This is a genomic window from Candidatus Binatia bacterium (genome assembly GCA_029243485.1).
Classification (GTDB): domain Bacteria; phylum Desulfobacterota; class Binatia; order UBA12015; family UBA12015; genus VGTG01.
This window is the reverse complement of sequence record JAQWRY010000052.1, coordinates 115,344-172,684: the sequence shown is the minus strand read 5'-3', so window position 1 is coordinate 172,684 and position 57,341 is coordinate 115,344. Positions and strand designations below refer to the sequence as shown.

General features: G+C 65.5%; 50 protein-coding genes and 1 pseudogene (2 of these 51 cut by a window edge). 27 read left to right on the top strand and 24 right to left on the bottom strand.

What is annotated here, in order from left to right; translation table 11 throughout:
* Window positions 1-920: the 3' portion of a calcium/sodium antiporter gene (locus P8R42_14825; protein ID MDG2305887.1), read on the top strand. 175 nt of this gene lie to the left of the window's left edge; the window shows 920 of its 1,095 coding nt (coding positions 176-1,095); the start codon falls outside the window, past its left edge; its stop codon occupies window positions 918-920.
* On the opposite strand, the gene P8R42_14820 is transcribed toward P8R42_14825, so the two are convergent.
* From P8R42_14820 to P8R42_14800, 5 genes are all read right to left on the bottom strand, one after another.
* A complete protein-coding gene (locus P8R42_14820) occupies window positions 917-2,239 on the bottom strand; it encodes a hypothetical protein (protein ID MDG2305886.1) in 1,323 nt (440 codons plus the stop codon). The two genes, P8R42_14825 and P8R42_14820, sit on opposite strands and share 4 nt — an antisense overlap.
* Window positions 2,236-3,402: a pyridoxal phosphate-dependent aminotransferase gene (locus P8R42_14815; GenBank protein ID MDG2305885.1), complete on the bottom strand. Its 1,167-nt coding sequence runs from the start codon at window positions 3,400-3,402 to the stop codon at window positions 2,236-2,238. Before P8R42_14815 ends, P8R42_14820 begins: the two co-directional genes overlap by 4 nt.
* 39 nt (window positions 3,403-3,441) lie before the next feature.
* Complete coding sequence (locus P8R42_14810; protein ID MDG2305884.1) at window positions 3,442-5,004, bottom strand: glycosyltransferase family 39 protein; 1,563 nt, start codon at window positions 5,002-5,004, stop codon at window positions 3,442-3,444.
* 31 nt (window positions 5,005-5,035) lie between these two features.
* Complete coding sequence (locus tag P8R42_14805) at window positions 5,036-5,884, bottom strand: lysophospholipid acyltransferase family protein (GenBank protein ID MDG2305883.1); 849 nt, start codon at window positions 5,882-5,884, stop codon at window positions 5,036-5,038.
* A 188-nt stretch (window positions 5,885-6,072) separates the two neighbouring features.
* Window positions 6,073-6,987, bottom strand: coding sequence for an NAD-dependent epimerase/dehydratase family protein (locus P8R42_14800; GenBank protein ID MDG2305882.1), 915 nt, complete (start codon window positions 6,985-6,987; stop codon window positions 6,073-6,075).
* 158 nt (window positions 6,988-7,145) lie between these two features.
* On the opposite strand from P8R42_14800, the gene P8R42_14795 reads away from it, so the two are divergent.
* The 3 genes from P8R42_14795 (at window position 7,146) to P8R42_14785 (ending at window position 10,298) form a co-directional block, all read left to right on the top strand.
* Window positions 7,146-7,862, top strand: a complete 717-nt coding sequence (locus tag P8R42_14795) for a TVP38/TMEM64 family protein (protein ID MDG2305881.1) — start codon at window positions 7,146-7,148, stop codon at window positions 7,860-7,862.
* Window positions 7,863-7,908: 46 nt separating this feature from the next.
* A complete protein-coding gene (locus tag P8R42_14790; protein ID MDG2305880.1) occupies window positions 7,909-9,066 on the top strand; it encodes a zinc-binding alcohol dehydrogenase family protein in 1,158 nt (385 codons plus the stop codon).
* A gap of 452 nt (window positions 9,067-9,518) precedes the next feature.
* Window positions 9,519-10,298: a hypothetical protein gene (locus tag P8R42_14785; GenBank protein MDG2305879.1), complete on the top strand. Its 780-nt coding sequence runs from the start codon at window positions 9,519-9,521 to the stop codon at window positions 10,296-10,298.
* Between the two features lie 99 nt (window positions 10,299-10,397).
* On the opposite strand, the gene P8R42_14780 is transcribed toward P8R42_14785, so the two are convergent.
* Window positions 10,398-11,963: a class I adenylate-forming enzyme family protein gene (locus P8R42_14780; protein ID MDG2305878.1), complete on the bottom strand. Its 1,566-nt coding sequence runs from the start codon at window positions 11,961-11,963 to the stop codon at window positions 10,398-10,400.
* Between the two features lie 152 nt (window positions 11,964-12,115).
* On the opposite strand from P8R42_14780, the gene P8R42_14775 reads away from it, so the two are divergent.
* Both P8R42_14775 and P8R42_14770 read left to right on the top strand, forming a co-directional pair.
* Complete coding sequence (locus P8R42_14775; protein MDG2305877.1) at window positions 12,116-12,670, top strand: hypothetical protein; 555 nt, start codon at window positions 12,116-12,118, stop codon at window positions 12,668-12,670.
* A gap of 21 nt (window positions 12,671-12,691) precedes the next feature.
* Window positions 12,692-13,480, top strand: coding sequence for a hypothetical protein (locus P8R42_14770; protein MDG2305876.1), 789 nt, complete (start codon window positions 12,692-12,694; stop codon window positions 13,478-13,480).
* Here P8R42_14770 and P8R42_14765 read toward each other — a convergent pair.
* On the bottom strand, window positions 13,468-14,085 hold the full coding sequence (locus P8R42_14765) for a helix-turn-helix domain containing protein (protein MDG2305875.1): 618 nt from the start codon (window positions 14,083-14,085) through the stop codon (window positions 13,468-13,470). The two genes, P8R42_14770 and P8R42_14765, sit on opposite strands and share 13 nt — an antisense overlap.
* An 8-nt stretch (window positions 14,086-14,093) precedes the next feature.
* Window positions 14,094-15,140, bottom strand: a complete 1,047-nt coding sequence (locus P8R42_14760; protein ID MDG2305874.1) for a ferritin-like domain-containing protein — start codon at window positions 15,138-15,140, stop codon at window positions 14,094-14,096.
* A gap of 369 nt (window positions 15,141-15,509) precedes the next feature.
* On the opposite strand from P8R42_14760, the gene P8R42_14755 reads away from it, so the two are divergent.
* Window positions 15,510-16,469, top strand: coding sequence for a fumarylacetoacetate hydrolase family protein (locus P8R42_14755; protein ID MDG2305873.1), 960 nt, complete (start codon window positions 15,510-15,512; stop codon window positions 16,467-16,469).
* A 206-nt stretch (window positions 16,470-16,675) separates the two neighbouring features.
* Here P8R42_14755 and P8R42_14750 read toward each other — a convergent pair whose 3' ends face one another.
* Together P8R42_14750 and P8R42_14745 are read right to left on the bottom strand one after the other, a co-directional pair.
* Window positions 16,676-18,034, bottom strand: a complete 1,359-nt coding sequence (locus tag P8R42_14750) for a glycosyltransferase family 39 protein (GenBank protein ID MDG2305872.1) — start codon at window positions 18,032-18,034, stop codon at window positions 16,676-16,678.
* A gap of 146 nt (window positions 18,035-18,180) precedes the next feature.
* Complete coding sequence (locus tag P8R42_14745) at window positions 18,181-19,491, bottom strand: VCBS repeat-containing protein (protein ID MDG2305871.1); 1,311 nt, start codon at window positions 19,489-19,491, stop codon at window positions 18,181-18,183.
* A gap of 105 nt (window positions 19,492-19,596) precedes the next feature.
* Here P8R42_14745 and P8R42_14740 point away from each other — a divergent pair, with 105 nt between their 5' ends.
* Complete coding sequence (locus P8R42_14740) at window positions 19,597-19,791, top strand: ferredoxin (GenBank protein MDG2305870.1); 195 nt, start codon at window positions 19,597-19,599, stop codon at window positions 19,789-19,791.
* 59 nt (window positions 19,792-19,850) lie between these two features.
* Window positions 19,851-21,164 (top strand): dicarboxylate/amino acid:cation symporter, encoded by a 1,314-nt coding sequence (locus P8R42_14735; GenBank protein ID MDG2305869.1) that lies wholly within the window; start codon window positions 19,851-19,853, stop codon window positions 21,162-21,164.
* Window positions 21,165-21,186: 22 nt separating this feature from the next.
* On the opposite strand, the gene P8R42_14730 is transcribed toward P8R42_14735, so the two are convergent.
* The 3 genes from P8R42_14730 to P8R42_14720 form a co-directional block, all read right to left on the bottom strand.
* Window positions 21,187-22,335 (bottom strand): M20/M25/M40 family metallo-hydrolase, encoded by a 1,149-nt coding sequence (locus tag P8R42_14730; GenBank protein ID MDG2305868.1) that lies wholly within the window; start codon window positions 22,333-22,335, stop codon window positions 21,187-21,189.
* A 250-nt stretch (window positions 22,336-22,585) separates the two neighbouring features.
* The gene (locus P8R42_14725; protein ID MDG2305867.1) at window positions 22,586-22,729 is read right to left on the bottom strand and encodes a hypothetical protein; all 144 of its coding nucleotides are present in this window, start codon (window positions 22,727-22,729) and stop codon (window positions 22,586-22,588) included.
* A gap of 49 nt (window positions 22,730-22,778) precedes the next feature.
* Window positions 22,779-23,693, bottom strand: a complete 915-nt coding sequence (locus tag P8R42_14720) for a hypothetical protein (GenBank protein ID MDG2305866.1) — start codon at window positions 23,691-23,693, stop codon at window positions 22,779-22,781.
* Window positions 23,694-24,139: 446 nt separating this feature from the next.
* Between P8R42_14720 and P8R42_14715 the strand changes: the two genes are divergently transcribed.
* Entirely contained in the window at window positions 24,140-27,268 is a 3,129-nt protein-coding gene (locus tag P8R42_14715; protein MDG2305865.1) for a DUF4215 domain-containing protein, read from the top strand.
* 39 nt (window positions 27,269-27,307) lie between these two features.
* On the opposite strand, the gene P8R42_14710 is transcribed toward P8R42_14715, so the two are convergent.
* Complete coding sequence (locus tag P8R42_14710) at window positions 27,308-29,347, bottom strand: hypothetical protein (protein MDG2305864.1); 2,040 nt, start codon at window positions 29,345-29,347, stop codon at window positions 27,308-27,310.
* Window positions 29,348-29,459: 112 nt separating this feature from the next.
* Between P8R42_14710 and P8R42_14705 the strand changes: the two are divergent.
* A pseudogene (locus P8R42_14705) lies at window positions 29,460-30,893 on the top strand (sulfatase).
* A 438-nt stretch (window positions 30,894-31,331) separates the two neighbouring features.
* Here the strand turns inward: P8R42_14705 and P8R42_14700 are convergent.
* Window positions 31,332-32,072 (bottom strand): tyrosine-protein phosphatase, encoded by a 741-nt coding sequence (locus P8R42_14700; protein MDG2305863.1) that lies wholly within the window; start codon window positions 32,070-32,072, stop codon window positions 31,332-31,334.
* Window positions 32,073-32,304: 232 nt separating this feature from the next.
* Between P8R42_14700 and P8R42_14695 the strand changes: the two genes are divergently transcribed.
* The 4 genes from P8R42_14695 (at window position 32,305) to P8R42_14680 (ending at window position 37,155) form a co-directional block, all read left to right on the top strand.
* The gene (locus P8R42_14695; GenBank protein MDG2305862.1) at window positions 32,305-35,547 is read left to right on the top strand and encodes a hypothetical protein; all 3,243 of its coding nucleotides are present in this window, start codon (window positions 32,305-32,307) and stop codon (window positions 35,545-35,547) included.
* 79 nt (window positions 35,548-35,626) lie between these two features.
* Window positions 35,627-35,788: a hypothetical protein gene (locus tag P8R42_14690; GenBank protein MDG2305861.1), complete on the top strand. Its 162-nt coding sequence runs from the start codon at window positions 35,627-35,629 to the stop codon at window positions 35,786-35,788.
* 82 nt (window positions 35,789-35,870) lie between these two features.
* Window positions 35,871-36,374, top strand: coding sequence for a hypothetical protein (locus tag P8R42_14685; GenBank protein MDG2305860.1), 504 nt, complete (start codon window positions 35,871-35,873; stop codon window positions 36,372-36,374).
* Between the two features lie 127 nt (window positions 36,375-36,501).
* Window positions 36,502-37,155, top strand: a complete 654-nt coding sequence (locus tag P8R42_14680; protein ID MDG2305859.1) for a 2-hydroxychromene-2-carboxylate isomerase — start codon at window positions 36,502-36,504, stop codon at window positions 37,153-37,155.
* Between the two features lie 10 nt (window positions 37,156-37,165).
* Here P8R42_14680 and P8R42_14675 read toward each other — a convergent pair whose 3' ends face one another.
* Together P8R42_14675 and P8R42_14670 are read right to left on the bottom strand one after the other, a co-directional pair.
* Complete coding sequence (locus P8R42_14675) at window positions 37,166-37,885, bottom strand: hypothetical protein (GenBank protein ID MDG2305858.1); 720 nt, start codon at window positions 37,883-37,885, stop codon at window positions 37,166-37,168.
* Between the two features lie 115 nt (window positions 37,886-38,000).
* A complete protein-coding gene (locus P8R42_14670; GenBank protein MDG2305857.1) occupies window positions 38,001-38,375 on the bottom strand; it encodes a VOC family protein in 375 nt (124 codons plus the stop codon).
* A 265-nt stretch (window positions 38,376-38,640) separates the two neighbouring features.
* On the opposite strand from P8R42_14670, the gene P8R42_14665 reads away from it, so the two are divergent.
* From P8R42_14665 to P8R42_14645, 5 genes are read left to right on the top strand one after another with little or no spacing between them, the layout of a single operon-like run.
* The gene (locus P8R42_14665) at window positions 38,641-41,055 is read left to right on the top strand and encodes a CoA transferase (protein ID MDG2305856.1); all 2,415 of its coding nucleotides are present in this window, start codon (window positions 38,641-38,643) and stop codon (window positions 41,053-41,055) included.
* 39 nt (window positions 41,056-41,094) lie between these two features.
* The gene (locus P8R42_14660) at window positions 41,095-42,264 is read left to right on the top strand and encodes an acyl-CoA dehydrogenase family protein (GenBank protein ID MDG2305855.1); all 1,170 of its coding nucleotides are present in this window, start codon (window positions 41,095-41,097) and stop codon (window positions 42,262-42,264) included.
* Between the two features lie 25 nt (window positions 42,265-42,289).
* Window positions 42,290-43,255 carry a bifunctional MaoC family dehydratase N-terminal/OB-fold nucleic acid binding domain-containing protein gene (locus P8R42_14655; protein ID MDG2305854.1) on the top strand — a complete coding sequence of 322 codons (966 nt, stop codon included), beginning with the start codon at window positions 42,290-42,292 and terminating at the stop codon, window positions 43,253-43,255.
* Window positions 43,256-43,269: 14 nt separating this feature from the next.
* Window positions 43,270-44,385: an acyl-CoA/acyl-ACP dehydrogenase gene (locus tag P8R42_14650; protein MDG2305853.1), complete on the top strand. Its 1,116-nt coding sequence runs from the start codon at window positions 43,270-43,272 to the stop codon at window positions 44,383-44,385.
* Window positions 44,382-44,810, top strand: coding sequence for a MaoC family dehydratase (locus P8R42_14645; GenBank protein ID MDG2305852.1), 429 nt, complete (start codon window positions 44,382-44,384; stop codon window positions 44,808-44,810). Before P8R42_14650 ends, P8R42_14645 begins: the two co-directional genes overlap by 4 nt.
* A 2-nt stretch (window positions 44,811-44,812) precedes the next feature.
* On the opposite strand, the gene P8R42_14640 is transcribed toward P8R42_14645, so the two are convergent.
* Complete coding sequence (locus P8R42_14640) at window positions 44,813-44,983, bottom strand: hypothetical protein (GenBank protein MDG2305851.1); 171 nt, start codon at window positions 44,981-44,983, stop codon at window positions 44,813-44,815.
* A gap of 136 nt (window positions 44,984-45,119) precedes the next feature.
* Here P8R42_14640 and P8R42_14635 point away from each other — a divergent pair, with 136 nt between their 5' ends.
* Genes P8R42_14635 through P8R42_14625 form a run of 3 tightly spaced genes read left to right on the top strand, consistent with a single transcriptional unit; the run spans window position 45,120 to window position 48,715 of the window.
* Window positions 45,120-45,935, top strand: coding sequence for an SDR family NAD(P)-dependent oxidoreductase (locus tag P8R42_14635; protein ID MDG2305850.1), 816 nt, complete (start codon window positions 45,120-45,122; stop codon window positions 45,933-45,935).
* 59 nt (window positions 45,936-45,994) lie between these two features.
* Window positions 45,995-47,785, top strand: coding sequence for a monovalent cation:proton antiporter-2 (CPA2) family protein (locus tag P8R42_14630; protein MDG2305849.1), 1,791 nt, complete (start codon window positions 45,995-45,997; stop codon window positions 47,783-47,785).
* Between the two features lie 39 nt (window positions 47,786-47,824).
* A complete protein-coding gene (locus P8R42_14625) occupies window positions 47,825-48,715 on the top strand; it encodes an alpha/beta hydrolase (GenBank protein MDG2305848.1) in 891 nt (296 codons plus the stop codon).
* Between the two features lie 4 nt (window positions 48,716-48,719).
* On the opposite strand, the gene P8R42_14620 is transcribed toward P8R42_14625, so the two are convergent.
* On the bottom strand, window positions 48,720-49,367 hold the full coding sequence (locus tag P8R42_14620) for an EthD domain-containing protein (GenBank protein ID MDG2305847.1): 648 nt from the start codon (window positions 49,365-49,367) through the stop codon (window positions 48,720-48,722).
* Window positions 49,368-49,412: 45 nt separating this feature from the next.
* On the opposite strand from P8R42_14620, the gene P8R42_14615 reads away from it, so the two are divergent.
* A complete protein-coding gene (locus P8R42_14615; protein MDG2305846.1) occupies window positions 49,413-50,333 on the top strand; it encodes a TIGR03619 family F420-dependent LLM class oxidoreductase in 921 nt (306 codons plus the stop codon).
* The gene (locus tag P8R42_14610; protein MDG2305845.1) at window positions 50,306-51,559 is read left to right on the top strand and encodes an MFS transporter; all 1,254 of its coding nucleotides are present in this window, start codon (window positions 50,306-50,308) and stop codon (window positions 51,557-51,559) included. Before P8R42_14615 ends, P8R42_14610 begins: the two co-directional genes overlap by 28 nt.
* On the opposite strand, the gene P8R42_14605 is transcribed toward P8R42_14610, so the two are convergent.
* From P8R42_14605 to P8R42_14585, 5 genes are all read right to left on the bottom strand, one after another.
* Window positions 51,547-53,637, bottom strand: coding sequence for a sulfatase (locus P8R42_14605; GenBank protein MDG2305844.1), 2,091 nt, complete (start codon window positions 53,635-53,637; stop codon window positions 51,547-51,549). The genes P8R42_14610 and P8R42_14605 overlap by 13 nt on opposite strands.
* A 12-nt stretch (window positions 53,638-53,649) precedes the next feature.
* Entirely contained in the window at window positions 53,650-54,624 is a 975-nt protein-coding gene (locus P8R42_14600) for an acyl-CoA/acyl-ACP dehydrogenase (protein MDG2305843.1), read from the bottom strand.
* Between the two features lie 2 nt (window positions 54,625-54,626).
* Complete coding sequence (locus P8R42_14595) at window positions 54,627-55,814, bottom strand: acyl-CoA dehydrogenase family protein (protein MDG2305842.1); 1,188 nt, start codon at window positions 55,812-55,814, stop codon at window positions 54,627-54,629.
* Window positions 55,815-55,897: 83 nt separating this feature from the next.
* Window positions 55,898-56,125: a translation initiation factor IF-1 gene (gene infA / locus P8R42_14590; protein MDG2305841.1), complete on the bottom strand. Its 228-nt coding sequence runs from the start codon at window positions 56,123-56,125 to the stop codon at window positions 55,898-55,900.
* Window positions 56,126-56,127: 2 nt separating this feature from the next.
* Window positions 56,128-56,418, bottom strand: a complete 291-nt coding sequence (locus P8R42_14585) for an RNA-binding protein (protein MDG2305840.1) — start codon at window positions 56,416-56,418, stop codon at window positions 56,128-56,130.
* A 173-nt stretch (window positions 56,419-56,591) separates the two neighbouring features.
* On the opposite strand from P8R42_14585, the gene P8R42_14580 reads away from it, so the two are divergent.
* Both P8R42_14580 and P8R42_14575 read left to right on the top strand, forming a co-directional pair.
* A complete protein-coding gene (locus P8R42_14580; protein MDG2305839.1) occupies window positions 56,592-57,053 on the top strand; it encodes a GatB/YqeY domain-containing protein in 462 nt (153 codons plus the stop codon).
* A gap of 150 nt (window positions 57,054-57,203) precedes the next feature.
* Window positions 57,204-57,341: the beginning of a CoA-transferase gene (locus P8R42_14575; GenBank protein ID MDG2305838.1), read on the top strand. 744 nt of this gene lie beyond the right edge of the window; the window shows 138 of its 882 coding nt (coding positions 1-138); it begins with the start codon at window positions 57,204-57,206; its stop codon lies beyond the right edge, outside the window.

The window sequence follows — 57,341 nt, the reverse complement described above, 5'->3', positions numbered from 1 at the left end:
TGAAGGCGGCCGTCGCCGGAAAGGCCGAGGTTTCGGTCGGGAACGTCGTCGGCAGCAACCTCCTGAACACGCTCGTCGTACTGGGGATCTCTGCGTTGATCGTGCCCCTCGTGGTCGCGCAACGCCTGGTGTGGTGGGACGTGCCCATCATGATCGCGGCGACGGCCCTCGTGTGGTGGCTCGGTTCCGATGGCTGGCTGCGCGCGAGCGACGGAGGGCTGCTACTGGGGCTGCTTGCCGCCTATCTCGTGATGGCCGTCCTGCTGAGTCGGCGGGAGAGTGCGTCGGTTCAGGCGGAGTACGGCCAGGAGTTCGCGGGCGACGCCGGCATGTCGGTGCCCAAGAGTTGCGCGATCCTGGTCGCGGGCCTTGTGTTGCTGATCTTCGGTGCGGATTGGTTCGTCGAAGCGGCATCGGTCATGGCCCTGGCGCTGGGCGTGAGCGAACTCGTGGTGTCGTTGACCATCGTCGCATTCGGAACCTCGCTGCCGGAGCTCGTGACGGCCGTCATTGCCGCACTCCGAGGCGAGAACGACATCGCCGTCGGGAACGTGGTCGGCAGCAACATCATGAACCTGCTCCTGATCCTGGGCCTCTCGTCCTTTTTCGCGACGGGCGGACTCGCGGTCGCGCAGCAGGTGACTGACTTCGACCTGCCGTTCACCCTGGTAGCCGCCGTGGCCTGTCTCCCGATCTTCTGGACGGGACACCGGATGGAGCGCACCGAGGGCGCACTCTTCCTGCTCGCGTACGCGGTCTACCTCTGTGAGTTGGTGATGACCGCGACCGGTCATTCGGCCGCGGAGGTCGCCCGCAATACTCTGTACTTCGTGGTTGCTCCGCTGATGGCGCTTTCGATTCTCGCGTCGCTCGCGCGCACGATGCGCGCCGGATCGCAGCCGCCGCCGACCGGCTCCTAGTCGACGCTTACGGGCGCGCCGGCGGGCCCGACGATCATCTGCGGGATGTAGAATCCCGGGACCGCCTGTGCGGCCAACTCGGCGCCGCGGAAGCTGCCCGACGCGAGGTTCACGTTGTAGGTGAGGACGCGTCCGCCCTCGGGCGCGAGTTCCGGGTGGGCCTTCACGGCGTAGGCGATGTACTCCGCGCATGTGAAGCTGCCCTCTGCGCATTCCTTCTGCTTGGCCGTGCTCCACGGAGACGGCAGGCGATAGACGATGCCGGAATCGCGCCACGGGCCTTCGAGGTCGGGTGCGGTGTAGCGATGGATCTCGTACCCGAGCGGCGCCAGTTGGTAGCTGTACCAGCCGAGCTCCCGGTCGTGATTTACGGTCGTCTCGGAGGTGCCGGGCAGCCCGCGCACGGTGTGCAGCAGGTTTACGTCGAAGCGGGGGCTCCAGTGCAGACGCCCTCGCGCATTGCGCTGGAGGTACTCCGGCGCCGGCTTCCAGTTCGCTGCCGTGACTTCCGCGGCGTCGACCCGCGAGAGTACCGTGCGCGCATCGAACGACGACCCGAGTTCTCCGAAGATGTAGACGTGGTGTCCGACTTGAACGATGGCCATCGTCCAAACGAGAGATGGCGCCGGTCCGTCGAAGGCTCGAAAGTTCGGCAGCTCGTGGCGGGTGATACGCCAGTCTGTCGGCTCGTCCTCGGGATTCGCGATGCGCACCAGTGCGTTGCCGACCGGGGCGAGTCCGCTCTGTGGTGTGTGGCGGTTCGCAGTGATGAGGACGGGGTCGCCGGCGCGTACCCCGGCGAGCGGCCAAAGGAACTGGCCATCCACGCCCGACGGAAACATGTCCTGCGGTTCCCCGTCCACCGTGGGCCAGTGCTTCACGATGCGTCGGAACGAACCGCCGGCTGCGCGCTCGGACGTGCCCACACTGTTGCGGATCATCCCGACCTCTTCGCCGCCGTGATCCACCACACGGTTGCAGTAGGCCTCGTCGTCCGGACACCGCTCTTGGACCGAACCCATCAACGAATCGCCGAAGATCCAGATGTAACGATCGTCGTCGACTTGGATGGAGGTCCCGACATCAGCGCCGAGCCAACTCGGCCCTATGCCCTCCGGGTACGGGTCGATCAGGAACTGGAGGCCGTCGGACGGTGCGAAGTAGGCCCCGGCATCGCTCGACGCGATGGCGACGGGCGCTCCGGTCCAGACCGGAGCCTCGCTGCGGGTCGCGGCGCAGCCGGCCGCGAGGGGGAGTACGGCGAGAACGAGCTGTGCGAGCCGGAGCCTTCGGAGGAGATGAATGACGGAGTTCCTCACAATCCTTTGGAGAACCGTCTTGTGACCTCGGCCAGGACGGGTTCCTCCACGGCGAAATGGAAGCGAAGCACGCAGGGGCTGCTCCCGGAATAGAAGATCTCTCCGGGGATTGCCGCAATGTGAAGTTCGTCCAGAAGACGGAAACACGCATCACGTGTCGGGATCTCGCCGTACCGTTCGCGATAGTCGGCGAGCATGTAGTAGGCGCCCGCCGGGACACGAGGCTGCAGGCCGCCGGCGCTCAGCGCGCCGACGAGTCGGTCGCGGCGATGTTGGTACGCGTCGCGCAGCTCTGCGTAGTATTTCTCGGGAATGGTCTCGAGAGCCCGCGCGGCGCCTTCCTGCAGAGGGCGCGGCGCGCACACGCAGAGGGTGTCGAAGACGGGCCCTATCGCCGCGGCGATCTCCCGGGGGGCGGCGAGCCAGCCGAGCCGCCAACCGGTGATCGAGTAGGCCTTGCCGAGGCCGGAGACGGTGATCGTGCGGGGATAAAGCTCGGGCACGGAGGCCGGCGGAACATGCGTGCGGCCGTCGTAGATGAGGTCTTCGTAGATCTCGTCGGTGACGAGCTGGACGTCCGTTCCGTCCAGAAGGCGAGAGAGGCGGTTCAGCTGTTCCCGCGTCCATACGTGGCCGCCCGGGTTGGCCGGAGTATTCAGAACGAGGATTCGGGCTCGGTCACCGAGTGCCTGCTCGAGCCGGGCCCAGTCGGGTTCCCCGCCTTCGGAGGCCTCTGGAATCGCGGTGACACGGGCGCCGGCCAGAAGCGCGGCGCTGTGGTGGTAGGGGTAGAACGGTTCGAAGAGCACGACTTCGTCGCCCGGATCGAGGAGCGTGAGGAACGTCGAGCTCAGCGCAGCCGATGCGCCGATCGTCACGACGATCTCGTCGAGCGCGTACGAGATCCCGTACCGGCGCGCCATCCGCTCTGCGATCTGGCGGCGCAAGGGCTCGACGCCTGCAAAAGGAGTGTACGTCGCCCGGCTCTCGCGGATGGACGCGATCGTGGCTTCGGTCAACTCCGCAGGCATGTCGAGGTCGCAGACCCCTTGGCCGAGATTGATCCCGTCGCGGAACGCGGAGACCTGTTCGGTCAGCGTGCGAAGCACGCTGGCCTGGCGCAGATGCTCGGTGCGCGCGGAGAGCTTCACGGAGTCGGCCACGTCCGGCGGATCATGGAGGCGCACCGCGGCGACCGCAAGCTAAGGGAGTGCGTCTGGAAGGCGGTATAGACGGATCACGGGGCCACGTCCCCCGGGCCCCGGGCGGAACTCCTTCAGGAGTTCGGTCTTGCGGAAGAGGGCTCGGTAGAACCCGATCTCCGCCGGGTAACGCTTCGGGGTCGCGAAGAACCGCCGGTAGACGGCGCTCGACACCATCGCGATGTCGTACCCTCGCGCTCGCAGCTCCGCGGGATGTCCGGCGACCTCGCCGAGCGAGAAGACGAAGTCGGTGTCCTCGAACGGGCTCTCCGAAAGGGGAGCGGTGTAGAGATCGGCCGCGATGCGTTCGGTCGGCGACAGGTTCGCGAGGATCCAGTCCCGTGCGATCTCCCGTGTGCTCGACGTCGCCTGGAGGCCCGCAAACGCGACGTAGTTCCACGCGGGCACGGCGCTCACCGCGACGACGCTCACGAGGAGCGCGATCTGGCCGGCCCTTGCGCCGGCGCCCGCACGCCGCACCGCCCACTGGACGGCGAACACCAGGGCGGAGGCGGCGAGGAGGGCGAAGGTCGGGAGGATCTGGATCAGCCAACGCCCCCAGTGGAGCGTGGCCAGGCTGATGCCGCCGAGAAAGATCACGACGAACCCGAGGAGGAGGAGCGGTTCGACTTCGCGTCGCACGAGGGCGAGTACGCCCCCCGCCGCGGATAGGACCAGCAGAGGCCACGGAACCGACCGAGGCAGAGCCGTGGTGAAGTACCACGAGAGGTTGCCGGCGAAGTCGAGTCCATCCGCGCCAGGGTGCGCTCCGCGAGCTTCGTGCGCGAGGTTCTTCATGACCTCGCCGAACTCGAGGAAGAGAAAGGGCGAGCTCAGGATCAGGCCGCCGGCGATGCAAGCGAGGGCGATCCCGCCGCCCCGCAGGACGTCGGTACGCTCGGCTTGTGTATGCGCGCGCGTCAGCAAGACGGCCTCAACGACGACGAGAAGCGGTCCGAGGCCCGCGAGGAAGAAGCGGGTCCCGATGGCGAAGCCCAGCGCGAGCCCGGCGACCACGTGCGCACGGCGACTCGGTTCCGAAAGGAGACGAAGGAGCGCCCAGGTCGCGAGAAAGCCGAAGAACAGACCTGCGCTGTCGGTCCGCGCCATGTCCACGTGTTCGAAGGTCAGCGGTGAGAGCACGGCGAACCAACCGCCGATCAACCCGACGGGAGGGCCGAAGGCGCGGTCGCCGACTAGGCAGATCAGCCACAGGGCGAGGACGGCGTAGCCTACGGAGACGAGGCGCCCGATGAGGATCGACGTTCCTCGGTTCTCCAGAATGTAGTTGGCGAGTTCCGGGTGCGCGCGGAACCACGGAGCGCCGGTGGACACCGCGCTCGCGCCGTGGAGCCCGATCGCGAACGGGTAGATGAATGTGGATCCCGGATGTCCGAACCAGTGCGGGTTCGGGTCACCGGACGCCCCCATCTGTGCGACGATCAGCAGGAAATCGATCTCGTCGCTATCGGGCGCGTGAGGAAGGTCGCGCTGCACGCCCCATAGGTACGTAAGTGAAGCGAAGAGCAGGAGAGCCACCAGTAGGACACGTCGGGGATTCAAGGGAGCATCCCCTCAACCGGAACCTTGGTGATCACCAGAAGATTCCCGAGCGTCGGCGGAGGCCGTCGGCGATCATGCTGCGGATCCGCTGTTTCACTTCCTCCACGTGTGCGCCGATGATGCGGTCCTCGTCGTGGGGATTGCCTTCGAAGTGGAGCGGGGCCCCGAACTCGATGTGGTAGCGCACGGGCAGCGGAACCGGCGTCAGGACGAGCGGAAAGGCCGGCATGCCGAGGAGTTTCGCGAGGGGCTTGAAATTCCCGAGGGACGGTGCCTGCTCTTCGGAACCGACGACGGCGATCGGGATGATCGGCGTGTTGGTCTCGAGCGCGAGTCGCAGGAAGCCCATCCCGAACTCTTGCAGCGCGTAGCGCTCTGTGAAGCCCTTGTTCATTCCGCGAATGCCCTCGGGGAAGGCGATGACAGCCTCCTCGTGCGCGAGGAGGTCGACACAGTTCTTCGGCGTTCCGACGACGCTTCCGGCGCGGACCATCGCAACGTTCAAGAACGGAAGACGGGGGAGCCAGTACTCGCCCATGCCGCGAACGATTCGCGGCGGGTCCCCCTCGAGGAGCGTGGCCGTTCCGATCATCACCGCGTCGAGCGCGATCTGGCCCGCGTGGTTCGAGATCAGCAGGACGCGGCCGGTCGGGATGTTCTCGATCCCGCGCGTCTGGACACGAAAGTAGTAGCGGTACACCAGGCTCGAGAGCACGAGCCCGCGCAGCGCGCTGTCGGTCTGAAAGCCCCAGGGGTCGTACCCGAACGAGTTGAGTTCCATCGGGGCGAGAGCGATGCGCTCGCGAACATCGCGCTCCGCTTGCTTCAGAGCCTCCGGCGCGAGCCACTCGAACGCGGCGGAACCCGCTGTGGCCGACACGTCGCGCAATTGATTGAGGAGCGATTCGTCTGTGGACCCCCCTGGGGGCGGTGACGTGTCCAGGCGCCGACGGGGCCCTGGGCGGTGACCCATTCGGCGCCTGCGTCGGTGGGACCTCCCGGCGCCCGTGCTCTCCGACTCTTCGTGCGTTCTTGGCAAGTTCGTGGGGGTCCCTGACCGATGCTCCCTCACGTTCGCACGCTCCGCAAGGTGTCCTCGAGGCCGAGCAGCGGCTCGAATCCGCTCGCGTCTTGGAATCGTCGGCCGTCGATCGTGCAGGGGTATTTCACGAAGTCGACGGCGTCGGCCGGGACCGGGAAAAGGCCATAGCGGAACAATCGGTCGAGCAGAAAGACGGCGAGTGGTTCGGGAAGCGGAACTGCGGTGCTGCCCGTCTCGCGAACGGCGACCGAGAGCGGGACGGCGCCGGGGCCGACGATGTTGAAGACGCCGCGCACGCGGCTCTCGAGGGCGGATACGATGGATTCAGTGAGATCCTGCTCGTGGATGAACTGCAGGAGGGGATCGAAGCCGAGGATCGTCGGGACGTAGTCCGGTTTCAGGTACGCCCCGATCGAACTGTGGACGGATCGCCCCAGCGTGTTCACCGGCCGCAGGATCGCTGTCGCGATCTCGGGATACCTCCACAGGAATCCGGTCGCGAGCGCGTCGACTTCCGCCAGGTCGCGGATCTCCGGGTAGTGCCGGCTCACGTTCAGGGCGGTGTCCTCGTCCATGTAGAACGGGTTCTCCGGGAGCGCTCCGTAGACGTACGAACTGGTCATGACGACGACCCGGTCGACCCCGTATTCGGCGCAGCATTCGAGCAGGTGCTTCGTGCCGACCACGTTCACGTCGTGCCGCAGGTGGGCATCGAACTGGTGTCGCACCAGCCCAAGGTGGGCGACGGCGTCGGGCCGAAGCCGTCGGAAGAGTTCGTCGACGTGGCGGCTTCGCAGATCGACTTCGTGGATCTCGACTCCCTGAGGTCTTTCATCCCACGTCCGACGATCTACGCCGACGATCTCGCACGTGCCCGCGAGTCGTCGGGTCAGGAGGCGCCCCTGCCCCCCGGAGATTCCCGTGATCAGAAGTCGCTGCATCGGCCGTGGGCGTTCGTGGCGGTGCCGTCGCCACTTTCTAGACCGAGGGGTAACCGCGGCTGCAACAAAGCGGTCGCTGCAACGAACCTTCCCTCTGTAGACATGGGTCTTTGTACCCTGGATGGTCGTCTGAGGGTAAACGGAGCGAGGGTGCAACCATGGCGGAGTCCGAAGAGACTACGGGAGAGAGCACGCGGTCGCGGTGGCGGCCGATCCTGATTGGGCTGGCCGTCGTGGCCGGACTGGTGGTCGTATTCCAGACGTTGCCGGTCGCGGACTGGCTGAAGAGCTTTCAGGACTACGTCCGAGACCTCGGTCCGGCCGGCTACGTCTTGTACGCCGCCTGCTACGCGATATGCGTCGTTCTCTTCGTGCCCGCTTCCGTGCTGACGCTCGGCGCGGGTGCGATCTACGGTGTCGGTGTCGGCGTGGGGGTCGTGGTCGTCGGTGCCTCGGTCGGCGCGACGCTCTCCTTCCTGCTCGCTCGCACGCTCCTGCGTTCTCGCGTGGAGAAGATGACTGCAGGCAACGCGAAGTTCGCGGCGCTCGATCGAGCGATCTCGAAGGAGGGTGCGAAGATCGTCTTCCTCGTCCGTCTCGCTCCGGTGTTCCCGTTCACCTACATCAACTATGCGTTCGGCCTCACGGGCATCGGCACGCCGGGCTACGTGCTCGCCTCCGTCATCGGAATGATTCCGGGGACCTTTGCCTACGTTTATCTCGGCACGGCTGCGGCGGGTGCCGCGACGGCCGGAGACGCGGATCAGGCCCGGACCCTAGTGCAGATCTTGGGGGCGGTGGCTGCCCTGGTCGTCACGATCTTCGTGGCCCGGTTGGCGACCAAGGCCATCAAAGAGGCTGGGGTCGAAGGATGATCTTGCAGTATTGAAGGCGCTTCGGCCGCAATGGTAGGCACTCTGGATGGTCAAAGCCTACGCGATCACAGCTGATGCCGTCGCCGCCGAGCGAGCCCGTGTAAACGACGATCTGGACAAGGTCGACATTTCCCGGGTAGTCGCCCTCGACACCCTCGAACTTCCGGAGGTCGGGCCTACCGACGTGCACCTGCGGATTCTGGCCGTTTCGGCCGAGCACAACGTCGACCACGCGGCTCTCGCGGATACGGTCAACATTGCGAAGGCTCGGGGCGGCAAGATGTATCCCGGGAACTCCGCGGTCGGCGAGGTCGTCGCAGTCGGTCGCGAGGTCACGAAGTTCAAGCCTGGCGACATCGCCCTCACGCACTGCAACGGAGACCCCGACAAATTCGGATATCCCCTGCGGATCTGGGCGTACGATCAGCCGGAATCCACGGGTTGGTACGGTGAGGAGGCGGTGGTCGGCGAATGGCAGCTCATTGCCGCGCCTCTCGATTGCGGTCTCAACTTCTGGGAGATCGCGGCCCTGCCGCTCCGCGCCCCGACGGCCTACCACCTGTGGCGCCGGGCCCTGGGCATCTTCCGCGTGAAGGTCGCGCGGGAGCATCTGGCTCAGATCAACGTCCTGGGCTTCGGCGGAGGCGTCTCCGAGCTCTTCCTGATGCTGGCCAAGCATGAAGGCCACAATGCCTACTTCTGCTCGGGTAGCCCCGAGCGGCGGGCCGCTCTCGAAGAACTCGGCATCACCGGCATCGATCAGAAGGCCTACAACCGCTTCTCCAGCCGCGATGACGTCAAGGCGTTCAACGGCGAGGTGAAGAGCCTGACCGGTGGGATAGGGATGCACGTCGTCTGCGACATGTTGCGCGGCCCCGTGTTCGCCGCCGGCGTGGCGTGCTCGGCGCGCCAGGGTGTGAACGTGAGCGCCGGTTGGCAGCTCGCCAAGGGCATTCAGTACGACTCCGCGGGGGCTTCGGTGAAGCAGCTGACCCTCGATCACACCCACTACGAGACGATCACAGGGTGTGGGGCCGCGACGGAGCTCTACGGCAGCGTCTTCAAACCCACGATCCACAAGGAAATCTACAGTTTCGAGGATCTCCCGAGGGCGATGCACGAGATGCATCTGAACACGCAGACCGGCATTCCAATCATTCGCGTTGCGAAGGACCTGCCGGCGTCGGTCGCCGCCATCACCTGACCGGCCCTAGAGGTGTCATCCCGCGAGATGACCCCGGACGAGCGTTCGGAGTGCTGTGACGGCAGTTGACACTATGTCAAGCTGGGTGGCGGATGCTGGGGAAACCCCGTTATTCTATGCGGGGTATTCCGGGCCCTTATGGAGCCCTCGATTCCCCTGTTGACACAAGTCCCTGTTGCGATGCTACCTTTGCTCCTGAGAAGACCCCTGGATGTCCAACTCGGACAATTGTTTAGGAGGACAACATGTCGAACACTCGGCCGTGCGGAGGCGCTGATCGTCCCGAGGCCATTTGTTCGTCGTGTCCCTGCCTGATCGCCAGCGGTACGACTCGACAAACTACAACATCAAGCAGGACTACGACTTCGGGCGGAGGCGTGGCCAAGGGCGGGGAATCGGGAATTCACCCGATCTCCCAACACATCTAGAACCCACCAATGAGGAGAGAAGTCGTGCTCAAGCGAACCCTGTTGACCGTCGTAGCGGTGGTTGTGGCCGCGGCAATGCTTGCGGTGCCCAGTGCAGCGCCCGCCTGTGAGTTGATCCACCTGAAGCGCTTCAAGGGCGGTCCCCTTGGAACGGTTCCCGACCCGACGCCGAACGCTTCTCTTTGTTGGACGGGCTGCCCGTTCAAGATCGCCGGCGAGCAGGATGCGGGCAAGGGACGCATCATCGTCAAGAAGGGCGACGGAGCTGCGTCGGTGCAGGCAATCATAACGCTCGAGAAGAACCTCAACACCGGCATCGAGTACGAGCACGTAACCGCGCGCGCCACGGACTATACTTGCGGCGACCTGGCGGCCATCGACCCCGTGCTCGCTGCTCGCGTTGCGGCAGCGACTGCCTTCCCGGTCTGCCAGTCACCCGACTTCAAGGTCAAGTACGTGAAGCCGACCGTCTGCGTCGATCAGACCCTAAACTGTGCCTCGAAGAACCAGCGCAGCTTGAAGGTCCTGCACGACTGGGATGCGGTCGACGACCTCACCCGAGGCATCGACGTCACGCGCGACGGCATCACCTTCAAGCACTCGAAGCAGGCCACCCTGAACGTGTGGTTCGAGATGTGCTGCGGCAGCGTCGCGGACTTCGGCTCGCCGGGTGATCCGTTCGAGCTCGACACGTACGCGGTCATCCGTGATCCGTCCGGCGGTTGCCGCGTTGAGAAGCTCCGCGAAGGCGCTCGCAACTCTGGTGATCCTCTGCCGATCGCCGGCGTCGACAGCTGCAGCTGATTAAACGCGACCCGGGCTTCCCGGGATGAAAAGGGCCCCGATGGCTTCGCGCCATTGGGGCCTTTTTTCGTTCGGGTGACGGCTCAGGCTGAGGACGGCTCAGATTTCGCCGCGGTCGAGTCGCCCGCGCAGCGCTCGCTTGTCGATCTTGAACATCGGCGTCGTGGGGAGGTCGTCGACGAGGGTGAGGCCGTCGGGGCGCTTGAAGCTGGCGAGTTCTTCCCCCACCCACGACCTAAGCTCGGGCAGGGCCGGAGGGTCCGCTGGGTTGGCGGGTACGACGAACGCCCAGCCGATCTCCCCGAGAACGTCGTCGGGACGGCCCACGATGGCGGCGCGCGCGACTTTCGGATGCTTCCCGAGGCGGCTCTCGGTTTCAACCGGGTACACGTTGAAGCCACCACGGATGTACATCTCACTCTGCCTGCCGCGAAGCCGGAGATAGCCCTCCGCGTCGAGAGAGCCGATGTCGCCGGTGTGAATGAAGCCGTCGGCGTCGATCGTCTTGGTAGTCGCTTCGTCGTTGCGCCAGTAGCCGCGCATCGTCGCCGGCGAGCGGACGATGACTTCTCCGTACTGGTCCGCGGGAAGCGGTCGACCTTCGTCGTCGATGATTCGGAGGTCGACACCTTCGGTCGGCTTGCCGACGGTGGTCGCCAGGATGTCGGGCGGGTCGCCTTGGAGCGATGCCGTGCCGATTCCCATTTCGGTCGACGAGTAGCGTACGCTCACGCGAGACTGGAACGTCTCTTGGACCCTGCGTATGAGCGCGGGTGTGGACGGTGCCCCGCCCAGCAGGACAGATTCGACCGAGCTCAGGTCGCGCGTGGGCCTATCGGGGTGATCGAGAAGCATTACGACCTGGGTGGGGAAGCCACCAATGTCGGTGAGGCGTTCCCGTTCGATCGTCGCGAGGACCTCGGCCGGGTCGAAACTGTCCTGGATGATCGTGCAGGTGTGATGCGCGATCGGGATGGCGGCCCGGGCCATGAACCCGACGTGCGCAAAGGAGATCCCGGTCACGAGGTGGGTAGGTGCCGGACTGCCCGACGGGTAGCGACGGGTTTCGATCTCGGCCAGCGCGATCAGGTTCTCGTGCTTGTACCAAGCGCCCTTCGGGACGCCGGTCGTGCCGCTCGTGAAGACGATCGTAGCCGCGTCGCTCGCCTCTGCGGCGATCTCCCGAGCCGGTTCGGTGTCGGCGGCCAGCCTTTCGGTGGCGGCCGCGGTGCCGGCCCTGAGCTCGGACTCCGAAAGCCACAGGGTGTCTTTCAGCGCCGGGAGATCGCTCCGGAGCGTCTCGAGCATTGCGACGAAATCCGTGTCGTACGAGCTCTCGACGGCGACAAGGACGCGGGCTCCGGAGCGTTCGAGGATGTGGCGGATTTCGGTGCGGCGATACCGGAGGTTGATTCCCGTCGTGATCGCCCCGCGCCGCGCGACGGCCAGGTACGCGATCTTGTAGAACGGCGTTGTGGGGAGGAGGAGGGCGACGACGTCGCCGCGGCCGACCCCGCGGGCGGCGAGCGCACCGGCGAGTCGGGCCGACAGGGCTTCCCAGTCGGCGAAAGTCAGTTGTTCGTCGCGGTATCGGAACGCGGTGGCGCTGCCGTGTGCGTCGGCGGCCGCCGCGAGGAGACCCGGGAGCGTCTCGGCACGGACCATGGTATCCACAAGGGAGGTCGTAGCCTGCTCCGGATGAGCCCGGCAACCGACTGTTTCAACTGGCCATAGGTCCGACACACCGACGTATCGGAAATCAGGTTGACCCCGGAGCATCGACGGGCGATTCCATCTCCAGCGAGGAGAACCCCGACATGATGAACTCACGAGCCCTCATCACGGCATGCGCCGCTTTTCTTGCTTGCGTGGCGATTTCCTGTGGCGACTCGGCCTCGTCGGGATCCTCCCTGGCGGCACCCGCCGAGCCTCTGGACTTCGAGGCGACGGAGGATGACTTCGACTGCATTCAGGACTGGGAGCGCGTGCGGAACATCCGCGTGACGAACAAGCTGGGCTTCCTCGAGGAGGCACTCGCGCTCGCGCGTGATCCGGAGAAAGGTGAGCAGTTCCCCGTGGGGACCATCATCCAGCTGTTCCCCGGCGAGGCGATGGTGAAGCGTGGCTCCGAGTTCGATCCGAACAACAACAACTGGGAGTACTTCGAACTCGCGGTGACGCCCTCGGGCACGTCGATCAACGTCCGAGGCCGCGACGAGGTCATCAACATGTTCGGCGGTCAGTGCTTCAACTGTCACTTGGAGGCGAAGGACTTCGATTTCCTTTGCGAGAAGGGCCGGGGCTGCATCGAGTTGCCGATCGACGATGCCACGATCACGGCGCTTCAAGAAGCCGATCCGCGCTGCAACTGACCTCAGCGGATCGAGGACGCAATGAAGGAAGATCCGGTCAAAGTCGGCAGCATGCTCTTTACCGTCGTGGATCCAGCCCGCGGCAAGGAGGTGGAATACAACCGCTGGTACGAGCGTGACCACTACTACGCCGGGTGCATGATCGGTCCGTGGCTCTTTGCCGGCAGTCGCTGGGTCGCGACTAGCGGGTTGAAAAATCTTCGGTTCCCGGAGCCGAGTCCGCTCGCGCAGCCCACGGTGAAGGCCGGTTCGTTCCTCGCGATGTACTGGGTGCACGAGGGGCGCCATGACGATTGGAACTCCTGGGGCAACAAGCAGGCGCACTGGCTGTACCAGAACGATCGCGGCTTCCATGAGCGCACGCACGTCCACACGCTGCTCTACACCCACGACTGGGTGGAGTACCGCGACGCGGACCCGGTGCCCCTGGCTCTCGCGCTCGACCATCGCTTCGACGGGCTCGTCTCCGTTGCGGTAGAGCGCAACGGGGGCGTGACGCAGGAGAAGTTCGACGAGTGGTTTCGGGGATCGTACCTGCCCGGCTTTCTCGCGGGCTCACCAATCGCGAACTGCTCCGTCTGGACCGGAATCCCGCAGGGCGACGCGCCCATGATGATCCCGAAGGTGGAGAACGTCGATCGTCTGGATCTACAGCTCTACTTCGTCGACACGAAGGCGGCCGACACGTGGGAGCGGTTCCGCAAGCTCTCCGCGGACATCGAAGAGACGGGGCTCGCTCGCGTGACGTTCGCGTCGCCTTGGTTGCCGACCGTGGTCGGCACCGACACCTACTGCGATCAGCTCTGGTAGAGGCCGCCGACGAGCCGAATCAGGTCGTCCACTTCGTCGCGTGCCTCCGGGCGAGCGACGATGAGGCGGCCGAGTTCGATCCCCATCCCGGCTGCGAGGAGCGCGAGGGAGTGGGCGCTGGCACCCGGACGGCGCTCGATGTCCGGGGCATCGGCCAATGCCTGCGCGATTTCGTCGGCGAAGCGAACGTGTCCATCGCTGCCGAGGGAAGGGCCGCCCTCGAGGAGCAGGCGCGCTCGGTCGAGGTCGGATCGCCAATAGTCGGCAGCGATTCGTAGGGCCACCGCAATCCGCTCGAGACTCTCCATGTCGGGCCGGAGGGCGTCGCCGGCGAGTTCGAACATCTCGTGCGCGGCTCGCCCGGCGAGTCGCTCGTAGAGGGCCCTCTTGTCCGCGAAGTGGAGGTAGAACGTGCCGGCGGCGACGTCGGCGATGCGTGCGATCTCGCCGGTCGTCGTGGCGTCGTAGCCGCGCTCGCAGAAGACGCGAAGCCCGGCGTCGAGGAGTCGTGCCTCGGTCGCGCGCTTGCGGCGCGTCGTGCGGGACTCGATGGTTGGCCCCTCCACAGCCAGTGTCGCGGGGGCGGCTTTGGCGAGCGCAGCCATGTTCCCGATCAGGAGAGCTTGCGGACGATTTTGCGCTTCGTAGAGTTGATGTCGACGAGTTCTCGAATGCCTTCTTCGGCGAGGTCGTCACCGACCATCCGATCGCCTTCGCTCTGTAGTTCGTCCATGTCGACCCACATTGCGTAGTTGTCCCTGGTCCGGTCGGTGATGATTCCGGCCTTGTCCAGGGTCTTCGTCAGGACGCGGAAGACGTTGGTCGAGTCCTTCATCGTCTCGCGTCGCTCGGTGTCGGTGAAGGCCTCGGCGATGGCGTCGCGTGCGTACTCCCACTCGATGCCGTAGCGCGGGTAGATCAGCTTTTTCTGCTCGGCGTTGACCATGTTGAACATGAGCAAGTTGAAACACTCCTTCGCCCAGTCCTCGACGGCGTCGTGCTCTTCGGGGCTGAGGTCGGGCATCGTCGAGTGGGCCCAGATCTTCCCGAAGCGGTGGTGGAAGGCCTCGTCCGTCATGATCAACTGGCAGAGGCGGCGTAGCGTCGGGTCGAGTGCGACTTTGTGCAGAGTCGTGAACGCCCCCATCGCGATGCCTTCCACGAGCATCTGCATCCCGACGATCTTCTTGTAGACGACCGGAGACGCGACGATGTCGTTCAGGAGATTCCCGATGGTGTCACCGACCGGGAAGATGTCGCCGCCGAAGCGGGCCTGGGCGTAGAGCGAGAACCCGTGGACGTGGCGCGCTTCTTCCCGCACCTGGTTCGCAGCGTATTCCTGCGCGCCCGGGTCGAGGAAGATGTCGCAGAGACTGGCAGACAGGCTCAGGGCACCCTGCTCACCGTGCAGGAGGTTCGAGACCACCCAGCGGGCCTGGTCGTTGGTGAAGTCGAGGCGTTGGCCCTCGTCGAGTCGGTCCCAGATCGCCGTGTGCGCTTCGACGTTGAATTCGTAGGGGAGGATCGGGGTGTCGGCCGCAAGCGGCTGGGAGAAATCGATGTAGTCCGGATCTTCCGGATTCCAGAAGTGCTCCTCGGTCCTCGCGATGATCTCCTCGAAGGCGGACGACCGGCGGAAGTACCGCTGGTTCTCGAGCATGGCGGGGAAGTCGTCGGGAGCAACGGTCTGATACGCGGGGTCGGTCTTCACTGTGATTCTCCTTGGCTCGGGGAGTTCATGGCCGAGGATTCCTCAATACTGAGGATGCCTCATTATTGCAACCTACCGGCTGTCCCGACAGCGACTCCCGCGCCCTATGGTTGGTCTTCGGGGCGACCGGCATCCGCATTATTTTGTTGTTGGGTCGGTGCTCCCCAGTTCCCGGCCTGGGTCCAAACTTGTGGCCCGACGGCGGCCCGACGGCAGTAGGAACCTTCCGGAAGCTTCCGGGGCCTGGAACCGGCTCGTCGTCGTGGTAGTTCGTCGGCCGGGCCCCGGGCTGTTCCCGGGGTGAAGGAGGGGACCGGAATGCGGCTTTGCACCTACACGGCGCGCGGGGAGACCCGGCTCGGCGCGCTGCGCGGCGACGGCGAGGTCATCGACCTGAACCGGTCGTATCGCGCCCGGCTCGTGCGGCGCGGCGAGAGTCGAGCGGAGTCCGCGGCCGACGCGCTGGTGCCGGCGAGCATGCTCGACTTCCTCGGGGGTGGCGACGAATCGATGGGCGCCGCCCGGCACGCCGTGGCGCACGCCGAGGAGGTGGCCGAGGCAGAGCCTGATCGCGCCGTCGGCGACGGGCTGGTGGTGGACTGCGCCGAGCCCGGCTTCCGCTTGGAGGCGCCCGTCCCACGCCCCGGAACCGTTCTCGCCGTTGGCGTGAACTACAAGGATCACGCGGCGGAGGCCGGCTTCGAACTCCCGAAGTACCCCGCTCTGTTCAGCAAGGTGGCGAGCTGCATCGCCGGGCCTGAGGATGCGATCGTACGGCCGCGCGTGAGTGAACTCCTCGATTGGGAAGGCGAGCTTTGCTTCGTGATCGGCAAGCGCGCTCGACACGTGACGGCCAACGAAGCCCTCGACTACGTTGCCGGGTTCACGATCGGGAACGACGTCTCGGTGCGCGACTGGCAGTTCCATTCGCAGACGATGATGATGGGGAAGAGCTTCGACACTCACGGTCCGATCGGCCCGGCGATCGTCACACGCGATGAGGTGCCCGACTACCGCGATCTCGATCTCAAAACGCTCGTAAACGGAGAGGTGAAGCAGGACTCGAACACGCGTCACCTGATCTTCGGTGTCGAGGAGGTTCTCGAGTACGTGACCCAGGCCTTCACGCTTCATCCGGGAGATGTGGTGTTCACCGGCACTCCGAGCGGCATCGGCGGCTCTCGGCGGCCGCCCGAGTTCCTGAAGGCGGGGGACGTCGTGCGGGTCGAGATCAGTGGGCTCGGGGCGCTCGAGAACGCGGTCTTCGACGAGGGCTGAGCGTCTGGCTCTCGCTGCCGGCCACGAGGATCAGGCCGTCCGGCGAGGTTTCGACAGCGATTTCGCCGTTTCCGCGAATCTGAACCGCCAAGCATGTGAAGGTCACCGGTGCGTATGTCGCTAATCAGTTCGGTGACGAGCAACTCGATACGGTCAAGGAGTTCGAGCTCTGCATTCCGTCGACGACGGCGGTCTTGCCGTAGGGTCTAGTCGGGCCGTCCGGGCGGTCGTGGTTCGCGGATGTCGAGCACACGGACCGTCGGATTGCTCCATCCCAAGGTGGGCCCGTCGGGTGCGAACTCTTCGTAGGGGTACTCGAACAGCTCCTGGTACCGCTCGTGGCGCTGGTAGACGTAGTCGTTCTGGGTCGCGAGTCGGCTGCCGCGGGCGAACGTGTCGTAGACGAAGCTGCTGGTCGCGACGTGAGTGACGCCGCCGCGTCGTGCGGCATCGAGGTCCACGCTCGTCAGAGTCGCGAAGTCGGCCGGGGCGGCGGACGAGTACGGTTCTCGCAAGGTGCGGCCGGCGTTGGCCGCGATCCACGCGTCCGCGCGAGTGCGGGAATCGTCGCTGAGTCCCTCCACGATGTGCAACGAGCGCAGCGCCGGGAACGCGAGAACCGTGACCATCACGGCCGCGGGTAGCCAGCCGAAGGCACCGGGACGGACGCGGTCCTCCAGGGCTTGAAACGCGAGCGCGGTCCCCATCGCTACGGCCGGGAGAACCGGAAGGACGTAGCGAAGCGAGCCGGGGAGTGGCTTCAAGGGCGATAGCTCGGCGACCGCGTAGGCGAGCGCTCCGTAGAGAAACGAGACCCTCGCGGCGTTCGGAAGGTCCGCGCGCCGCCGCATCGCGATGACGAAGCCGGCTGCGGCGATGAGGAGCACGGGGGCCGTCAGCCCGGGGAGCAGGTTCCGGCCGAGGTGAAAGATGGCGCCGTTCGCAGTTGCGCCGACGTGGAGGTGATCGCCGCCGGCGAGGCGTCGGAGCTGGATCCATGGGCCGGTGAGAAGCTGCTGGGGATCGAGGAAGAGGGAGGCGTTCAATGCGGCGAAGACCAGAACGGCGATGCCCGCGACCGGTCCCATTTTCTTCATGTAGGCGCGGCGGTCGGGGACCGTGGCGACGAGCGGTGTGGCCGCGCAGAGCAGCACGAGAAGCACTCCTCCATAGTGGGAGGAGACGGCGAGCCCGATGATCACGCCGAGCGCGATTCGCCATGCAGTCTCCTCGCGTTCGAGAACTCGTACGAGGCAGCAGACGGCGGTCAGCCCGAAGAGCAGAACGAGCACGTCGGGCGCGAAGTAGTGCGCGGGAATCACGGCGAGCGGACTGACGGCGGCGACGGTCGCCCCGAAAAGTGCGTACTTCGACGGAACGGCTTCGCGGAGCAGTCGCCAGAGAAGCAGGACCGAGAAAGAGCCGAGCAGGGCCGAGAGAAGGCGACCGACGGATGCAATCCGGCTCGGGTCTTCGGCACGGGAGAGAGCTGCAGCGGCCCTACCGAGATGCTCGAGGAGCGCGGGGTCACTCCAGTCGCTGGCGCCGCCGGCGACGATTCGCACGAGGCGAGCCTCGTCGGGGTGGAACGTCGGGGGGAAGGCTCCCCCCGACAGATTCCATGCAAGCGACGCCACGCAGAGCGCGATGGCGGCGAGCCACTCGGTCGAAGGGATCTCGACCGCGCGAGCGCGAGGTCTTCGTTTCCTCGTCAGAGCTTCCCGTCTTGGACGTTCCAGGTGATGTCCCCGGAGCCGAGCTTGCCGACGGCGGTCTTGACGAACTTGCCGTCCTCCCAGCGGTAACGACGAAGCTGACCCTGATCCTCGGAGCCGACGTAGATCTCGAGGTTGCCGTCCTCGTCGAGGTCGGCGAGGAGCACCGGGTGCTCGAAGCCCGAGGAGTTCTCGTCGATCAGCGTCTTGGTCCAGCCATCGTCGCCCTGCTCGAAGAGCCACAGGCCCGAGCCGAGGCCGCCGGCGACCATGTCGATCTTGCCGTCGGCGTTGACGTCGCCCGAGGCGATCGCCCGCATCTGGCGGTCGGGCACCGTCGTCACGACCGTGCTCTCCCAGGCACCGTCCTTCATCCGGTATTCCTTGATCGTGACCGGACGGACCAGCTGGCCCTTCTTCATGGCGCCTTCCCAGACGATGTAGAGCTCCGACGGGCCCTCGGCGTCGGGGTTGGCGGCGAGGATCTCCTTTGCGTGCGTGTCGCCCGGGGCGTCGACGATGGACTTCGTCCACGAGCCGTCCTCCCCGCGCTTGTACATGCTGACCTCGCCCGGCTGCTCCTGGTCGAGCTTGTTCGGCTTGCTTGGCGTCGCGAATATCTCGAGTGCGCCGTCGCCATCGACGTCACCCAACTCGATCTCGTGCACGAAGGTGTTGGTCTGGGCGTCGATTTTCTCGACACGCCATTCCTCGTCGGGGTGGACGATGACGATCTCGCCCTGATCGTGCGTCGCGATGACGAGTTCGATCTGGCCGTCTCCGTCGACGTCGGCCATCTCGACATCACGCAGGCGATCGAACTTGCCGCCGAACGTGGGGTTCCAGTGGGTCTCTTCCTTCCACGCGCCGTCGGCGAACGTCCAGGTCTTGAGCATCGCCTTGTTCGCACCGATCGTCAGGATCGAGTCGCCGTACATCATCGCCTTGTGGAAGACGTTGCTGTCCGGGTCTTCGACGACCGAGGTCACCCAGCCGTCCGGTGTCTCCCGGACGATAGTGAGCTTGGCGGGGCCGGGGACCGGGCCCTTCGGGCCGTCGATGAACTGCGCTTGAGAGACCAGCAGAGCCGGGTAGGGGCCGCCGTCGAGCGCCTCGCGCCGCGGTTGCGGTGGGGGCGTCGTCGGCGGTGCTTTCGCGGCCGGCGGCTTGGGTGCCGGCTTAGCGGCAGCGGGTGCGGCCTTCTTCTCGGTCTTTGCAGGCTTCGGAGCCTCGCTCTGACAGGCCACGACCAGCGCCGTGGCGCAGCCGGCGAGGAGCACATTGCGGGCGAGATGCGCGATTTTCATCCCTCCATTCCAAGCAGAGGTCCCGAATACGGGCAAGCGCCGGGTAAGAGACGGAACGCAAGGTTGACACCGGCGCGTGTGCATTCAAATAGGAAGACCATGGGAATGAAGATCGTAGTCGATTACGACCGTTGTGAAGCCAATGCGGTCTGCATGCAGGTCTGCCCGGAAGTCTTCGAGGTGAAGGAGGACGACAACCTCTACATGTCGACCGAAACCCCCGACGAAAGCCTCCGCACCAAGGTCGAAGAGGCCGTCAGGCGCTGCCCCCGCCAAGCCATCGCCCTAGAAGAAACCTGACCAACGTCCCTCTCTCGGTGTTTGTGGAGGGGTTCGGCATGGCGTAGCTTCGGCGCGTCATGGAGAGGGAGCCGCTGGCACTGCACTGGAAGATTCTGATCGGGTTGGCGGCTGGGTTGGTCGTCGGGCTGGTCTTGAATGTCGTCGGTGGCTCGCTCGATGGCGCCGTGGGGGACGACGGGGTCGATCGCTGGCTGATCGACTTTTTCGTCGCGCTGAACGGCTTCGTTGGTGATCTGTTCCTCCGGGCGCTCCGGTTCATCGCGGTGCCCATCGTCCTGTTCTCGCTGATCGTCGGGGCCAGCAGTCTGAGCGATCTGTCGAAGATCGGGCGGATCGGGGGCAAAACCGTGGTGATCTACCTCGGCACGACCGCCCTCGCGATCAGTACAGGACTTCTCCTCGCGAACATCGTGCAGCCCGGCCACTTCGTGAGCGAAGCGGTGCGCAACCAGATGGCATCGCAGGGCACGGCCGAGGCGCTCGCCATGATGGAGAACGCCGCGGCGCCGAATCTCTGGCAGACGATGCTCGACATCGTGCCGCGGAATCCGGCGCGAGCGCTCGCCGACGGGAAGATGCTCCAGATCGTCTTCCTGGCACTCGCGATCGGTGTCGGTCTCACCCGCATCGCCCCCGAGAAGTCGAAACCGATCATCGCGTTCTTTGAAGGGATGACCGACGTGATCCTGCAGATCGTGCAGGCGATCATGCGGGTGGCGCCGTACGCAGTGTTTTCGCTACTCGTCGAGGTTCTCGCCACGATGGGTCTCGACGTCCTCGGCGCTCTCGTCGTCTACAGCTTCGTCGTGATCGGCGGTCTCGGGATCATGATGTTCATCGTCTACCCGACGATTCTGCGGCTGCTTTCCGGAATGTCTCCGGCAAAGTTCTTCCCGGCGATCGCGCCGGCGCAGCTGCTCGCGTTCTCGAGTTCGAGCTCGTCGGCGACGCTGCCTGTCACCCTCGAATGCGTCGAGGAGCGGCTAGGCGTGAAGGAGGAGATCACGAGCTTCGTGATCCCCCTGGGTGCGACGATCAACATGGACGGAACCGCGCTGTACCAGGGCGTCGCCGCCCTTTTCATTGCCCAGCTCTACGGCGTGGAGCTGAGTTTCTCGCAGCAGATCACCATCATTCTCACGGCGACGCTGGCTTCGATCGGAACGGCGGGTGTGCCCGGTGTGGGCCTCGTGATGCTGATCATCGTTCTGCAGAGTGTCGGGATGTCGCCCGAGATCATGGCGAGCGGCATCGCGATCATCTTCGGCGTCGATCGGCTCCTCGATATGTGCCGCACCGCTTGCAACGTGACGGGCGACTGCATGGTCGCAGCCGTCATCGATGCCAGCGAAGGCCGAAAGGCCTCGTAGCCGCCGAACCCGCCCGCCGAACTCAGCCGCCGAGGAGCGCGAGGTAGAACTCCGTCGCCTGCTCGACCTGTGAGATTTCCACGTACTCCCGCGCCGTGTGGGCGTTGTTGATGCTTCCGGGCCCGAACACCACGCCGGGAAGGTCGTGTTCTGCGAAGACGCCGGCATCGGTTCCGAAGGCGGCGATCGCCGGTGCGGTCGAAAGGCCGATGGCCGCGAGGGCTTCCTGACAGGCTCGAACGGGCGGGGATTCCGCGTCGGTTGCGAGGGCCGGTTTCTCGACGGAGGCTCCGGTGAGCTGGACCTTGTCGAGCCCCGCTTCGAGAAGGGCGGAACGGATCTCGGCGCTGAACGTCTCGATGGACTCGCCCGGCAGGAGGCGCCGATCGAGCTGTAGCCAGGCATCCGGTGGGACGACATTCGCGGCCTGTCCGCCCCCGATTAGGCCGACCGAGAGGGTCGCGGGTCCGAGCCGCGGGTCGACGCGCCTCTTGAGCTTCTTCGCGAGTTCGTCCAGCACCACCACCGCCTTGGCGATATCGACGATCGCGCTATGACCGAGCGTCGGGTCGGAGCTGTGACAGGCGACGCCCTCGGCTCGAAGCTCGGCGCGTCCGACCCCCTTGTGATGCGTGATGAGTTCCATGCCGGTCGGTTCGGTCGCAAGCGTCCAATCGGGTCGCCTCGTGCCCAGATGCTCGAGGACGTCGGCTACTCCCAGGCTGCCGCACTCCTCGTCGGCCTCTCCGACGAGGATCACGTTGCGGCGCAGGCGCCCCTCGGCGAGGAGCTTCTCGAGAGCGACGATCGCCGCGGCCATCCCCGCCTTGGTGTCGCACGAGCCGCGCCCGTAGAGACGGTTCCCCTCGATTCTGGGATCAAACGGATCGATCTCCATGCCTTCGACCGGCACGGTGTCCAGGTGGGAGGCGATCAACACGGTGTCGACCGCGCCTGCGACGCGCGCCTCGGCCACGACGCTCGCACGGTCTCCCTTCCCGATGACAATCGCGTCGAGGCCGATGCGCCGGAGCTGCGCTTCGATGTGCTCAGCGTAGCGGCGCTCCCCGGCGAGATCGGCCGGGACCCGGTCGCTGCGCATCGGGTTTACGGAGGGGATCGCGATGTAGTCTCTCAGGTGACGAATGCAGTCGGCTGGTCCTTTGCTCATTTCGCTTCTCCTGGGGACGACGCGGGAATCGGCGGCTTCGTCCCGGTTAGCCAGAGTATATCGTCGCGGTGCTTTCGCGCATCGAGCTTTTGCGCCACGGCCAGGCTGGCGAGATTGTCCGGGGATGTCGACCAACTCGGCGCCCGGCCAGAGGCCCGGGACGATCGGGGAGCAGAGCGGTTGGTGGGCCTCCTGCACCTATGGCTACCTCGATCATGTCGTCTCCGGGGGGCGCCGACGCCGGAGCCGCTCAGGGGTGGGCGTTCGCGAAGCGAAGCCGAACCTCATGGGCGGAGGCGCTGAGTCGACGCAGGCTGAACGCGATCTCGGCGGTGACGCAAAAAAGCAGGAGCAGCAACGCGAAGCGCCGGATGTTGATCGTGAACTCGGCCACCGGAAAGTGATGCCAGAAGAGCGGATCTCAGGGAAACGCGGGCCGGTTCTCAGTGGTCGTTGGAGGAACTCTCGTCGGAGCAAATGCCCGGCGAATCCGGCGTCACGGGGGTCCCCGGCACCGGTTGCGCCCGACGACACTCCGAGCCGGGCTGGCAGCGCCTAAACGCCCAGGGGGGCGTGAATCCGCCGCACGACCGGCCCTCGGCCGCGAAGGGGACGCAGGCGGAGCCTCCGGCCGCCGTGGGCCGGCACCAGCTCTGCGCCGGGCAGTCGGTGTCGTCGCCGCACGCGGCCTCCGCAACGCAGAGCCCCCCGGTGCATCCCTGGCCGACCCCGCAATCGAAGTCGGTCTCGCAGGCGGTACAGGTCGGCGTCCCGCTCGAGTCGAAGAACTCCGCCGTGCAGCCGCCGCAGTAGTTGGCAATGCAGGTCGCGTCGCCGCAGGACTCCAGTTGGCAGGGATCCACCACGCACGAGACCTCGTCGTTGCTCGTGCATCGACAATCGTCACCGCAGCACTCGGAGCGGGTTTCCAGGAACTCGAGTTCGTGAGGGGTGAGGGTGCTTGCCTCCCGCAGAAAGTCGCACGCGTTGACCTCGAACACATTCCGATCGCCCGCGCGTAACGCGACCACATACTCCTTCCGGGGGTGGAGAACGGCCCCGCATAAACCGCTGTCGATCGCGGTCACGATCTTCAGGATTCGGCCGCGAGGCAGGCAGCCCTTTAAGCTCTCCTTCACCTTGGCACGGTACGTCCGGGTCGTGCCGCCAGACGTGGCCACACCCCGTCGCCGGTGGATCCGGCGGACCTCGCGCCGCACGGTCACCCGAACGACGTGCTCGGCCGAGGCGTAGAGGTGTTCGATGCCCGGTCCGGGCAGGCACGTGCACGCCTCCGAGCGACGTGTCGGCGCCGCCAGCATCAGGAGGGCCAGAAGCATGGGAGCGATCCGGAGCATCTGGACTCTCTTTCTCTTCTTTCGGTCGCGGGTGGGCCGCGGCTGGTGGGATGGGGTTTTCGGGGAGGCGGTCGGTCTATCGCCCGCGTGCGGCGCGCGTCAAGATCAAGAGACCTACGCGGATCTGCCTATGGAACCTGGGGAAATCGTGGGCCGACCAGCGGCCGTCCGTGCTCGAAGCTCGACTCCGCCTTGCGCGAGGCTCCGCGAATCCCCAAGCACCGCTGGCCTTTTCGAACGAACGTTCGGCCTGAAGTGAAGGCTTGCCGGCTAGAGTCCCGGTCTCTTCCCTGATAGCCAGCCCGGGCGTGGAAGAGATCGCACAGGATTGGGTAAATCTGGGTTGCTCACTCCGATGCCATGTCCACATAATTGATGCTTACGAGTGATGCCGGTCGAACCCCATAGTGGGAGTTGGGCACGGCAGAAGACGAGAAGGACATTTAATGAATCTGTTTGGCGAGAAGCACCTTGTGCCCCGCAGTGTCGCGGCCGCAGTTCTCATGGCTGGGTTCGTCTGCATGAGCGTTCTGCCCGCTGCGGCGCAGCCGTCGGCCGATTGGCGCGATTATCACTACATCGCACTGAACGAGATGGATCTCGGGGCGAACAACAATCTGCGCGGAAACTACGCGGTCCTGAATCCGGGCGGCGACATCACCGTGCAGAATGGTGCGGTCCAGCTCTCCGGCTCGTCGACGAGGTACATCGTGGCCGACACGATCACGATGGCGGGCAACGCTTCTGTCGTCGATGTCTACTACAACACCGCGCTGAATCTTGCGCCGACTTCGGAGATCCGCGGCGCCAAGCATCCGGGACAGCCGTTCCCGCTGGTGATCGGCAACCTCCCGCCGATCCCGCCGGCCGTTTTCGACAACTGCACACTCTCGGCCTCGAAGTTAGTGGTCCCGGTCGACGGGGCCGCCACGGTCGATGCTGGCTGTCACGGTGAGCTCGAGGCCAAGAAGGGCTCGACGGTCACGCTCTCGGGCGGCGTCTACAACTTCAAGAGCTGGGACATCAAGGACCAGGTCAACATCACGGCTACGGCTCCTTCGACGATCTACATTCGACAGAACCTTCGGACGCAGCAGAATACGAATATCCAGCCGAACTCCGGAAATCCGGATGACCTCGCGTTCTTCGTCGGCGCGGACAGCAACAAGAAGTCCACGATTCAGGGCTTCAACCTGTTCATCGGTACCCTGATCGATACGAACGACAGCGAGCTGAACATCCGCAAGCAGACCGTCGTGGTCGGCACCGTTGCCGCCATCAAGGTCAAGATACGCAGCATCCACGAAGATCGGATCCCGGCCTGCGGCGACGATCTGGTGGATGCCGGTGAGACGTGTGACCCGCCGGGAGATTTCTTCCCGCCGACCGGCAACGTCTGCCGCGGGGACTGCACGTTCTGTGGCGACAACATCCAACAGGCCGGCGAGTTCTGCGACGACGGCAATGCGAACAATCTCGATTCCTGCCGCAACGATTGCACGTTCTGCGGCGACGGTCAGGTCCAGGCGCAGTTCGGCGAGTTCTGCGACGACGGGAACAACGATAACAACGATGCGTGCAGCAATACTTGTACACCGACCCCGCTCTGCGGAGACGGCGTCGTTCAATCTCCTGAGCAGTGCGACGACGGGAACCTCGTCAACACGGATTCCTGCCGCAACAACTGCACCTTCCCTGAGTGTGGCGACGGCATCGTCGATCCGCTCGAGGCGTGCGACGACGGGAATGCGAACAATAACGATTCCTGCCGCAACGATTGCACGTTCTGCGGCGACGACGTCGTGCAGGCGCAGCACGGCGAGCAGTGCGACGACGGCAACAACAGCAATGCCGACGCCTGCGACAACAACTGCCAATTCACGAGCTGCGGCGACGGTGTGGTTCAGCTGCCCGAGGCCTGTGACGATGGGAACAACAACAACAACGATTCCTGCCGGAACGACTGCACGTTCTGCGGCGACGGGGCGATCCAGCCGCCCGAGTTCTGCGACGACGGGAACAGCAACAACAACGACGCCTGCCGCAACGACTGCACCACGCAGCCGGCTTGTGGCAACGGCGTAGTCGAGGGCACCGAGTTCTGCGACGACGGCAACAGCAATGACACGGACTCCTGCCGCAACGACTGCACCGCCTGTGGTGATGAGGTTCTGCAGGCCGGTGAGACGTGTGATGACGGCAACGATGTCGACACCGACAGCTGTCGCAATAGCTGCACGTTCTGTGGCGATGCCGTTCAGCAGGCCGGGGAGTTCTGCGACGACGGCGACGGCAACAACAATGACTCCTGCCGTACCGATTGCACGGCCTGTGGCGACGGCGCCGTTCAGGTCGGCTTTGGCGAGCAGTGCGATGATGGCAACACCAACAATGCCGATGCCTGTCGGAACGACTGTACCCCAGTTTCGGAAGAGTGCGGCAACGGTATCGTCGAGACCGGCGAGTTCTGCGATGACGGTGATGCCAACAACTTCAATGCCTGTCGCAATGACTGCACGGCTTGTGGGGACGCAGTCGTCCAGTCGGGCGAAAGCTGCGACGATGGCAACAACGTCAACGATGACAGTTGTCGCAACGACTGCAGCTTCTGTGGCGACGGTCTGACCCAGTCCGGAGAGACCTGTGATCCTCCGGGTGGTCTCGTTGGGCCGATTCCGAGCGAATGTCGCGGCTCCTGCGACTTCTGCGGCGACGGCATCACCCAGATCGTTCTCGGTGAGACCTGTGACGATGGCAACAACAACGACCTCGATTCCTGCGGCAACTCCTGCCTGCCGGGCGTCGTGATCCAGTCGTGCGGCAATGGCATTCTGGACGCGGGTGAGACCTGCGACGACGGCAACAAGATCGATACGGACGGTTGTCGGAACAGCTGCAACTTCTGCGGTGACGGCGAAGACCAGCCGGGTGAGGAGTGCGACGATGGCAATACCGTCGACGACGATTCGTGTTCCAACTCCTGCGAGCTCCCGTTCTGTGGCGATGGCAACATCGACCCGGGCGAGAACTGTGACGGCAGCGATGGTTGCCGCGACGACTGCACCCAATGCGGCGATGGTGAGCTGCAGCTCGAAGAGCAGTGTGACGACGGCAACAGCAACAACGGCGACTCCTGCCGGAACGATTGCACGTCGCCGCTGTGTGGTGACGGCAACCTAGACGACGGTGAGACCTGCGACGACGGGAACGCGGTGAACACCGATGCCTGCCGGAACGACTGCAACTACTGCGGTGACGGCGAGGTGCAGTTCGGCGAGAACTGCGATGATGGGAACGACGACAACACGGATTCCTGTCGAAACGATTGTACGTTCTGCGGTGACGGTGAAGTCCAGACGCAGTTCGGCGAGACGTGTGACGATGGGAACGATGATGACTTCGACGCCTGTCTCACGAGCTGTCTGCCGCCCGCGTCGCCGCCTGCGCCGGAAGACGACCTGATCTGCCCCAAGCGCCCTTGGGGCAAGAAGAGTGGTTTCATCGGAAACATCCCGAACCGGGGCTCCGGTGTGCCGAGCATGAGATTGCCGATACCGAGACTGTCGGGCGGCTGATCGAAAGAGGGGCGACGGGAAACCGTCGCCCCTTTTTCGTTACGGCGCCGGGCGCGGCTTCGAAAGCGCTCGAAGCTCGTGGAGCTTCGCGAACAAGCGGGCGAGGCCGACGTTTTCGCGTCCGTCCGCCGCCGTCATGTCGGCGACCCGGGTATCGGCGATGGCACCGCCCAGCCCGAAGAAGGTGTCTTCGGAGCGCGCGCTCGACGTGTCGACACCAGGTCGATCCGTCGTGACGAGGGGCCCGGTGCCTGCGAACGCGGCGACGTCTTCCGGGCTCAGCACGAGGCGTGACCACAACGTCTCCGCGTCGTCGAGGCCGAGGGAGCCGAGCTCGGCGTCGATGTCGGGGTCGTCCCGGAGAGAGGCCATCGTTGCGGTGCTCGGGAGGCGTTCGACGTCGCTACCGTTGATCACCCAGTTGTAGCCTAGCGGCCCGTTCCAGATGCTCACGTTAGGGAAGACGCTCGCCACGGTCCGAACGACGGTCCGGATTTCATCGACCGACGCACGCCCGACGTTCAGGCGCAGGCTCACGACGCCGCCGCCTGTGAGGCGACTCTTAGCGAGCTTCAATCGTTCGACGGTTGGCAGTTCTTCCGCGGTCCCGCTCTCGAGTGTGGCGCTGGTAAGCAGAATGACGTCCCACGTCTCTTGGGTCCCCGCGAGAAGTTTCCACGGGTTCGTGCCGTGTAGGACGAGGCGCTGGTCTCCGAGGACGTCGAGATTCGTCAGGTCGAAGAACGGTGCAATCTCGACGGCGGTTCCCGTCGGGTCTAAGACGTCGAGCCTCTCGAGGGGGTGCGCGAGGAGTGAGGAGGCGCCGTTGCCCACTCCGAAGTCCAGTTGAAGGACGCGCCGCGCGGATGGATGCAGGAGCATCGGGATCTGCGCGTTCACGCGATCTTCGGGGTCGGTCCCGGTGCCGCCGGGAGAGCGTCCGTCGCCGCGTCGTAGGATCCGGCTCTGTTGCGGGTCGTCCGTTACGAGAACCAGCCCTCGCGCGGTCTCCTGCCAGTAGAGGAGGGGCCCATACCGCTCGTCGAACGGCGTATCCCTGATGGCGACCGAAGCGAGTGCTCCGGTGAGCGGTGAAGCCCACAGCGTCGCGGTTGCCGCGCCGAGCGCGAGCCAACCGATCTGCCTTGCCGCACGGCTGCCGAGTGCTGCCGAAAAGAGGATCAGACCGGGAAGAAGCAGTACCGCGGTTTCGGCGGTCGTGAGCCCGAGAGCGCGCGGCCAGGACGCGAGGCCACCCAGTCGGCGCACGGCGCCGGGCACGATCCATTCGAGTTGCAGGTACGCCGTGAGGGTCGCGCAGGCTGCGGCGACGGCAGCGAGAAGGAGCAGTGCTGAGCCCTCGGGGCGTCGCCGCGTGGCGATCATGCCCAGGCCGGTTCCCAGCAAGACGAGCACGCCGAGGATTGCTCGGGCCTGGATCGAGTCGGCCGTGTACGGAGCGAGCGCTCGGCCGACGATCGCCGTGTACGTCACCAGAACCGAGCCCGCTGCGAATGCCAGGACAGCGGGAGCGATGGCGGTATCGCCCCCCGTGCTGGTCGGTGGTTCGTTGCGGCTTCGATGTTGTCCGAGTGCAACGAGTCCGGCGAGGAGGACTCCGGTGGTTGCCATCCAGCGGAGAGAGGAGATCCCGAACCCGGCGAAGGTGAGTGTCGAGGAAAACAGGGCCCCGGCGCTCCCGCCCAGGACGAGTGCGCTCAGGTTGTCACCAAGTGCGCCGCTCACTGCGCCGAAGAGCAGGCCGGCGAGAATCAGGAGTGGAGGGGCCGCGGCGCCTACGTGCGGCAGCAGCAGGCCCAACCCTGCGAGGCCGAGCGCCAGTGCCAGTAGGGTGCGGCCGACGCGGTCCATCGGCTCGAGATCCGTGAGGAAACGAACTCGCGCGAGCGCGCCGAGCGCGACTCCGAAGAGAAGGTAGCCGATCCCGAGTGTGGTCGATGCACCCTGGGTGGTCGGCGAGCGCGTGATCCAGAGAAGCGTGGGTTGGACCCACGCGAGGGCGCTCGCTCCCGACGCAAATGCGAGGCACGCGAGTAGGACTCGCGAAGAGCGAGGCATCCGGCGAGTGTACGAGCCTACACCCGTTGGGTCCAGTCGCGGCGGGGAATCGGGGGGCGCCGTCCCGTCATCGGCGGTTGCGGGGGCTGGGTCCGTCGCGGATAGTCGCTTGATGCGATCGAGTCGACGACGCCGGTGGTGCTGTGCCACGAGCCTCGCATGGGTCGTCTGTGCGCTCCTGTGCGTGCTTCCCGGTTCTTCCGTCGCGGCGGAGCCCGAGCCCGAACCCCAGCCTCCGTCCGCCGAGCTCAAACCTCTTTCGACCGCCGCCAAGCTTCCGTCTGCCGCGGCCAAGCCGAATCTGATCCTGATTTCCGTCGACACGCTGCGCGCGGATCGCCTGGGGGCCTACGGGTACGCCAAGCCGACGTCACCGAACATGGACCGGCTCGCGAGCCGTGGCGTGCGTTTCGCAAACGCGCTCGCACCGTCCTCGTGGACTCTGCCCTCCCACATGACGCTGTTCACCGGTCTGCGGCCGCGCGAGCACGGTCTGACGAAATCCAAGCGAACCCTGCCGGCGAAGATCCCGACCCTGACTCAGGTGCTCAAACGCAATGGCTATCGCGCGCGTGCCTGGACCGACGGTGGGTTCGTGGAGGGCCGCTACGGCTTCAAGCGGGGCTTTGAGTGGTACGGCGAGCAGGAAGCGGGCCTCACGGAGAGAGTCGTCGAAGTCGAGAAGTGGATCACGAGCCTGCCGCCGGAGCAGCCCTACTTCGCGTTCATCCACACCTACGAGACGCATTGCCCCTACGAGCCCGCCCCGGAGTTGATGAAGGACTTCCGCTCGGTCGAGGTACCCGAAGGCTTCGAGACCGTCGGGAAGTGCGGCAATCCCCACTTCAACGCGGAGCCGCTGACCCCGGCGCACGTCCAGGTGCTCTCGGATCTGTACGACGGGCTCGTTCGCCAGGCGGACGATGCGTTGTCCGGCCTATTTCGATTCCTCGACGAGCGCGACGAGTGGAAGAAGACGATCGTCGTCCTCCTGTCGGACCACGGCGAGTAGTTCTACGAGCACGGCCGCATCGGTCACGAGCGGTCTCTGCACCAGGAGCTCCTGCGAGTACCGCTCCTCATCGCCGGGCCCGGCGTCGCGCCCGCCGTCGTCGAACAGCCCGTGGGGCTCATCGACGTCGCGCCGACCGTGATCGATCTCCTGGGTCTCGAAGGGCCGAAGATGGAGGGACGCTCCCTGGTGTCGACGTTCACTGATGTGGAAGCGGCTGGAACGCCGCCCCCGGTCGTCGGCTCGCTGGATCGCAAGGCTCACCTACGCAGCGTCGTCGACGGACGCTATCACTACATCGTCGATCGCAAGCGCAAGACGCGCCGGCTCTATGATTGGCAGAACGATCCGAACGAGACGGTCGACCTCGTGGCCAGGAAGCCGGAGGTCGCGACGCGACTCGAGGCGATTGCTGCCAAGGCGGAGACGCGAAACAGCCGGCTCGTCGCCAAAAAGATCGTGGTCCCGAAGGAGCACATCGAACGCCTCGAGGCCTTGGGGTACATCGAAAGTTCGAGCCAAGCGCTCCAGTAGCTAGCTCGCCCGGCGCTTGTCCTCGCCGACCTCCAGGCTGTCCGCCGGCGATGGCGACGAGAAGGGCTTGTCGCCGAAGCCCCCAGGGGAGGAACCCGGCGGCGCCGACGCAGAGCATCAACAACACGAGTGCGCGCGGGACGACGTGCCCGGAGAGCGCGCCGGCCGCCGCGATCGTGACGGCGGTAATCGAGAGCGCGATCAGGTTGACGGTGACGTCGCCTGCTTGGGTCTGTTCCGTCCGGATGGGCCGGAGGGCCCACACGAGGGCAAGGACGCCGAGAAGCTTGGGCGCGAGGAGAAGTGGAAGTTGCGCGGGATCCAGGAAGCAGTCGATCACTCCGACGGTGATCGAGGCGGCGAGGATGAGCCCGAGAAACCGACGCAGGCTCGACGTGAGAGCCCGGTCGGCTTCGCGGGGGAGCGTGTCGGACGTGCTCATGCGTCTTCGAGGAGTTCGGCCCGGAGGGTGTCGATGCCTTGCGCGGGGACGCCGGCGGCGCGCGCGTAGTCGGCCACGGATCCGTACTCTCGCTCGATGCCGTCGAGGAACCCGATCATCGTCTCGGGCTCGGCGTGGAGGGTCTCGGGAGGTAGCTCTCCGTGGATGGTCTCGTATCCGGGAGTGTTCGTCAGGCGATCGATGATCCGATCGAGGTTCTCCTTGGTTGCGGCGTAGTCCGCGACGATGACGTCGTTCCGGACGCCGAGAACGCCGAGGAGGAGGGCGGAAACCACGCCGGTGCGGTCTTTCCCGGCGGCGCAGTGATAGACGGCGCTTCCAGTGGAGCCCGCGATGACCTGCAGGGCCTGCGCGATCGGCTTCTTGGCGAGGCCGGCGAGGGCAACGTAGCGATCGGAGAGGTTGAGGTCGGCACCTCTCGAATCGCGACGATTCGACATGTCGCCGTCGAACAGCGGCGTGTGGTGTACCTGGATCTCGTCCACGGCATCGAGCGGCCGTCCGACGTCTGCGCGTCGCTCGGCTGTGGAACGCAGGTCGATCACGTCGCGGATCTCAAGCTCGTCACGGATCCTGTCGACGTCGCTCGGTGTGAGTAGGTGGAGTCCGTCGGCCCGGAAGGCGCGGCGCCAGCGGACACGGCGCCCATCGTCGGTGGGATAGCCACCGAGGTCGCGGAAGTTCAGACATCCTTCGAGGTCGATGACGCGTTGCACTCGAATTCCTTCGCTTGTGGGGGGATCTGGATCAACACCGATTCGGAGTCGGTCGTCCGCCCGACGCAGTCGCCGTTTTACCAACCGCCTCGGAATCGACTCCAAACGAGCGAAGTTCCAGCGACAAAGCCATGCCCTTCGGGGGGCACGAGAGATATTCGCTCGCGTAGCCCGGCGCGGTTTCGCTAGAATTCGGTACCCGAGCGACCGACCCAACCAGGGGGAAACACTGATGAAAATTTCGAGAATACGCTGTCTCTTGGCCTCCGTCCTGGTTGCGCTGATCGTGGCACCTGCCTTTGGGCAGTCGCCCGACGGCACCTTTACGAACTTCGAGACCGGCCACGTGCGACCGCTGGCCCTCTCACCCGATGGGACACGTTTGTTCGCGCTGAACACGCCGGACAACCGCCTGGCGATCTACGACGTCACGGCCGGCGGGCTCTCGTTGTTCGCGGAAGTCCCGGTCGGAATGGAGCCTTCGGCGGTGGCCGTAAGGACCAACACCGAGGTCTGGGTCGTCAATCACCTGTCGGACAGCGTGAGCATCGTCACGCTCGACGCTATCACCCCGGAACTCTCGCGCGTCACGCGGACCCTCCACACGTGCGATGAGCCCCGCGACATCGTGTTCGCCGGGCCCGGTGGCAACCGCGCGTTCATCTCGACGGCCCGACGCGGTCAGAACTGCCCGGTGCCGATCGACTACGCCAGCGAGGGGCTCGGCCGCGCGATCGTTCAGGTCTTTGATGCGACGAGCCTCGGCGCCGAGCTCGGTGGCACGGCCATCGCAAACATCGTCCTCTTCGGCGATACGCCCCGCGGTCTCGCCGCCTCGCCGGACGGGAGCATCGTCTACGCATCGATCTTCCACTCCGGAAACCAGACGACGGCGATCACCGAGCGCGTGATCTCGAACAACGGTGGTCTCCCGCCGCCGCCGGGAAGTGCTCTCGGTGGTGCGCCGGACGTCGGCCTGATCGTGAAGTTCGACGGGGTCGGGTGGCGTGACGAGCTGGGTAGGGACTGGTCGCCCTTCGTGGCCTTCTCGCTGCCGGACGAAGACGTCTTTCCGATCGACGCGAACGCGCCGACCCCGGTTGCGCTCGCAGGCCAGGAGGTGACGGGAGTTGCGACGACGATCTTAAATCTCGCCGTCAATCCCGGGAACGGAAACGTTTACGCGACGAACACCGAAGATCACAACGAGGTCCGATTTGAGGGTCACGTCTTCGATGGCTTGCACGGTGTGACGGGTCGGATTGTCGAAAGCAGCGTCACCGTCATCAATGGAGGATCGGCGGTGCGCCATCACCTGAATCCCCACATCAACTACCTCGTCTCCCCGGGGTCGGATTCGGAGATCGAAGAGAGCAGTGCGTTCCCGACCGACATCGCCTTCTCGAGCGATGGCTCGCAGGTCTACGTCGCGATGTTCGGCTCGCGTCACGTCGCTCTCATGGACAGCGCGACTCTCGAGGGCGGAACCGTGGCGAAGACCTTCATCGATGTGGGCGGTGGCCCGAGTGGTCTTGCTCTGGATGAGGCGAACGACCGCCTCTACGTGATGAACCGGTTCGATCATCGGATCGGGATCGTCACGAACGCGAGTGACCCGACGACGGCAGCTCAGACCGAAACCGTCGCTCTCGGCGACTACGATCCGCAGCCGCCCGTCGTCCGAAAGGGCCGCCGGCACCTATACAATGCGAAGAAGTCCGGGCACGGCGACAACGCCTGTGCGAGTTGCCATCACTTCGGCGACCAGGACGACAAGGCATGGGACCTCGGCGACGCTGAGGCGACCTCGGTGAGGACGAACTGCAACCCGTTCCGAACCGGCTCGGGCTCGCCCTTTCACCCGCAGAAGGGCCCGATGACGACGCAGAGCCTGCGGGGCTTGTCGGGGCAAGGCCCGATGCACTGGCGAGGGGATCGTACCGGTTGTGCGACGGGCGACGCGCTGGATGAGGAAGCCGCATTCATGGCCTTCAACGGAGCCTTCGTCGGCCTTCTCGGCGACGACGAGGAGTTGCCGACGGATCACATGCAGGAGTTCACGGACTTCATCCTCACGGTTCGGTACCCACCCAACGCGGTCCGCGACCTCGACGACGTCCCGACTGCGCAACAGGCGGCCGGTGAGAATTTCTACTTCAACACTGCCGTCGACGGTGGCAACACCTGTGACCACTGTCACGTCATTAACCCGGCGCTCGACTTCTTCGGGACGGACGGTCTGTCCTCGGCCGAAGGGGAGACGCAGGAATTCAAGATTCCCCACCTGCGCAACCAGTATCAGAAGATCGGCATGTTCGGTGTGCCGAACGGGCAGACGCTCATTCCGCCCACCGGCTTCCTGGGCGTCCAGGTTCGGGGCTTCGGCTTCCTGCACGATGGCAGCATCCCGTCCGTGAACGACTTCTTGATGGCGAACGTCTTCGCCTTCCCGTCGGCGGCGATCCGCGGCAACGTCGAGGCCTTTGTTCTCTCGCTCGACACGGGGTTCAAGCCGAGCGTCGGTCAACAGGTATCTCTCACACCCGCGTCTGTGGGAGACGCGGCCACGCTGGCGCGTCTCCAGCTGCTCTTGGATCAGGCGGATGCCGGCAACTGCGACGTCATCGGCAAGGGTGCGTTCGGCGGCGAGGCGCGTGGCGCTGTGTACGTCGGCTTCGGCACGAACCTCTTCCTCACGGACCGCACGTCCGAAGGTCAGGTCTCCTTGGCGACGTTGCTGGGCCTGGTTTCCGCCGAGCAGGAGGCCGTCTACACCTGTGTGCCGCGCGGTGCGGGCATTCGGATGGGTATCGATCGAGATGGCGACGGCCGTCGCGATCGCGATGAGATCGACGCCGGTACGGATCCGAACGACGTGACGAGCTTCCCGGGCTCCGTCCCGCACGTTCCGATCTCGACCAAGTCGCTGACGATGAAGGACAAGACCGATCCCTCCACGCCTAAGAAGCGGAAGCTGAGCTTCACGTCGAAGGATCCTGCGATCGTTCCTCCGGGACTCGGCACCGCGGGTGACCCGCTGGTGAACGGCGGTACCCTGCGTATCTACAACGCCAACGGGAGCGGCGAGCAGGTCACGATCGATCTGCCGGCCGGCAGCTGGCTGCCGTCGTCGACCGGGTTCCGGTACAAGGGCGCCTCGGGTACGGCGGTCACCGTGATTACGGTGAAGAACGGCCTCGTGAAGCTCAAGGCCGGCAAGGACGCCTTCGGATTCACCCTGGATGAGCCGAAGCAGGGCCGCATCGCGGTTCGCCTGACGCTCGGCACGGGTGTCGACTGGTGTGCCGAGGTGCCCGCGAAGCAGAAGGGTACGCCTTCGTCGACAGACAAGTTCGACAAGGTCGACAAGTTCCTCGGTGAGAAGAACTTCCCGGCGCCAGTGGCTTGCCCGGTGCCGCCGCTCGGCTCGCCGAGTGGCGCCTTCGTAGATGGGGCGGAGGCCGGCGTGTTCTGAGTCGGACTCTCGTTTCGATGCGGACGGGGCGGGCCTGCGAGGGTTCGCCCCGTTTGCGTTTTCGGTAGTAGAACGAGGGATGCTGGGTCGCGCGCTCCGAGCGGTGTTGGTCGTTGGAGTCGTGTTGCTGCTCGCCGGAGGTTGGTTTTGCTTCGCGCTGCAGCCGCCCGAGTTCGAGGTGCCGCCCGAGGGGACCGTTTTCGCCGGGGTGACGGTGATCGATCCGGGCAAGACGCGGTAGCCCGACCGGACGATCGTCGTCGAAGGGGGCCGAATCGCTGCGGTCTAACCCGCGGGGGCCGGTGCGACCGGCCCCTACGTGGGTGCGTGCGTTCTCCCGGGTCTGGTCGACGTGCACGGTCACCACCCGCCCGACACTCTGCTCGGGGACGTCGAGTTGTTCGGGATGTTGTTCCTTCGGCACGGGGATCGGGTTTGGTGCGGCGAAGCTCGACGACGTCCAACACCTGACCGGCATTCTGGAGGAAGGAGAGAGCGAGCTCTCCGACGCGCGACTGCGCTCGGTGATCACGATGTCTGCGGTTCTGAACGTGGCGCATACGCCGACGCCCGTCACCTGGGAGCGCACCGGGAAGCTCTCCGACTATCCTCGGTTGCGGGCGGACCCGGCCGCGCGGGTCCTGCCCCGATACTTCCGAGATGTGTTGTGGAACCCGAAGAACGCTCCGCGTTTCCGAGACCGGACGCCGCAGGAGTGGCGGGCCCCGGGGGCTCCTTACTCGCACGGAGCGGGGCGTAGTACCCAGAGAATCCGCGACCATTCACGAATCCCCCAGGTACTCCACGCACCGGGCCCCCTGGGGTGAAGGGGGGGCTTCAACCCAGGCCGGCTTTCCACAATCCGCTCTCGATCGAGCAGAAAACAAATATTGTTAGTTAAGCGAACTAAAGTCAATAGTGAAAATCCGGAGGTCCCGGTGCTAGCCACCCGGGATGAGCCTCGAAGTCGACGTTTTCTGGTCCTTTCGGAGTCCGTACTCGTATCTCGCAACCGGCCGGCTGGTGCGCCTCGCGCAGGAGCGCGACGTGGACCTGAACATCCGCCCTGTGCTCCCCATTGCGATTCGGACCCCGGATTTCTTCGACCAGGTGAACCCGCTCTGGCCGCCGTATCTGCTCCGCGACACCGCGCGGATCGCGGAGTGCGAGGGCCTCCCCTACGGCTGGCCACGACCGGACCCGGTCGTCCAGGATTTCGCGACGCGGACCATCCCGAAGGAGCAGCCGTACATCCATCGCCTGACGCGACTGGGGATCGAGGCCGCCGCCCGTGGGAAGGGGCTCGCCTTCATCGACGAGGTCTCGCAGATCATCTTCGGTGGGCAGGTCGACGGCTGGGATCAGGGCTCGCATCTCGCGGACGCGACGCAGCGAGCGGGGCTCGATCTGGCAGAGATGGAAGCCGCGATCGCAGAGGACCCGGCTGCTCGCGACGCCGGGATCGATCGGAACCAGAAGGCTCTGGAAGCGGCGGGGCATTGGGGCGTGCCTACGATGGTGTTCGAAGGCGAGCCGTTCTTCGGCCAGGATCGCCTGGACCTACTGGTCTGGCGAATGAAGCAGAAGGACCTCGCGCCCCGATCCTGAGCGAGGGGTGCTAGAACGCTGCGGCGGCTGCCGGTTCGACGGCTAGTGGACGCACGAGCGGTTCCAGCCGCGCGAGGAAGGCGCGATCGGCGACGCCGAGGTGGATGAACGGTCGCTCTCGCTCGATCATCGCGATGGCATCCGCTGTGGTTGCGGCGTCGCCGCGGCGGAGCAAGAGGAGCGCGCCGAAGGTCGGAGCGCGTCCCATTCCGGAGTCGCAGTGCACGAGGACCGCCGCGTCGGGAAGAGAGACCTCGTCGAGCAGCGCCAACACGGCGTCGTCGTCGGGCGGGACACCGCCGTCGAGGACGGGAAGGGACCGGTATCCCGCGCGTTCACGTACGGCGCGGGGTTCCGGAAACTCCGACACGAGATCGACGACGAAGTCGACGTCCGGGAGCTCGCCCGCTTCGATCCGTCCCGCGATCCAGAGATGCGAGGTAATCTGGCTCTTGACGGGGCGCCCGCGCCACCAGCGCATCATTGCGCACGCGATTCGGAAAGCCCCGACGAAGACGGCGGTGGGGAGGGCCCGCCACCAGACCAGGCGGCCGTCTCGTTTGCCGTAGGCCTGGGGGCGATTCGCCACGTACGCGCCGGCCGAGATCGTGCATGAGAGGCTCGTCCACGCGAGCAGCCACCCCGGGAGCCCCGGCACGGCCTGCGCGGCGATGGCGGTCACGAGGGCCGCGATCCCGATTCCAAGGGTGAGCTTCTGTGGCTTGGTCATGGGCGCGAGGCGCCGAACGGCTGATGCTGACCGCACGGTCGAGGATCACAAAGTATGTGATTCGCCAGGGGGCTTCAACGCCCCTGAGGGCCCGGGCCGAGGCGGCGTCGCCGGATCAGTAGTGACGAATCTCTATCAGGTGCTTGTTCGGATCGAAGACGTAGACGGCCTTGCCGGGGCCGAGAGCTCCGGTCGCGTCGCCGGGGCCCTGCTGATTCCCCACGCTGTGAAAAGAGTCCCCGTATTCGAGTCCCGCGTTGCGGATCCTAGCGAAGGCCTCATCGAACTCGGGGCGCTCCATCGCGAACGCCAGATGCGTTCCCCCCGATGTGCCCCAGGGCGCCAGTTGGAGCGTGAGGTCGTCGCGGACTCGGATCACGCGGAAGGGCTCGCTGCTGCCCTCATCCCGAAACCCCATTATCTCCATGTAGAACGCGACACTCGCGTCCATGTCGTTCACCATGAGGATGAGATGATCCAGCTTGACCATGGCGGATCATCCGCCATCCCGGGCGATGGCGCAAGGCCGCCCCGGACTTGACCCCCGCCTCGAACGGGGGGACGCGGGCCTGTGGCACGTGGACGAGCCCGCCTGGCCGGAGGCCCACGAAGATCTGCCGCGCTTTCCGGGTGACCCGGAGCCGCGGGGCGAATAGCGCATCCGAACCGTTCGCGCATCGTTGCCGCCCAAGGGGGGCCGCGCTACCTAGACTTCGACTGGATTGGTCCGTCCTCTCCGCTCGAAAGCCCTACCCATGGAAGCTCTTCGCGATCTACGCGTCGTCGAGATCGGTGGCGACATCGCTTGTGCGTACGCGTCCAAGCTATTGGCCGATCTGGGTGCGGACGTCGTCAAAATCGAGCCCCCCGAAGGCGATCCTCTCCGTCTCTGGGGCCCGTTCAAGGACGGCAAGGTCGACCCCGAAGAGGGTGGGCTCGCCCGCTACCTGAACGCGAACAAGCGCAGCATGGTGATCGATCTCGACGGCCCGGGTGCGGTCGAGAAGGTTCGCGCGCTGCTCGTTGGTGCGGACGTCGTCATCGAGAGCGATCGGCCCGGGCGGCTCGAGAAGCGGGGCCTCGGTCTCGACGTCCTTCGCGACCTCAATCCCCGGATCGCGCTCGTCCGGATCTCTCCCTTCGGTCAGACCGGGCCGTACCGCGACCTCGAGGCGACCGAACTGGTGATCCAGGCGGCCGGTGGCTGGGTGTCTGCACACGGCCTCCCGGGATCTGCAGCCGTTCGTGTCGGTGGCCGTATCCCCGAGTATCTCGTCGGCTCCTTCGCTGCGACGGCCGCACTCACCGCCGTGCGCGCCGCACGGGACAAGAATTCGGCCGTCGACGTCGACGTGTCGATGATGGAGTGCCTCGTCGGGACGTTGCCCTACCCGATGATGTGGGCCGAGACGCTCAGGAAGATGGGCATGCCGCCGCCGCAGAAGCGGCGCACCCCGTTGCCGGGCGTGCTTCGTTGCAAGGACGCGTGGGTCGGCGTGAACGTGCTGACCGCGCAGCAGTGGGAAGACACGTGCACGCTCTTCGAGGTCCCGCAGTTCGCGCAAGAGCAGAAGAACATCCAATCCGACTTTCCCGTCGCGCAGGAGTTCTTCGACGCGATTCAGCCGTGGCTCAAAGAGCACACGGCCGACGAGATCGTGACGCTCGGCCAGGCCTTCCGCATTCCCACGGTCTGGATCGGTAGCGGTGACACGCTCGAGCGATTCGATCAGTTCCGCGAGCGTCCGTTCTTCGTGCAGGAGCCCGGCCGCGACTGGAAGCGACCCGGATTCCCCTATCGGTTGGCCAAGACGCCGGCTGCAATTCGGACCACCGCGCCGCGCCTGGGAGAGCACACCTGGGCACTCGACGATCCCTGGGCCGCACGTGAGGAGCCGGTCGTCCCCACTCGGAAGAAGCGGCCGAACGGTCGCCCCGACGTCGAAGGCCTTCCGTTCCGCGACCTGCGGGTGCTCGATCTCGGCACGTTCTGGGCGGGACCCTTCGTCGGGATGTACTTCGCGTCTCACGGCGCGGATGTGATCAAAGTAGAGTCGGTCCAGCGCCCCGACGGCTTCCGCTTCAGCCAGACGTACCCGCAGCTCGGCGAGGACTACTACGAGCACAGCACGACCTACCAGGGTTCGAACCACGGGAAGCGCGATCTCACTCTCGATCTCCGCCAGGAAGAGGCCCGCGACCTCCTGCTTGGGCTGCTCGCCGACACCGACGTCCTGATCGAGAATTTCTCGCCGCGCGTGATGGAGAACTTCGGTCTCACGTACGAGAAGCTGATCGAGACGAAACCCGACCTGATCATGGTCCGGATGCCCGGCTTTGGTCTCGAGGGTCCGTGGCGTGACTACGTTGGGTGGGCGACTGTCATCGAGCAGGCCGCGGGTATGACCTGGGTCACGGGTCACCCGGGCGGGCCACCGCTCAATCCGGGAGGCTTCATCGATTGCGGTGTTTCGATGCACGTCGGTGTCGCCCTCCAGTCTGCACTCATGCACCGCGAGCGGACCGGTGAGGGTCAGCACATCGAAGTCGCCCAGCTCGAAACCGGGACATGCCTCACGCCGGAGCAGATCATCGAGCACACGATGAATGGGACCGTGCTCGGCCGTTACGGAAACCGCGATCGCGACTTCGCGCCGCAGGGCGCGTACCCGACGAACGAGGGCGCGTGGGTCGCGTTTTCCGTGAGAACGGATGAAGAGTGGTCTCGGCTCGTGGAGGCTCTCGAGCGACCGGAATGGGCGACCGCCCCGGCGCTGGGAACCCTGTCCGGCCGCGTGGCCCGCCACGATGAGATCGACGCGAAGCTGACGGAATGGACGAAGCAGCGTTCCGCCGCCGACGTCGTCGCAGTCCTGCGCGAGCGCCGCATCCCCGTGTCCGAGGCTCTCGTAGCAACGAAGATGTACGGCGAGCCGCAGCTGGAAGCGCGGGGCTTCTACCAGGCATTGGATCATCCCCGTTCGGGCGAGCGCCGCTACCCCACCTGGCCGATGCGCTTCTCGTACGGACCGGAGCCACAGTACGCGACCGTTGCGCCGACCCTGGGTCAGCACAATGCCGAAATCCTCAGCGGTGAGCTGGGTTTGTCGAAAGAAGATCTCGAGCGCCTCGAAAGCACTTCCATAATCGGAGACCGAATGGCCGGGTAGGCGCGGTTCGCCCGCCTGCCTCACAACCCCCGGAGTCCCATGTACGTCGATTTCACGCCTGAGCAGCAAAAGCTCCGCACGAAGATTCGTGAATACTTCGCCGGTCTCATGACGGAGGAGACGCGCGAGCGTCTCAGTCACGAGGTCGGCGGGCCCGTCTACAAGGAAGTCATTCGCCAGATCGGCAAGGATGGCTGGCTCGGCGTCGGCTGGCCAGAGGAGTGGGGCGGGCAGGGCTTCACGGGGATCGAGCAGCTGATCTTCCTCGACGAGGCGCGTCGCGCGGGAGCTCCGCTCCCGTTCGTCACCTTGAACACGGTCGGGCCGGCAATCATGCGGCACGGCAGCGAGGAGATGAAGACGAAGTTCCTGCCCCTCATTCTCGGCGGGCAGGTACACTTCGCCATCGGATATTCAGAGCCCGGGGCCGGGACCGATCTCGCGGCGCTCTCGACCGCCGCGGAGCGGGTGGGCGACGAGTACGTGGTGAACGGCACGAAGATGTTCACGAGTGGCGCCAACGACGCCGACTACGTCTGGCTCGCCGTCCGCACCGACCCCGAGGCGAAGAAGCACAAGGGGATCACCATCCTCATTTGCCCGACCGACCAGCCGGGGTTCAGCCTCGCACCGATCTTCACAGTCGGCGATGGCCGCACGAACATGACGTACTACGAGGACGTTCGCGTCCCCGTGACGAATCGGGTCGGGGATGAGAACGCGGGCTGGACGCTCATCACGACTCAGCTCAACTACGAACGGATCGGACTCGGCGTCTGGGGCTGCATTGCGCAGCGCTTGGTCGACGACACCGTTCGCTTTGCGCGCGAGACCACGACGGATGATGGCCGTCCGCTGATAGAGCAGGGTTGGGTGCAAACGGCGCTCGCCGAAGCCTTCGCCCGCACCGAGGCGGCAAAGGTCATGAACTGGCGGATGGCCTGGGAGCTCGAAGGCGGCAAGCTCGAGCCGGCGCGAGCCTCGTCGGTGAAGGTCTTTGGCACCGAGGAGCTGATCGAGATCTATCGGCTTCTGCTCGACGTGTTGGGCCAACCGGGGCTGCTCAAGTCGAAGTCGCCCGGGGCGGTCCTGCGCGGCGAGATCGAGATGCAGTACCGCGCGTGTCAGATCAACACGTTCGGTGGCGGTGTGAACGAGATTCAACGACAGATCGTGGCCTGGATGGGCCTCGGACTGCCGCGCGGCTAACCCCGCAGGGAAGGGAGCACGACTCGTGTTGGAAGACGAGAAGACGAGCTTCTACGCTCGCCTGAAAGAGTTCGAAGGACGCCGTGTCGGCGAGCCGTTCGTGGCGCGCGATCCGGTGAACACGCCGATGGCGCGTCACTGGTGCGATGCAATGGGCGACGACAACCCGGTGTACACCGATCCCGAGGCGGCTGCCGCGTCGGTTTTCGGTGGCCTCGTGGTGCCGCCGTCGATGTTGCAGGCATGGACGATGCGCGGTCTGAAGCCGCCGTCCGCAACCGGCCCGAACGCGCAGGCGGAGTTGTGGGACGTCTTCGCCGAGCAGGGCTTCACCTCGGTGGTCGCGGTCAACTGCGACCAGGAGTACATGCGCTACCTGAAGCCGGGTGATCACCTCACGCACGAGATCGTGATCGACAGCATCTCTCCGGAGAAGCAGACCGGCCTCGGTACGGGTCACTTCATCGGTCAGCTCTACACCTTCCGCGATCAGGACGGCGAGACGGTCGGCACGATGATCTTCCGTTTGTTCAAGTTCCGTCCACGCAAGAAGAAGACGGAAGCGGCCGTTGAGGGAGAGAAGAAGGGTCGGCCGCCGCGTCCGCGCCCCGGGATCACGCGCGACACGGCGCATTTCTGGAAGGGTCTCGAAGAGAACAAGCTTCTTATCCAGAAGTGCAGCTCGTGCGGCGAGCTGCGCCACCCGCCGGAGCCGATGTGTCCGCATTGCCAGTCGCTCGAATGGGAGACCATCGAGTCGAAGGGCCGCGGTACGGTGTACAGCCATGTCGCGATGCATCATCCGCCGATTCCCGCCTTCGAATACCCGAACGTGATCGCGCTCATTGAGCTGGATGAGGGTGTCCGGATCGTCTCGAACGTGATCGGCATCTCCAAAGACGACATCAAGATCGGCATGGTCGTACAGGCCGAATTCGTACGCACCGATCCGGAACTGGCGTTGCACCAGTTCCGACCGGTCAAGGATTGAGAGCGTAGGCAGCCATGGATTTCTCGTTGAGCGAAGACCAGCAGGCCATCCAGGACCTCGCGCGGCAGATCATCTCCGATCGCGCGACCGACGACCGAGTGAAGCAACTCGCGGAAGGTCCGGGGTGGTACGACGACGACTTGTGGACCGAACTCGCGAACGCGAGCCTTCTCGGGGTCGCGATTCGTGAGGATCTCGGAGGCGGAGGCTTCGGCATGTCCGAACTCACCGGCCTCTGTGAGGAGGCGGGTCGCTGCATTGCCCCGCTCCCGATTCTCTCGACGCTGGTTCTGGGCGCCCTGCCGATCCAGGAGTTCGGGTCGGACGATCAGAAGAAGTGTCTGCCCGACGTTACCGCCGGCAAGACGTTTCTCACGGCGGCGCTCGCCGAAATGGGCCATGTCGATCCGGCGCGGCCCGCGACGACGGCGAAGAAGTCCGGCGACGGCTGGGTGCTCGACGGCGTGAAGGTCTGTGTGCCGGATGCGAATCGTGCCGCGCGCATCGTCGTGCCGGCTCGGATGGACGGCGGTGCGGTCGGCGTCTTCCTGATTTCACCCGACCAGGCGGGAGTCGCGCTCGAGCGGGAGATTACGACGAACGGAGAGCCGCAGTTCACGGTGACGCTCACTGGGGCGACGGCCGAGGCCCTGGGGGATCCGTCCAAGGGTGCGGAGGTCGTTCGGTGGATCGAGCGCCGGGCGACGATCGCTCTCAGCGCACTGCAGCTGGGCATCTCCTTCGCAGCGCTGATGCGTACGGCGGAGTACGCCAAGGAGCGCAAGCAGTTCGAAAAGCCGATTGGCAGCTTCCAGGCCTATCAGCTGCGAGCGGCCGACGCTTTCATCGACGTCGAGGCGATTCGCTCTACGTTGTACCAGGCGATCTGGGCGGTTGATGAAGACCGGGATGCCGACAAGGCCGTCGAGGTCGCGAAGTGGTGGGCCTGTCGGGCGGGGCACCGTGTTGCCCACTCCACCCAACACCTGCACGGCGGAATCGGTGCCGACGTCGACTACCCGATCCATCGGTTCTTCCTGTGGACGAAGCAGACGGAGTACAGCCTCGGTGGCGCCTCGGTCCACCTCGCCCGCCTGGGTGCGCTGTTGGCGGAAGGAGAAGACGCATGAGTGCACTGGCTCCGACCAAGCGCTTCGATCAGGTCGCCGACGGCGAAGAGCTACCCGAACTTGCCATCGAGCTCACACCGACGCTGATCATCTCGACCGCGATCGCCTCACGCGACTACCAAGACGTCCATCATGACATCGGCCTCGCGCAGCAGCGCGGCACGAAGAACATCTTTATGAACATCCTGACCACGAACGGCCTCGTCCAGCGCTACGTGAACGACTGGGCCGGGCCGGAGGCGTTCTTCAAGGCCATCCAGATCAAGCTGGGTGCGCCCAACTACGCCGGCGACACGATGACGCTCACCGGAAGGGTCACGGCCCGGACGGAAGACGGGGGCGTGGTCGACATCGAGGTGATCGGCAAGAACAGCATCGGAAAGCACGTCACGGCCGCGGTACGCCTGGCGCTTCCGATCGCCTGAGTTCAGCCTCCGCAGTAGGGCGCGAGACCGCCGAGCTGCCGCCACGCGTAGTTGAGATCGGTCGGCGTGACCGTGTCGGGGTATGGGTAGTTGGTTGCGGCGAGGTCCTTGGAGACGCTGCAGGTGTTCGCGACCGCGTTTAGATGTGACGGGCTAGTAACGAACGCCAGCATGCTGGCCTCGTCTTCCCACAACGTGAGTGGGTGGATCGTGCCGCAGAGCTCCGATGTACCGAAGGCGTAGCCCGCTAGCCGCCCCCCCCCCCCGCAAGCTCGCGCGGAGGCAAGCGGAAACTGCTATGGAGGGCTCGTGTCGCAACGAACCGCCATGGTGACCGGGGCGAGCCGTGGGATCGGCAAAGCGATCGCCGTCGCGCTCGCCGCGGCCGGATACGACGTCGCCATCACCGCCCGCACGGTGCGGGAAGGGGAGGAGCGGGCCGCCGAAGGTCTTACCTCGAAACCGATCGGCGGGAGCCTCGACACGACGGCCGCCGAGATCGAGAGCCACGGAAGACGTGCCGTCTCGATTCCGCTTGATCTGCTCGAGCGCGAGTCCTTGGTGCCGGCCGCGCAGCGCGCGCTCGCGGCGCTCGGGCACGTCGACGTTCTCGTGAACAACGCGATCTTCGTCGGTCCCGGGAACCACGATCGCTTTCTCGACATTCCTCCGGACATCCTCGAGAAGCGGCTCTTCGCGAACGTCACGGCGCAACTTCTTGTGACGCAACCGATTCTCGCGGCGATGGTCGACCGGGGCCGGGGCACGATCCTGGGCATCACCTCGGGCGCCGGCCAGCGCCCACCGCCGGCCGCGCCCGGCGAAGGTGGATGGGCGATCGCATATGGCTGCTCGAAGGGCGGCTTCCACCGGATCGCGGGCCACATTGCCGTCGAGTACGGAGATCGCGGGATCGAGGCCCTGAACCTCCAACCGGGGCTGGTCGCGACGGAGAGGGTGCTCGCCTCGGGCGGACCGGTCGAGTGGATCGCGGAGCGAGGCGTGCCGCCGGCCTTGATCGGGAGGGTTGCAGCGCACGTGGCCGGAGAGCCTGCAGGGACGTTCGAGAACGGCAGCACCATCGAGGCGCAGCCGTTCGCTCGAAACCAGGGCTGGTTGAAGTAGCGTCGGGCGCGCGGCGCCGGAAGCATCGCGTCCTCCGCCGTGTCGAGTAAGCTGCCCAAATGGAGCTCCTTCGAGACGCGACGATCTATCTCTTCGCTGCGGTGGTGGCCGTGTCGCTGTTCCGGTACCTGGGGCTCGGTTCGGTACTGGGCTATCTCGCGGCTGGGATCGCGATCGGTCCGCAAGCCCTGGGTCTCATCGAGGACCCGGAGAGGATCCTCCACTTCGCGGAGATCGGCGTCGTTTTTCTCCTCTTCGTGATCGGGCTGGAACTCCGGCCGTCCCGCCTCTGGGTGCTCCGTCGAGCGGTCTTCGGGCTCGGTGCTCTTCAGTTGGTGTCCGCGGCCGCCGCCCTCGCCGGGCTCTTGATGGTGTTGCGGGGCAGCGGTCTCGCAGATGGCGTGGTCCTGGGGCTCGCTCTGGGGCTGTCGTCCACCGCGTTCGTCCTCCAGCTGCTTTGGGAGAAGGGAGACCTGCGGTCGCCTCATGGTCGCGCGGCCTTCGGAGTCCTGCTGTTTCAGGACCTGGCCGTCATCCCGATTCTGGCGCTCCTGCCTATCTTCGGAAAGGATCCGAACCCGGCCGAGGGCGACCCGCTCTGGGGATCGCTTGGGACCCTGGCCGCGTTGCTCGCGCTGGTCGTCACGGGCCGATACCTGCTGCGTCCGGCACTGCGCATCGTCGTTCACTCCAGGACGCACGAGATCTTCATCGCAGCGACGTTACTGCTCGTCCTCAGCGCATCGTTGGCGATGGTCAGCCTCGGTCTTTCAATGGCGCTGGGCGCGTTCGTCGCGGGCGTGATCCTCGCTGACTCCGAGTATCGCCATGAACTCGAGGCATCCGTCGAACCGTTCAAGGGACTCCTGCTCGGACTCTTCTTCCTCTCTGTGGGGATGACGCTCGACGTTGCCTTGTTCTTCGAGCAGCCGCTCCTCGCGCTTGGCTTGGCGTTCCTTTTCATGCTCGTGAAGGCGGCTCTATTGTTCGGTGCGGGCGTCGTGATGGGCGTCGGGGCCGGGCCGTCTCGGCGCATGGCGCTCTTGCTGTGTCAGGGCGGGGAGTTTGCGTTCGTCATTCTGTCCGCCGCTCCGGCGTACGATCTACTGAATCCGGAATCCGTGCGGCTGACGACTCTGATCGTGACGCTGTCGATGGGTCTGACGCCGCTCCTTGTGTTGATCGACGAACGCTTCCTCGTCCCGTGGTTGGATTCGGAGGCGCCGGCTCGGGAGAACGAGCCGCAACCAGAGGCTCATGAGGTGATCATCGCGGGCTTCGGTCGCACAGGGCAGGTCGTGGCGCGAATCCTTCGAGCGCGGGGAATCGAGTTCACAGCGCTCGAGCGTGATCCCGGCCACTTGGATTTCGTGCGGCGGTTCGGGAACACGGTCTACTTCGGCGATGCGGGTCAGCTCGACCTCCTGCGAGCGGCCGGCGCGGGCGATGCAAAGCTGCTCGTCGTGACGGTCAACGACGCCGCGGGCTCTCTACGGATCGTGGAGATGGCCCGCAAGCACTTCCCACAGCTCGAGATCTACGCGGCCGCGAGGAATCGTCAACACGCTCTGGCGTTGCGAGAGGTAGGGGCAAAGTACGTGATGCGGCTCACGTTCGTTTCTAGCCTGGAACTCTCCGAGGCCGTTCTGTGCGGGCTCGGGGCTCCGCCGGAACGCGCAGCACGCACGGTCGAGATCTTCCGCGAGCATGATGAGGCCACGCTCGAACACCAGTTCGCGCTTCACAAGGACGACGATGCACTGGTGCAATCCGCTCGGGAGGCCGAGGAGGAGCTGAGGCTCTTGATCGAGGCGGACGAAGAGATCGAAGCCGAGGTGGAAGTCGCTTAGTGGCGCGTTCGCCAGGGGGCGGCTACCAACCGGGCAGTCATGCGCGAGTTTCGTGAACGCTTCTATCGCAGCGGCCCGCTCCGGATTCACTTTCGGGACTGGGGCGCGCTGGACGCTCCGCCGTTGGTCCTGGTGCACGGCCTGCGCGATCACAGCCATTCCTTCGATGATCTCGCTCGCGGGCTGAGTCGCGACTACCGCGTCTACGCGGCCGATCTGCGGGGGCACGGGGACAGCGAAACGACTCCCTACTATGCGTTCGGCCATTTCGTAGGAGATCTGCGCAACCTCGTTCGGGCTCTTCGTCTCGAACGGCCGGTCGTCGTCGGACACTCGTTTGGGGGCGAGGTCGTCGGGCAATGGGCGGGTGCGTTTCCCGACGTCCCGCGCGCCGTCGTGATCCTGGAAGGTCTCGGTCCGCCCCCGCATCCGATGAAGTGGCGCGTCGCGCGGCATCGGATGGCGTGGAACGCGGTCGACCGCGCCCAGCGCGGCGTGCGCGGCTTGCCGGATCTCGAGGCGGCGTACAAACGACTTCGGGAGAAGAACCCGCGGCTCGCGGAGGACAAGGCACGGGAGCTCACCGAGCTGGGCACGCGGGCTCGCGAGGATGGCACGCTCGAGTGGAAGTTCGATCCGATGCTCGCGACGCTCAGCGTGACGGGCTCCTTCTCGATCGACTACATGCGTGCGTTCTGGGCCGAGATCCAGGCACCCGCGTTGCTGATCAATGGGAGTGAGTCGGGGGAGTTTTGGTTCGACAAGCCGGGTGCGACTTACCTTGAGCCGGACGAACTCGAAAGGCGGGTCGGATCATTCGGCAATGGGCGCCTCGTCGAGATCGATGGGGCCGGTCACATGTTGCATTTCGACCGGCCAGACGAGCTCCTCGCGGAGATCCGCTCGTTTCTCCAGACCGTGCCGGCCTGACGCGCTACCGCAGGACTCGTTCGGTCGCGAGGATCGACCACGATCCGCGCATCGTCATGAAGCGCACGACGTCCGCACCGACGACCTTCACGCTCGCGTCTTCCTTGTAGAACCGGGTCGTCAGGTCGGCTTCGGTCGCGAAATGGAGCTCGGCGATGCCGTCGACCTGCGGCGCGTCCGGGGAGAGGGGCTTGATGACGAAGTTCTGGACGTAACGGGCGATGCCGGGGTGGTGCTCTCGCGCGATCTCGGCGTGCTCGAGGTAACGCTCGCGAAACTCGCTAGAAGAGAGTTCCGGCAGGCGCCGTACGAACGCGACCATCTTGATCCCGGGCGACGTCGTGCCGGCGGGACGTTCGCCCAGGCGGTCCCAGTGGACGACCTCTTCGAGCCGGTACGTGTCTGCTCGGGCGACCGCGCTCGGGGGCGTCGCGGGAGTGGCCTTCGGATCCGCGAACCACTGGAAGCTGAGCGCGTCGCATCGGGCCCGCTGCGGCTTCTGGCCTAAGGCATCCGCGCGCAGTGCATCGGTCTCAAGCGGAAGGTGGATCGAGTGCTGGTCCGCCTGCGGGGCGCTCGATTCGTATTCCTGCCGGAACGCCTCGCGTGGCAGGGTCGGGGGGCGGTGGAGCACGAGGCCGAGCTTGGTCATGGCGGGAGCATGACGAAGTCGATTTCGGAATGATAGAGGAACTCCATGACGCTTCCGACGTTGGCCCTCGGCATTCCAAGTTACGGCCCGTTCTTCCCGCAAGGCGAGCTTCACGGCGTGGTGAAAGTCGCGCAGTTGGCGGAGGAGGCCGGCGTCGACAGCGTGGTCCTGCCCGATCACGTCGTCATGAGCGACCAGACACAACGGTACGAGTGGGGTGCCTTTCCGCTGCCGATCGAAACACCGTGGCTCGAGCCGATGACCGTTCTCGCGGCGATTGCGGGTGCGACGAGTCGCGTGCGGTTGGCGACGGGGATTCTGATCGCGCCGTTGCGTCCGGCGGTCGTGCTTGCGAAGACAGCGGCCACGCTCGACGTCCTCTCGCAGGGACGTCTCGATCTCGGTGTCGGAACCGGTTGGCAGAAGGAGGAGTTCGACGCCGTCGGGTTGGACTACGCAAAACGAGGATTGCTGCTGACCGAGATGATCGCGGCGTGTCGCGCCCTCTGGGGGCCGAGCCCGACGGATTTCGAATCCGAGACAGTGCGTTTCGAGAACATCTGGTGCGAGCCGAAGCCGGTGCAGAAAGAGCTGCCGATATTCTTCTCGGGGACGCTGACGAAGCGCAATATGTATCGCCTCACGCATCTCGGGGACGGGTGGATTCCGATCATGGGCGAGACGGTGGACGGGATGACCGAGGGAATCGCCCGCATCAAACAGGCGTGGACCGAGAACGGGCGTGATGCCGACAAGCTCCGCGTGCGCGGCACCCTGACCGTGGCCCAAGGCGCCCAGGGCCGACCGAACTTGAAGAAGACGCTCGAAGGTGCGCACGACCTCGGCGTGCGTGGCGCGACCGAGGTGCAGCTTCAGATGCTTGCCTTCGTGCGCAAGCCCGACGGGGCCGCCGCGTTCTTCGACGAACTAAGAGAGACGTGGGCCGCCGTCCGGGCGGCTGGGTGAATCCCGACAACGGCCCCCCGCTGCACGAGCGCCCCGGCCTGCGAGCGGCACTCGTCGTCTTCGGCGGCCTCATCTGTCAGATGGGGCTGGGCTACAACTACGTCTTCGGCGCTGTCGCGCCGGACATCATCACCGATTTCGGTTGGACGAAGGCCGAGTTCTCCGGCGCGCGCGCTCCCCAGCTCTGGGTCATGGCGCTGGCGAGTCCCTTGGTCGGCTTCTTCGTGGTGCGCTTCGGCGCGCGAGCGGTGCTCGTCACCTCCACGGTGCTGCTTGGTGGTTCATTCCTCCTCCTGAGCGGCATGGGAGCCTTGTGGCAGCTGTACGCGATCCTGTGCGTGCAGGCTTTGTCGGTCACGGGTCTGGGGGACATCACCGTCGGGCAGTTGGTCTCGCGTTGGTTCGGTCGGCATCGGGGCCTCGCGCTGGGGATCGTCTACACAGGGTCGAACCTGGGTGGCGCGCTCCTCGTACGGTCGGCCGGGCTGGCCGCGTCGCCCGGGGCCTGGCGGGACATCTTCCAGGCGATGGGGGGCGTGGCGTTGCTGGTCATGTTGCCCGTTGCGTTCTTCGCGGTGCGCGAGCCGCGGGGCCTCGAGGGAGCTGTCGCGGGTCCCGCGGAGGCTGATGCCGGTGATCGGGACCTGAGTTTGCCGCAAGCCCTACGCACGCGGAGCTTCTGGGTCCTGGCCGTCGCCCTCGCGACGTTTTTCTTCTACTTCGTCGCGATCCTGGATCACCTGGTGCTGCATCTCACGGAACTCGGGTGGTCTGCAGGAGACGCGCGCACCCATCTCTCGAACGCGATCCTCATCGGCATCGTGAGTAAGATCGGCTTCGGTTGGATCGCCGACCGGCTCGCGGCCCGCACGGCGACGCTGCTCGACTACGGCCTGCTCGCGGTCAGTTCGTTCTTCCTGCTCTTTCCGGCGAACGGGGCCACGACTTGGATCTTCGTGGTTTTGTTCGGCTTCTCGGCCGCTGCGCGGGACGTCGTCTATCCGTTGGTCATCGTGCACTGCTTCGGAGTGCGGGCGATGGCGCAGATCTACGGGGTGCTGATGCTGGCGCTGCCGGCCGGCGCGTTGGGGGCATGGTTCGCCGCCTCGGTGTCCGATGCTTCGGGCGGGTACGCGGCGGCGTTCCTGACGTTCGCGATCTTGAACGTGCTGGCATTCGCTGCGTTGCTGTTCGTCCGCGACGAGCGGGAGATCTACTCGACGTAGCCGAGGGCGCGCAGTTTCTCGGTGGTTCGGGCGTCGAGTTCCCGTTTGGGTGACGCGCCCGCTGCGAGGCTGAAATACGTTTCGAGGTGACGTCGGCCGATCTCGCGGAGCTCGTCGTCGTCGAGATTCTTCGTCTCTCCGGGGTCGGCACGAAGGTCGTAGATCTCGGTTGGCGTGGTCGACCCTTGGGGCGCGATCCACTTGTGCGTGTCGGTTCGGACGGCAATGAGCCGGCGCCCGGGGTTCGATGTGTCGGGGCCTTCCGCGAATCGAGGCTCGCCGACCGAGATCGCTTGTCCCTCGAGCGCGGGTCGCAAGCTTCGTCCTTGGAGGTTCGCCGGCGCCTCGATCTCGAGAAGGTCGAGGAGGGTCGGAACCACGTCGACGAGCGAGACCATGGAGTCGACGCGGACGTCGGGCGGAATGAGTCCGGGCGCCCACACGAGGAGCGGAACCCGAAGCACTTCGTCGTATACGCTCTTCGAATGGCCCATCTGACCATGCTCGGAGAATTCTTCGCCGTGGTCGGAGGTGAGAACCACGATGGAATCGGCGAGCACCCCGGTGCGCTCGAGTTCCCGCAGGAAGTCTGCGAGCGCGTTGTCGGAGTACCGTACTTCTCCTGCGTACTGATGGCGCAGGCGGGTCACCCATTTGGGCTCTCGGGCGGGGTCGAGATCGGCAGGGCGGGGCTCCACCATGTACTCGTCTGGCGGCTCGTACGGCGTGTGCACCTGGTAGGTGTGCAGGAAGAGGAAGAACCGCTCGCCGGCGTGCTCGCGGAGCCACCGCCGGCCCCGAGCGAGGGTCGAGTCGATCTGTCCCTCGGTGCTCCAGATTCCGAGCCCCTTGTTTTCGAAGTAGGAGTCGAAGCCGAACGCGAACCCCGTCTCGGCTAGCAGCATCGCGTTCTCGGTGACGGCGCCCGTTTGGTAGCCGCTCGCGGCCAGAATCTCGGCGAGGGTGGGAAGTAAGTCGCTCAGGACATCGTTCGCGAACCGAACCTGGTGGGTGATCGGGTACAGGCCGGTGAGGAGGCTCATGTGCGACGCCGATGTCGACGGGTACGTCGTGATCGACTGTTGGAAGACCGCTCCCTTTCGAGAGAGCTCCTCGAGTTGTGGTGTGACGGGCCCCCCTGACACGTTCGAGCCGAAGTGGTCTCCGCGCCAGGTATCGAGAGAGATCAGGATCAGATTGCGGCGCTTCCCGCGCGGCGTCTCCTGAAACACCTGGGGCGACCCCCACAAGGGAAAGCCCATTGCCGGGGCGTCGTCGGCGGGGTGCGCCTTGGTTCGTAGCCGAAGGCGAACCGTCCGCCCGGCGAGAGCGTCGAGCTCGATTCGCCGATCGAGCCAGGCACCGTCCCACGCGGCTGGGTCGATGGTCTCGCGGAACAGCTCGTGATCGCCTGAGTCCGACTGCGCCGTGATCTCGAAGTCGACCGGCGTCGCGAACGGCAGGCCAATCGGATAGATCGCGAGCCCGACGGACAGGAAGTCGCCCTCGCCAATCGCGATCTCGGTGCTCGTGAAGTCCCGCGTAGCGGGCGGCACGACGTACCCCCGAAGCTGAACCTCGAGGTCGCCGTCGCCATCGAGCGGTGGGAGCGTGGTCTCGAAGTCGAAACCGAAGAATCCGGAGTCCACGATCTTCGAGGAGGCGCGTTTGAATCCGGCGATCGCTTCGCCGCGGACGCGGGGCTCGATCAGCATCGGCCGACCCCAAAATTTTCGGGGCACGGAGCCCTCGACCACGAGCCGGTTGTCCGTGGGCCTCTTCGCTGTGCTCTCCCCCAGGGGGAGGTTCTCGAGGCAGCCGAGCGCCGGCCGGAAATCGTCGGAAACGCCGCACTGTTCGGGCTCTGCGCGGGGCAGCGGAGGATCGAGTTCACGCACGATCCGATACGCCGGGGCGTAGACGGCGGGTCGAGCCCCGGCGGGCGCCTGCTCGAACGAAGAACTCGTCACCGTTCGACGGCGCCGCTCGGCGACGCCGGGGTCGTCGGGCGCTCCGCGGCTACAGCCGGCCGCGGCCGTGAGGATCAGAAGCCCGAAGACGATCGCGGTGCGGCGCACGGGCGCAGACGATCAGCCGCCGAACGTGGCGGCGACGCGGTCGGCGTGTTCGTCGACCGTGCCGAACGTCGATTCGAGGACCCAGGTGCGCTTTAGGAAATAGTGAACGGGCACTTCCCAGGTGTACCCCATCCCGCCGTGCACCTGAACGCACGTGCGAGCGTTCTTCATCGCGCTCTCCCCGGCGACGAGCTTTGCTTCGGACACGACCGTCGCGATGTCGCCGACTTCGGGATGATCGAGAGTCCCCGCGGCTGCGTAGACCGGCGCCCGCGCGAGCTCCTGGCGAACGAACGTGTCGGCCAGCATGTGCTTGATTGCCTGGAAGGTCCCGATGGGCTTATCGAACTGCTGCCGTTCCTTCGCGTAGGCGACGCCCATGTCGCTCGTCGCTTCGGAAATGCCGAGAAGCATCGCGGCGCAGAGAGTGGCGCCGAGGAGGCCGAGGGCGCTCGAGCTCTGCGCATCGGCGATTCGCTCGCCTGCCGGTAGCTGCGCCGCGTGATGCACCGGCGTCAGCGGATCGAGCGGTGTCGTGACGAGTTCGGCCTCGATCTGGCCGGCGTCGATGCGCCACACGCCATCGGTCTTCAGCACGAGGACCACGTCGGCCGCCTCGAGGTGTTCGAGGACCAGCGGCGTGTGTCGATTCGATGTGAGGTCGAGACCCGTGACGACGGTCTTGCCGGTCGCGGCGCCGTCGACGAGTCCCGCGGCGAGATGGGTCCAAACGAGGGGGCCGGGTATGAGCGCGCGGCCGAGCTCTTCGAAAACGAGCACGGCGTCGACGTGCGAGAGCCCCAGACCGCCCGCGGATTCGGGGAGCCGCAGGCTGAAGACGCCCATGTCGGCGAGATCGGTCCAGAGGGTCGCATCGGTGGCGCCGTTGCCCATCTCGCTGACTTTTTCGATCGGGAATCGGCCGGCCGCGAAGTCGCGGAATCCGCGTTGCAGCTCCTGCTGCTCGCTACTGAGCTTGAACGCCATGGCTACTTGTCCTTGGGGAGCCCGAGGATGCGCTCGCCTATGATCTTGCGCTGAATCTGTGAAGAGCCGGCGGCGATCGTCATGGAGAGCGACTGGAGGGCCTCGTACGAGAAGTACTCGACGGGAAGTCCGCCCATGTTGGAGCGACCGAGCACGGCTCGCCCGAGAACGCGCATCGCCATGTCGCCGACGCGCTGCTTGAGCTCGGTGAAGAACAGCTTCACGGCGGATGCGCCGATGCCCGGAACCCCGGACTTGTCGGCCTGGCCGATCGAGAGCTTCAACATGTTCCAGAGGCTGTCGATGTCGGCTTGGAGGTGGCCGACCTCGCGGCGCAGTGTGGCATCGTCCCAGGCGCGCGTGCCGTGGTCGGTAACCTTCTGTGCGGCGGTGGCGATCTCGGAGAGCCAACGCTTCAGGTCGTACATCTCACCGGCGAAGGCAGTGCCTCGCTCGAAGCGCAGCGTCACGTTGGTGACCCGCCAGCCGTCGTTCTCTTTGCCTACGAGGTTCTCGACGGGGATGCGCACGTTGTCGAGGAAGACCTCGCTGAACTCTCCTTCGCCGTGAAGGGTTGGCAAGGGGCGCACTTCGATGCCGGCCAGATCCATTGGCATGATGAGCCAGCTGATGCCGCCGTGCTTGGGCACGTTCGGGTCGGTGCGAACAAGGAGCTCACAGTAGTCGGCGACCTGCGCGAAGCTCGTCCAGATCTTGTGACCGCTCACGACGTAGTGATCGCCGTCGCGCTCCGCCTTGGTGCGCAGGCTCGCGAGGTCCGACCCGGCGGTCGGCTCGGAGAAGCCCTGACACCAGACCTGCTCTCCCCGCAGGATGTACGGGATGTGCTTGTCCTTTTGGGCGTCGGTCCCCTCGACGATGAGCGTCGGACCGCCGTGCAGGAGGCCCACGAAGTTGACGCCGACGTACGGCGCCTTCGCGCGCGCGTACTCCTCGTAATAGACGAGTTGTTCGACGAGGGACGCTTGGCGGCCGCCGAAGGCCTTCGGCCAGCTGATGCCGGCCCAGCCCGCGTCGAACATCTTTTTCTGCCACCGGGTGTCCCAGGCGCGGCGCGCCGGCCAGTCCTCGCGGGGAGGGGGGGAGCCGTGCGCCGGAACGGCATCACTCAGCCAAGAGCGGAGCTCGTGGCGGAACTTTTCTTCGTCTTGCGTCGGTCGGAGATCCACAGATTGCCTCTGGATGAGGCTAGCTACTGGTCGGCCCGGGGGATCTCAACGCGGGCGGAGGCCGCCCGGGCCGCCACTGACGTTTACTGCCCCAGGCGTCGGCGCGTCATGATCAAGCCGTGCGTGAGATCGTACGGCGAGAGTCCGACGGTGACCGGGTCACCTGGAATCACTTTGATGTGGAATTTCCGGAGCCGCCCTGAAAGGCGGGCGGTGATCTGATGGCCGTTCGAAAGGTCGATGGAATAGTTACCACCGCCTAGAACGGCAGTAACCACTCCGTCGACTCGTGCGAGATCGTCACGCCCCATACTTAATATCGTCCTCTGTCACCGCCCCCGCCTCCACCGCCTCGGCGGTCTTCTCGGGGTCGTGCTTCGTTCACTGTGAGTGGACGCCCGCCGTGCTCTTGGCCCTTCAAGGCCTCGATGGTGGCCGCCGCTTCGTCGTCGCTCGCCATCTCGACGAAGCCTTTACTTTGTCCGGTTGCGCGGTCGGTGACTACCGCCGCGCTATCGATTGTCCCATGAGGGGAGAAGAGTTCCTTAAGGCCGTTGTCGTCGACCTCATAGGAGAGGTTGCCCACAAATAGCTTCTTGCCCACGGATTGCGATCTCCCAGGAGCCGAGCAGGCCCCCTCGAAGTTGGCCGCCAGGACGGCCGCCTCATCACCAGATAGCAAGCCCTAGGACTCGGGAAAAGCCTTAAAAAAGGCAGTCGTACCGCCTCTACGGCCTGCCGCGCGGGGTGCTAGACCATGGGGAGAGGGAGGATCGGATGAGCCTGCAAGACGACATTACTGAGGCATGGAAGACGGCCATGAAGGCGCGGGACGTCCGCAAGGACGCCCTGTCCCTGATCCGAAGCGAGCTCAAGAAGGAGGCCATCAACACCCGTAGCGAGGGGGCTTCGGACACCGAGCTCGGGGACGAGGCGGCGCTGAAGGTCCTGGGACGGATGGCCAAGCAGCGCAGGGAGTCGATCGTCGAGTACCACAAGGGCGGTCGAGACGACCTGGTTCAGCGCGAGCAGGCCGAACTCGAGGTCGTGCAGGAGTTCCTGCCGGCGGCGCTCTCGGAGGAGGAGCTCCTAGCGATCGTCGACGAGGTGATCGCAGAGACCGGAGTCTCCAGTGCCAAGGAAATGGGCAAAGTGATGGGCCCGGCCATGAAGCGAGCCGGTGGCCGCGCGGACGGTAACGCCGTGCGGGCGTTGGTCCAAAAGCGCCTCGGCGAGTAGGCCCGGGGGCGTCAGTGGCCCCACTCGAGGCCCCGGAGGGGCCCGGGGCATACCTTTACGGTCTCCAGGGACCTTGTTAGGTGGTTTTTCGATGTTCAACGGCCGCCGTGCGTCCTGCCGGTGCCCGATATCGAGAGGACCGTCTTTTTCATGAACAAGCGGATGACAGCCCGCGACGCCGTCGCCGAGCTGCGCGACGGAATGACCCTGGGTGTTGGTGGCTGGGGGGCGCGGCGCAAGCCGATGGCGCTCGTTCGTGAGATCGCGCGATCGTCTCTCACGGATCTC

Bases quoted from the DNA above. Each gene is read 5' to 3' on its own strand.
- P8R42_14695 (MDG2305862.1), top strand. From the start codon at position 32,305: ATGAAAATTTCGAGAATACGCTGTCTCTTGGCCTCCGTCCTGGTTGCG.
- P8R42_14630 (MDG2305849.1), top strand. From the start codon at position 45,995: ATGGAGCTCCTTCGAGACGCGACGATCTATCTCTTCGCTGCGGTGGTG.
- P8R42_14680 (MDG2305859.1), top strand. From the start codon at position 36,502: ATGAGCCTCGAAGTCGACGTTTTCTGGTCCTTTCGGAGTCCGTACTCG.
- P8R42_14650 (MDG2305853.1), top strand. From the start codon at position 43,270: ATGGATTTCTCGTTGAGCGAAGACCAGCAGGCCATCCAGGACCTCGCG.
- P8R42_14780 (MDG2305878.1), bottom strand. From the start codon at position 11,963: ATGGTCCGTGCCGAGACGCTCCCGGGTCTCCTCGCGGCGGCCGCCGAC.
- P8R42_14620 (MDG2305847.1), bottom strand. From the start codon at position 49,367: ATGACCAAGCTCGGCCTCGTGCTCCACCGCCCCCCGACCCTGCCACGC.
- P8R42_14720 (MDG2305866.1), bottom strand. From the start codon at position 23,693: ATGCTCCGGATCGCTCCCATGCTTCTGGCCCTCCTGATGCTGGCGGCG.
- P8R42_14745 (MDG2305871.1), bottom strand. From the start codon at position 19,491: ATGAAAATCGCGCATCTCGCCCGCAATGTGCTCCTCGCCGGCTGCGCC.
- P8R42_14770 (MDG2305876.1), top strand. From the start codon at position 12,692: ATGAAGGAAGATCCGGTCAAAGTCGGCAGCATGCTCTTTACCGTCGTG.
- P8R42_14800 (MDG2305882.1), bottom strand. From the start codon at position 6,987: ATGCAGCGACTTCTGATCACGGGAATCTCCGGGGGGCAGGGGCGCCTC.
- P8R42_14690 (MDG2305861.1), top strand. From the start codon at position 35,627: ATGCTGGGTCGCGCGCTCCGAGCGGTGTTGGTCGTTGGAGTCGTGTTG.
- P8R42_14715 (MDG2305865.1), top strand. From the start codon at position 24,140: ATGAATCTGTTTGGCGAGAAGCACCTTGTGCCCCGCAGTGTCGCGGCC.
- P8R42_14660 (MDG2305855.1), top strand. From the start codon at position 41,095: ATGTACGTCGATTTCACGCCTGAGCAGCAAAAGCTCCGCACGAAGATT.
- P8R42_14600 (MDG2305843.1), bottom strand. From the start codon at position 54,624: ATGGCGTTCAAGCTCAGTAGCGAGCAGCAGGAGCTGCAACGCGGATTC.
- P8R42_14670 (MDG2305857.1), bottom strand. From the start codon at position 38,375: ATGGTCAAGCTGGATCATCTCATCCTCATGGTGAACGACATGGACGCG.
- P8R42_14625 (MDG2305848.1), top strand. From the start codon at position 47,825: ATGCGCGAGTTTCGTGAACGCTTCTATCGCAGCGGCCCGCTCCGGATT.
- P8R42_14645 (MDG2305852.1), top strand. From the start codon at position 44,382: ATGAGTGCACTGGCTCCGACCAAGCGCTTCGATCAGGTCGCCGACGGC.
- P8R42_14790 (MDG2305880.1), top strand. From the start codon at position 7,909: ATGGTCAAAGCCTACGCGATCACAGCTGATGCCGTCGCCGCCGAGCGA.
- P8R42_14640 (MDG2305851.1), bottom strand. From the start codon at position 44,983: ATGCTGGCGTTCGTTACTAGCCCGTCACATCTAAACGCGGTCGCGAAC.
- P8R42_14795 (MDG2305881.1), top strand. From the start codon at position 7,146: ATGGCGGAGTCCGAAGAGACTACGGGAGAGAGCACGCGGTCGCGGTGG.
- P8R42_14730 (MDG2305868.1), bottom strand. From the start codon at position 22,335: ATGAGCAAAGGACCAGCCGACTGCATTCGTCACCTGAGAGACTACATC.
- infA (MDG2305841.1), bottom strand. From the start codon at position 56,125: ATGGGGCGTGACGATCTCGCACGAGTCGACGGAGTGGTTACTGCCGTT.
- P8R42_14665 (MDG2305856.1), top strand. From the start codon at position 38,641: ATGGAAGCTCTTCGCGATCTACGCGTCGTCGAGATCGGTGGCGACATC.
- P8R42_14580 (MDG2305839.1), top strand. From the start codon at position 56,592: ATGAGCCTGCAAGACGACATTACTGAGGCATGGAAGACGGCCATGAAG.
- P8R42_14760 (MDG2305874.1), bottom strand. From the start codon at position 15,140: ATGCTCGAGAACCAGCGGTACTTCCGCCGGTCGTCCGCCTTCGAGGAG.
- P8R42_14735 (MDG2305869.1), top strand. From the start codon at position 19,851: ATGGAGAGGGAGCCGCTGGCACTGCACTGGAAGATTCTGATCGGGTTG.
- P8R42_14755 (MDG2305873.1), top strand. From the start codon at position 15,510: ATGCGGCTTTGCACCTACACGGCGCGCGGGGAGACCCGGCTCGGCGCG.
- P8R42_14740 (MDG2305870.1), top strand. From the start codon at position 19,597: ATGAAGATCGTAGTCGATTACGACCGTTGTGAAGCCAATGCGGTCTGC.
- P8R42_14675 (MDG2305858.1), bottom strand. From the start codon at position 37,885: ATGACCAAGCCACAGAAGCTCACCCTTGGAATCGGGATCGCGGCCCTC.
- P8R42_14765 (MDG2305875.1), bottom strand. From the start codon at position 14,085: ATGGCTGCGCTCGCCAAAGCCGCCCCCGCGACACTGGCTGTGGAGGGG.
- P8R42_14615 (MDG2305846.1), top strand. From the start codon at position 49,413: ATGACGCTTCCGACGTTGGCCCTCGGCATTCCAAGTTACGGCCCGTTC.
- P8R42_14775 (MDG2305877.1), top strand. From the start codon at position 12,116: ATGATGAACTCACGAGCCCTCATCACGGCATGCGCCGCTTTTCTTGCT.
- P8R42_14710 (MDG2305864.1), bottom strand. From the start codon at position 29,347: ATGCCTCGCTCTTCGCGAGTCCTACTCGCGTGCCTCGCATTTGCGTCG.